Genomic DNA, 57,671 nt, shown 5'->3' with positions numbered 1-57,671 from the left:
CCGCGGCGAGATATTGCTGCGTCATCTCGGTGAGCCGCGTCAGGTCCGTCGTCCGTGCGTCGGCGAGGATATTCACGACGAACACACCGTGGGCGAGCGTGCTGCCCAGCGTGGGAACCGTGGGACGCCAATGCGCGAACGCATCGGCGTATTTCGGCAATTTCACCGGTGTGTTCTGCGGGTTCAGCGCCATGTCGACGGCGTCCGTCTGCTGGGCGGCGGAACGGGCCGACGCGGCGTCGGGAAAGCGAAGTACCGTCACCCGGATGCCCTCATGATCATGGGTTCCGTAGACGGCTTTGGTCAGCGGTGTCACCGAATCCGCCGCACCGGTCGAGAATCCCACGACGAATCCGTTGTCGTACAGCACTTTCACCACGGGATCGGCGAGATATTGGGTGACCGACTCCGGCGTGACCTGTGCACTGGCGGCAGCACCCCAGAAATATTTCGGCTCCACCTCGTAGGGACTCAGCACGGCATCGGCCAGCCTGGCGGCCTCCAACTGCGCATAACCGCGAATACCCAGGTAGCTCGGCAGAGTGGGAGGTCTCGTCGAGGAGTCCGCATCGATGTCGAGGGTGCGCACATCCACTTCTCCCGCAACCGCATTCGGATGGAGCACCGAGGAACACCCGGCCACGAGTGTCACCATGGCGAACGCACCCAGTGCTCGAACCAGCCGACCCACGTACGAACTCATCGCATCACCGCCGGAAGGTCGTCGAGAATATGGTTCAGGGTCGTCTGCGCGGTCAGACATTTGCCCGCCTGTGCCGTGCCGATACCGGCCGTCGGGGTCGTGACCTGGACGGTCACCGCTTCGACGTCGTCGTCGGCGACCGTCCGATAGACGCCACGCCGGACGCAGACAGTGCTGTTCAATTCGGCGCCGTCGGCATCGACCACGTTGCCACCGCCGAAATCGATGTGGATCGGATGGGCGGGCGAAGCGAAAGGCTTCGTATGTTCGAAGGCCACGGTCAGGGTGTTCGTGCCGACCCAGTCACAGGAATGCAGCAGATTCGGGGTGCCGCGGACCTTGTCTCCGATCGACAATTTGGTCTCGTCCGGATCGACGAGCGCACAGGGGTCGTGATGTGCCAGCGAGTTCCGGACATCCGCGAGCCGCGGCCCGTGCTCCACATCGGTGACCAAGCGGCCCAGGGCCTCATCGGCTACCACGCACCGCTGATCCGCCGACTTACCGCTCTTCACGGTGAGCGTGATCCCGAACTGCGGATCGATCGTGGCCGGGGTCAGCGCCCGGCCGCACCCTCCGTCCACGGGTCCGGTGGGCTCGAGAACCGGCACGCCGTTCACCGTACGACCGCTGTTTCGATAGGCGGCGGTGCGTTGGACGTCCAGATCGAACTCGTATCCCCCGGCCTGTCCGCTACATCTGCCCCACTGCTGCGAGGCCGGCGATGTGGTCCACTGTCCCAACGAGGGCACCAGCGGATCCTTCATGACCGCGCACATATCCAGCGAGCGCAGCGCGGTGAGGTTGAGCCCGGCGAGCGGGTTGGGTCCGGCGGATGCGGAACCATCGCTGCCGCCGAACGCGTATACGCCGCCGATCACCGCGCCCACCAGGATGACGACGACCGCCAACGCCCCCGCGAGCAAACGCCGGCGACGCTGCGTCTCGGCCGCCTGGGATGCCACGAGAAACTGCCCCACGCGCCGGTCGAAGTCGGCTCCCGGCGGTTCGGGGACCCTCGACTGGTCGGTGCCGGGAATCTGCGTCGCCTCCGGGTCGGAGACCAGCGCCGAGAGTTCCCGGGACTGCTCGTAGATCGCCCGATGCACGGCCAGCGGCCACGGTTGCTGTTGCGGCGGAAGCGATCCCAGGAAATCGAGGATCTGCGCGGGAGTGGGCCGCGCGGCGGGATCCCGGTTCAGGCAGGGGACGACCAGTTCGCGGATTTCCGGCGGCAGCGCGGACAGGTCCGGGTCCGTGTTGACGATCTTGTACAGCACGTGCGGCATCGAGTTACCCGCGAACGGGCTCGCCCCGGCGGACGCCATCACCAGGACCGAACCCAGCGAGAACACATCGCCGGCCGGTGTGAGCGGTTCGGACTGCGCCTGTTCGGGGGACATGAACGCCGGTGAGCCGATGATGGATCCGGTGTGGGTCAGATCGGAGCGCTCGTCGACGAGGCGGGCGATGCCGAAGTCGATCACCCGGGGACCGTCCTCGGCGAGAATGACGTTACCCGGCTTGAGATCTCGATGAATGAGCCCGGCGCCGTGAATGGACTGCAGGGCCGAGGCCAGACCGACCGCGAGCGTGCGGATCTGTTCCGACCCGAGCGGGCCATACTGCTCGACCGCTCGGTCCAATGGCACGCCTGGGACGAAAACCGAAGCCAGCCAAGGAGATTCGGAGTCGACATCGAAATCGACGACCGCCGCGGTATAGGCGCCGGACACCCGCGCCGAGGTCTGGACCTCGCGCCGGAATCGCGGCAGGAAATCCCGCTCGGTCACCAGGTGCGCATGGACCTGTTTGATGGCGACCAGACGTCCGTCGGGACCGACGCCGAGCAGTACGCGCCCCATCCCCCCGGCACCGAGCTGCCCCAGCAGCCGGTATCGCCCGATCCGTGCCGGATCACCGGCCTCCAATCGTGTGACCATCAGGTGTAACCCAATCGCTCGAGCACCGAACCGATCACCGATTCGGTTGCGCCACAGGCTTTTCCGGAAGATGCCGACGTGGCGGGATGGGCGATCGCCGCGATCGTCTCCCCGCGACCGCCGGTGGTCGGCTGGACCATGAGGTAGGTCGAACAGGTGCCGTCGGCGTCGACCAGACGTGCGGCCTGATGCGGTGCGAGCTGAATCTCGCCACCGATGTTGACCTGCTGATATTTCGGATCGTTGTCCAGGCGCGCGGTCTCGGTGGTCTGCAATTTCACGCCCAGGGCCGCCCCCTGCCACTGGCAGGTGTGCACGTCGATCTTCGCTGCGGGAACGCCCGAGCCCACGGCCGCGCCGATCACCGAGGAATCCACCGCGGTGCACGGATCCACCCGCACAACGGACTGCCTCGACAGCGATGCGGTGGGCGAATTCGTCACCAGACGAGTGAGTGTCGCCTTCAACCCGGACATCGCGGCCGTGCACGCAGCACCGTCGACATCGGAGACCGTGAACTCCACCGCCACCTTCGACTGTGTCCCCGCCGGGACTGCCCGGCCACAGGATCGGGTGCCCGCGGTGGTGTCGAGAACAGGTTGGCCCGCGAGCGAATCCGCGGTCCGCTCGGCAGCGGGTGCGGCAACCCCCACGCCGACCGTCATCGTCGATTGCCGACCGTCGGACATCGTCACCTTCGCCGCGCACACGGACGAATTCGTCGGCACCGGCTGTGCGGGCTGCCCCAGCGAGCCGATGACGTCCGCGTCCAGCAATCGGCAGGTGTCGACCAGGCGCAGCTGATCATCGGATAACGCCAGGGTCCGGTGCGCCAGTGGATCCGGCACGGCGGACCTACCGTGTGTCAGCGCGAGAACTCCCGCGCCACCGGCCACGACGACGGCCACGACAGCCGCCGCGATCGCCCAGCGCCGACGTCCCCGGCCCGCGGGTTCGGGCGACTGCCCGTCCAGTTCGTCCCACCGTCGGGCCTCGGCCACGTCCCGGGCGATGGCCCGCTGCACCTCGGACGGCCATGCGGCCCGCGCCGACACCGACTCCACCGCACCCAGCAGTTGTTCCGCTGTCGGCCGGTGCGCCGGATTCTTCGCCAGGCACGCGTCCACGACCGGGCGCAGGACCGCGGGCACCGCGCTGGTATCCGCACGACCGTGCACGACGTTGTACAGCGTCTGCGGTGTGGACGCACCGCTGAACGGATTCTGTCCCGAGGCCGCCAGCACCAGCATCCCGCCGACCGAGAACACGTCGCTGGCCGTGGTCAGTTCGTATCCTTCGGCCTGTTCGGGCGACATGAAGGCGGGTGAGCCGATCAGGGATCCGGTGGAGGTCAGCTGGGTCTGGGTCTCGAGGGCTCGGGCGATGCCGAAATCGATGACGCGGGGGCCTTCCGCGCCGAGCAGGACGTTGGCGGGCTTGAGATCCCGGTGAATCATCCCTGCCCGATGGATCTCCAGCAGGGCCGCGGCCAGACCCGCGGTGAGCAGCCGCAGGCCGCCCAGCGGCAGTGGCCCGAACTGCTCGACGGCCTGCTGCAGCGATGCTCCGGGGACGTACATCGAGGCGAGCCAGGGCTCGGGAGCCTCGGGATCGGCATCCATCACCGCGGCGGTGTATGCGCCGGTAACCCGTTGCGACGCTTGCACTTCCATCCGGAAACGTTCCCGGAACTCCGGGCTCCGCGCGAGATGACGGTGCACCATCTTGACCGCGACCAGCCGCCCGTCCGGCGCCCGCCCCAGCAGCACCCGCCCCATCGCCCCCTGCCCGATCACCGCGAGCAGCCGATGTCGCCCGGCGCTGCGCGGATCATTCGGCCCCAACGGCTCCATCGCGGTCGCTCCCCTCCCCGTACCTCTCGGCATCGTACCGAGCCGACCGCCGCACCGCCCATCCCCGAGCTCGCTATTCCCCGGCAAAACGGGCAGACGCTACGCACTGGTACGACCATCTCCGCGTAACGACGCACCGCCCGCACCGTAAAGTCATTCACAAGAAGCACCGCACGAGAACGCGGCACACCGTGCAGCGCGAGGAGCACCAGTGTCACTCGATCAGCCACTCGCCCCGCTTCCCCGGGAGGGCATCGGCTTCACCACGTCGTGGCCTGTCCGCACCGGCGATGTGGATCCGTACAACCGCGTGCGCCTGGATACCGTTGCCCGTTATCTGCAGGATGTCGCCTGGGAGGAATTGGAGAGCGGCTTCTTCCATCGCACCGATCCGGTGTGGATCGTGCGCCGCACCGTCATCGACGTGGTGCGGCCGATCCTGTGGCCGGACCGGGTGGAACTGCGACGGTGGTGTTCGGCGATGTCGACCCGCTGGGCGAATATGCGGGTCCGGATCACCAGCGACAACGGCGGGCTGATCGAGACCGAGGGCTTCTGGATCAATCTCAACGAGTCGACCAATATGCCGACCCGGATCAGCGATCAGGGCCTGGCCCACCTGGCCCGCACCACCACCGAGACCCGGCTGCGCTGGCGGCCGTGGCTGACCGATCTACCTCCCGCGGAATCGGATACCGATCTGCCGTTCCCGTTGCGCGCCACCGATATCGACCTCTACAACCACATCAGCACCAGCGTGTACTGGCAGGCCGTCGAGCACTATCTGATCGACATCCCCAAACTCGTCGCGGGCCCGCATCGGGCGGTCATCGAATACATCGAGCCGGTGCTCGCGCGGCAGCACGTCAGCGTGCGCAGCCGGATCGAAGCCGGCGATCACACCGGGGACGCCGCCCTGCGGCTGTGGTTCGTGGTCGGCGGCACGACCACCACGACCGTGCGGATCGGGCCACTGCCGGAGTGAGACACCACGAAATACGCCGGAGGACTCCGCATGAGTCCTCCGGCGTATTCGATTCGGTTGTCCCCGAAGGGCTTCTACCCCCGGGCGGCCTTGAGCAGGTCCTCGCGAGTGGTGAGTTTGACGCGGGGGCGGCCGCCGGACTTGCCCGCGGTGCGTTCGGCGGTGTCGATCGCCTTCCAGCCCTCGCGGTCCACCAGATCCGGCTGACGCTGCGCCAGCAGGGTCTTCAGTGCGGCCCGATCAGCTTGCGGCGCAGGGAGTTTGCCCGAGGTGAAGTCGGCGAGCAACTGCTCGACGGTCTCGGTGGCATCGACCCGGTTGGATCCGATGATCCCGCGCGGGCCGCGCTTGATCCAGCCCGAGACGTAGATGCCCGGCAGATGCGAACCATCGGCGACGACGCGGCCGTGCTCGTTCGGGATGGTGCCGGTGCGCTCGTCGAAGGGCAGCTCACCCACCGGCTGGCCGCGGTAGCCGATCGACCGCAATACCAGTGCGGCGGACAGCGTCTCGGTGCGATCCGACGCCCGCGCCACCACGCGGCCGTCCTCGACGACCAGCTCGTTGTGCACGATCTCGACCGCCTCGGCGCGGTCGTCGCCGGTAACCGCGGTGGGCGAGGTCAGGTAGCGGAAGACGATGCGCTTGTTGGCCGGATCCGGCGTCTCGGCCGCATACTCCTGTGCCAGTTCGTATTTCAGCCGCAGTGAGGGCTCGATGTCCGGATCGTCCAGCAGCGCCTGGCTTTCCGGATCCAGCTCCAGCTCGGCCGGATCGATGATGACGTCGATGCCCTTCAGATGGCCCAGGGCCATGAATTCCGAAGAGGTGTAAGCGGCCTGCAGCGGGCCGCGCCGGCCCAGCACCACGACCTCGCGGATGTTGCTCTGCCGCAGGGCGTCCAGGGCGTGATCGGCGATATCGGTCTTGGCCAGCTCGTCGGGGTCCAGGGTCAGCACGCGCGCCACGTCCAGCGCGACGTTGCCGTTGCCGACGATGACCGCGCGCTCGCCCGACAGATCGAAGGTGCGCTCGGCGTAGTCGGGGTGGCCGTTGTACCAGGCGACGAACTCGGTCGCGGAGTGGCTGCCGGGCAGATCCTCGCCGGGCACGTCCAGGCGGCGGTCGGTGGAGGCGCCGACCGCGTAGATCACCGCGTGGTGATGGTTCACCAGCTCCTCGTGCGATATGTGTTTACCCACCTCGACATTCAGGTGGTACTGCAGGGTGTCGCGGCGGAAGGCGCTCTCGAACATGGTCGACACACCCTTGGTGCCCGGGTGGTCGGGGGCGACTCCGGCGCGCACCAGCCCCCACGGGGTGGGCAGGCGGTCGAACATCTCCACCTCGACGTCCGCGCGGCGCAGCAACTCCTCGGCGGCGTAGCAGGCCGCGGGCCCGGCCCCGACGATCGCGACCCGCAGCGTACCCAGATCCTTCGGCGGACGCGCCGGAGTCACCAGCGGGTCGAAATTCGATTCCAGCGGATGACGCTGGAAGTACGCGGCATTGATGTCGGCGAATCGCGCCAGGGACGCGCTCAGATCGTCCTCGGAGAAGATGGCCTCCACCGGGCAGGCATCAACACAGGCACCGCAGTCGATACAGGTGTCGGGGTCGATGTACAGCTGCTCGGTCGTCGCGAACTCGGGTTGCTCCGGAGTCGGACGAATGCAATCGACCGGGCACTCGGGTACGCAGCTGGCATCGTCGCAACAGCGCTGCGTGATCACATAGGCCATATCTCGCAGATCCTCGAAACAATCATGGGGCCGTACCCGCGCCGGGGCTCGGAGCGGGACGGGCATCACATCCGATGCCCGTGGGCAATGGATGTGACGCCACCTTCAGTGTGCCTCGAGAGTGAGACGTCTCTCTCATCAGGATGCGTCGGTACGGGGTTTCGGTAACCCGAATACCGCCTCACACGGCATGCCCGAGCATCGGTTCGGCCCGGTCCGCCTACGGTATCGGCTATGGTGCGGACCCTGATTCTGATGCGACACGGCAAATCCGATTACCCCGAACGTGTCGTCGATCACGATCGGCCGCTCGCGGCACGCGGACGCCGCGAGGCGGCGCTCGCCGGTGACTGGCTGCGCGAGACGCAGCCTCGGATCGACGCGGTGTGCTGTTCCACCGCGGTGCGCACCCGCGAGACGCTCACCGCGACGGCCGTGACCGCCCCGGTGCAGTTCGACTCCTCGATCTACGAGGCCTCGCCGCGCACGCTGATCGAGCTGATCCAGCTCACCGAGCCGGATGTGCAGACCCTGCTGGTGGTCGGGCACGCACCCGGAATGCCTTGGACAGCTTGGGAACTGGCCGCCAACCGCAATTCCGAACCGGCCGCGGAACTCAGCCGCAAATTCCCCACCTCGGCGTTGGCGGTCTTGGAATTCGACCGCACCTGGGCCGAATTGGACACCGGCACGGGTGATCTGGTGCGCTTCCACGTCCCGCGGTAGCACCCGCGGGGCCGCGGCTAGCTGATGATCCGCCCGCGAACCACGACGACCACACCGAACACGATCAGCAGCACCAGGGCCACGAACCAGTTGGTCAGCCACCACACGACGCCCAGGACCACGAGCACCGGCAACAGTGCGATCGCGGCGATGAGCGGACTTTCTCTGATCGTCTCGAGCGCCGATCGCGCCCGGATCCGATCGATCTCTTTGGCCATGAATTCAGCGTAGGCCGACTCGTCCCGATCGTCCGGTCCTTTTCACGCGGCCCTGGTGGAAGGGGTGCGGAATCGTACCCCCGCGCGGGGAGCGAAACTTGTCGGTGCCCGGTGCCATCCTGTGCGCATGGACTGGAAAATCGAGCTCGTCGCCATCCCCGTGACCGACGTCGATCGCGCCAAGAAGTTCTACACCGGTATCGGCTTCAACGCCGACTACGACGAGAGTCCCACCGAGGACATCCGCTTCGTTCAGCTCACCCCGCCCGGGTCGGGATGTTCGATCGCCGTCGGCAAGGGCATCACCGATGCCGCACCCGGCAGCGTGGTCGGCATGCAGATCGTCGTCGCCAGCGCCGAACAGGCGTATCAGGAACTGACCGCCGCGGGTGTGGCGGCCACGCCCGTCAAGGACGAGGGCTGGGGGCTGTTCACCTATTTCGCCGACCCCGACGGGAACAAGTGGGCGGTACAGGAGATCCCGAAGCGCTCCTGACCTGCGCCCCGGCCACCGGCGGTGAATTCGGGCAGAATCGATCTCGAGTTCGGGGCCGCGGACGGCTACGAGAACCGTCCGGGAGCGCCGGTGGACGACACCCCCGTACACCTGGTTCCAACACCCTGAACAACGCCAACCGCGAACAGCCGAAGCGAAGCGGAGGCATCAAATACAGCGAACACGCCGGAGCGAAGCGGAGGCAGAAGATTATGGGTACGGCGGCATGGGATCGGATCACCGACAGGAACGATCCCGAGTACGAGCGCGCGCGTTATTCGATCGGCGAGGTCTCCGAGCTGTCCGGCCTGACCCGGGACACCCTGCGCTGGTACGAGCGGATCGGGCTGCTGGATTCGGTGGGCCGCGATCACGCCGGTAAACGTCGGTTCAGCGATCGGGACATGGACTGGCTGGCACTGATCGGCAAGTTGCGGCGCACCGGAATGTCCGTGGCGGACATGATCCGATACGCCGAACTCGTACGCGCCGGGGAGTCGACCTATCCGGAGCGCCTGGCGATGTTCCAGCGCACCCGGGCCGACGTGCTGGCCCAGATCGAGGAACTGCGGCAGACCGTCGAGGTGCTGGACTGCAAGATCTCGCTGTACGAGGGCAATTCGGCCGCCGCCGATTGGCGCACCGTGGGCGTCTGCCCGCGCCCGAGCCAGGACGAGGCGGTCGATCACGAGCGGATCGATCAGGGCGCACCGGTCTGATCGCCGAGCGTTCACCTGGCTCGGCACTCCGGGAGTCGCGACTGCTCATATGCTCGACGATGCGCACGGTGCCCGGCCGCGCGGATCCCGGTCCGGAGATGGGTGAGTTCGGGTGCGCGGGACGCGAACCTGCCTGATCTCCCGCCTTGAAGGAGCTGCCCGATGACCTCCCCCGCCGATATCGAAAGCGCGGTGCGCGCCGGTCTGGCCGCCGTCGCGGCGATGCCCGCAGTGGACGAGCACTGGCTGGAGGTCTACCGGCACCTGCACGCGAATCCCGAACTGTCCGGAGCAGAGGTGGCCACGGCCCGTCTGGTCGCGGACGAATTGCGGGCGATACCCGGCTGGGAGGTCACCGAGGGAATCGGCGGCACGGGCGTGGTCGGCGTGTTGAACGGTGGTCCGGGCCCGGTGATCTGGTTGCGCGCGGATATGGACGCGCTGCCGGTGCAGGAGGAGACCGGACTGGACTACGCCTCGCGGATTCCGGGCGTGATGCACGCGTGCGGGCACGATGTACATGTCACGGCCCTGCTCGGGGCCTGTGCGCGCCTGGCCGCGCGAGCCGATCTGCCGGGCACGATCGTGGCGATCTTCCAGCCCGCCGAGGAGACCGGTTTCGGTGCGCGCGGCATGCTCGACGACGGTCTGCTGGACCGCTTTCCACATCCGCGCATCGTGCTGGGCCAGCACGTCGGCCCGGTTCCGGCCGGACTGATCCTCAGCCGCGGCGGGGTGCTGATGGCCGCGTCGGATTCGATCCGGATCGAGCTGACCGGTTCGGGCGGACACGCGTCCATGCCGCATGCCGCGGTGAATCCGCTGACCATGGCCGCGTCCCTGGTGCAACGGCTGCAGGGCCTGGCCGCCCAGCATGCCGCGCTGCCGTCGGCACCGGTGCTCACCCCCGCCGCACTGCACGTCGGCGACCGGCCGAACGTGATCGCCGAGCATGCCGAAATGCTGCTGAGTCTGCGGACATTCACCGCCGGCTCGCGCGAGACGATCCTGGCGGGCGTGCGCCGGATGGCCGCAGCCGAGGCCGAATCGGCTGGGGTACACAAGGATCCGGCGATCGAAATATTCGACAGCTTCCCGGTCACGGTGAACTCCGCCGCCGATACCGACCGCCTGCTGACGACGTTCGCCGCCAACGGATTCCCGGCCTTCCCACTGCCCGGACCGATCACCGGCAGTGAGGATTTCGGCGCCTTCGCCACTGCCGCGAACTGCGCATCGGTGTTCTGGTACGTCGGCGGATTCTCCGCGGATCGGTACACCGCCGAGGATTGGATCGGATTGCATCAGGAGATGGCGCTGCCCGCCGGGACGGCCTCGAACCACTCCCCCCGCTTCGCGCCGGACCCGGAACAGACCCTGCCACCGGCGATCAACGCGATGGTCGTGGCGGCGAGCAGCGAACTCGCCCGGAGCTGATCGCCCGCTCATCAGAATCGGCGGGCGCCGGTGACCGGCATCTGCCCGATCGGGGATTCGATCACCCCGGTGCGGTCGGTCGAGGCGTGGATGACGCGCCCGCCGCCCTCGTAGATGGCCGAGTGACCGCCACCGTAGAAGGACACCACATCGCCGGGCTGCAACTGGTTCAGCGGAACAGGGGTTCCGGAGTCGAGTTGGCCGTAGCTGGTGCGCGGCACGCTGACCCCGGCTTGCCGATAGGACCACTGCACGAGGCCGGAGCAGTCGAATGCGTCAGGGCCCGCCGAACCATATCGATAGGCGTGTCCGAGCTTGGAGCGAGCGGCATCGAGAGCGCGTTCGCCGGTTGTCTCACGCTGCGTGGGCGCAGCCTGCGGCGTGGACTGCGCCTGCGGCAAGGGCAGGTTCAGGCCGGGCAGCGTCAGCCCACGGAACTGGGGCGAAGACAGGAATTGCCGGACCTGCGGAATATCGAGCACCGGCGGCAGGCCGGGCAGGTCGGATTGCGCGGCCCCGGCTTCAGGTACAGGTGCAGGCGCCGGTGCGAATGTGAACGCTCGTGCGACTACCGGCGACTGATCGGATGTCGTCGCGACTGCGGAGTGCGTGACGCCGGGTGCAGGTGCGACGGCAGGGCGCACAATTCCCGGGATAGGTACGAACACGACAGCGGAAGGCATCGCCGCGGGTATAGCTGTCGCGACAGCAGGTTGCCCGATTCCGAGGGCCGGTACGAACCCGACCGCAGTGCGCACGACATCGGGAACGGGCGGCGCAGCGGGGGGCGCGATGCCAAGACCAGGTGCGAACTCGGCCGCGCCGGGAACAGGCGTCGCAGCCAGGTGTGCGATTGCAGGCGTAGGTGCGAGCCCGACGGCGGGCCGCACAATTGCGGGAGCGGACGGCGCGCTGATCGCGATGCGCGGCACGACGCTCGAATTCTGCTGCGGCCCAGCCGGAGCCAGATGTAGTCCCTGTTCGATGCCCCGGGAGATTCCGACTTGGTCCGGCACATCGATCACACCGACGGCCGGGACGTTCACGGGCTGGGCCGCTGCCTGGCCGGTGGCGAGCACCGTCGCCCAGACCATTCCGAGGGTGGCCGCGGCGACCCCGAATGCGAACCAGAGCACCCGCCGCAGCAGGCGGGTATATCGGACCTCGTCGTTTCCTGCGCTCATGATGTACTCCTTACGATCCTGTCATCGAGGGTCGATCGGGGCCTTGCGAAGCCACGTCCCGTTGACGCGGCCGACTCCGTCGAGCTCCTCGAAATAGATTCGAAAAACATCACGGTGTTGCGTCCAGTCGAGCGGATCCGAGGCGCAATCATTCGCCGGAAAATGTTGAATCGCAAATACAACCGCACCGAAATACGATAACGAGACGATAAAGTATCGAAAAACAACTGATATCACGACAATGCCCCGCAATGCATTTTTCTGCACTGCGGGGCATTGCCGGAATATCTCAGGCGCTGATCTGCTGCTCGATCTGCTCGGCCAGGCCGCGCAACTTCGCGGCGAATTCACGGGCCGCGGCCGGGTCACCACCGGATCCCTTGACGATCCGGCGCGTCAGCGCGGCCAGCCTGGTCTCGGCCGAACTGAACAGATCCACGGGGCGTTCGTGTGGATCCTCGACGACCTCACCGCGCAGCCACGCTTGCAGATGCTGCACCACTCGATCGCGATCGAATTCACCGGGCAGCACCGCCACCGCTTCGCGCAGTTTGCCCGCGGTGATCTTCACATCGCCCGCCACGAGCGTGGCATAGACGGTGACCGCGGCGTCCTCGCCGTACTCGGCGGCCACCGGCAGCAATTCCCGTATCTGCCCCTCGTTGATCCCCGGGGCCAGCGGATGGAGTTTGGCGGCCAGCGGCCAAGCGCGAATCAGCTTGTGCGCGTACGAGCGCTGCATATCCCAGCGCTGTTCCACATAGTCGTCGAAACTTGGGTAGGCATTGCGATACAGCCGCCCGTCACGCACGATCTGCAACGCCCGCCCGGCCGCCCAGAAGGCCATGCGCAGAGTGCTGATCGAGGATTCGCAGGCCGACAACTGGTTCTGCTCACCATCGCTGAGCGGGCCCGCGCCCGCATCGGGCAGCGGGACGGTGAGCACGTTCACCGACTGCGGTTCACCGGATCGCGCAACGACCGCCAGAGCCCGCCCGGAATGCTCCGGGCGATTCCACTCCGCGTCGCGCAGTGGCGAGACCGCGGGCGTGTGCTCGGCCGAATCGTCCAGCGGATTGGCCGCCTGCGCGTGCGCACCACCGATCATCGATTTCCTGCGTTGCGGAGGCATCAGGCAGGCACCCCCAATGCGGCGCGGTAGGGCGCGACGAGTTCATCGCCCACCTGCCGATATTCGCCGAGATCCTGGAGTGGATTTTCCGCGCCTTCGCCGACTTCCCCATCGGCGGCTTCGCGGTACCATTTCCAGGCGCTGACACTGGATTCGAATACGTCGTAATCGGCGTTCTCCAGACAAGCCCGCTGAGAGCGGTATTCGGTGGATATGTTGACGCCGTTCTTCATGGTGACCGGAACCTTGGTCATGAGGACTCGGACCCGAATTTCCCGGTCCGCGCCGGCAGCCGCCTCTTCGGCGGCCCGATAGGTGCTGGGCACTCGTTTCACCTCCGAGGGACTCACGCTCGTCAGCAGGACGAGCTCATCGGTCGCGGGAATGGCAGCCTTGAAGATATCCGCTGACTCACCTCCGGCGTCCACGATCACGACGTCGTAGTCGGCGGCATTGTCGGCAATGCAATCGCCGACGTGTCTCGATGGAAATGCGATCAGGGTGAACGGGATGTCCACCTCTGCCCGGACCAGCCTGCGATGCCAGGAATATCCGGTCTGACTGAGCGGGTCGGCATCGATCACGAGTACGCGCAACTCGTGCACCCGGGCGAAATAGGCGGCGAGAAAGAAGGCGGAGGTGGTCTTCCCGACACCACCCTTCAGATTCCCCAATGTGATTACCAGGGGACGGGGCAGATCCAGTGATGCAACAGAATTCGTCATGGACGGTCCTCCCATAGTGAGGAGTAAAACTGTGCGGTGGCCAGTGTTGCACGGATATAACTCCGAAACCGTTCGACGAGCACGGCGTGTCCAATTGGACACAGCCGATCTGCACACCCACTCCGCATGCCGGGCACGCGCCGATACCGGGTAGCATGTCCGCCATGCACCGAATCTTCACCGTCACTCCGCCCCCCGCCTCCTGAGCGAGGTGGTTTCACGGGCCGGGTGGCGTCAGCTGCTCGGTTGAGTTCGGGTACCCGTCTCCCGATGCGAACATCATCGGCAACCGCCTCGCGTCGTCGTCCCCTTCTTCTTCGACGCAGGAGTACCAACACCCATGTCCGTCGACGTCGTCGCGCCCGCGCGCGACCGATCCGCACTGACTCTCATCACGGCCGGAATCCTCTGGGGCACAGGAGGTTTGTCCGGTTCCATCCTCGCCCGCGAGGCGCATCTGGCGCCGCTGTCGGTCGCGGCCTACCGGCTGCTCATCGGCGGTGGTCTCGCGATCGCCCTACTGGCCGTATCCGGCGGGTTGCGCGGTCTGCCGCGCACCCGGGCCGCGCTCGGCCGAGCGCTGCTCACCGGCGGCCTGCTGGGATTCTTCCAGGGTAGCTATTTCCTTGCGGTGCAATACATTTCGGTGAGTATCGCGACGATGGCCACGATCGGGATGCTGCCCGTCTTCGTCGCCCTCGGCACCGTACTGCGCACCCGGCGCAGACCCGATACCGCGACGCTCACCGCGATCGCCGGAGCGGTCACCGGACTGGTCCTGCTCACCTGGTCGCCGGACGGTGTGAGGACCGGATGGCGACTGGCCGCGGGGGTCGGCTTCGCGCTGCTGGCCGCCGCCGGGTTCGCGACCCTCACCCTGCTCACCACCCGCACGGTCGAGGGTCTGGATCCGCTGCGCACCACCGCATTCGGCATGCTCACCGGCGGACTGCTGCTCACGCCCATCGCCCTGACCAGCGGCATGTCCCTGCCCCTGCGCCCGGCGACCCTGGCCACGGCCGCCTATCTGGGCAGCGTGCCCACCGCCGTCGCCTACACCGCCTATTTCCGCGGGCTACGCACTGCCGCACCGATTTTCGCCGCCATCGCCGCACTGCTGGAGCCGCTCACCGCGGCCCTGCTGTCGGTAGTCGTTCTCGGTGAACGGCTTTCGGTGGCCGGATGGTGTGGCGCCGCGCTGCTGATCGTCGCACTGGGGGTGAGTAACCGCAGTTAACCGACGACGGCGCGGCCCGCTCGACGGTGGCCGCCAGGACCACCCGGCTCGGCCGCAGTCCCCTCATGACTGCGGCCGAGCAGCTGTGCACTCACGCCGCGTCCGGCACCGCGGTGGGGACCGGTGCGGCAACCGGACGCGGGAAGGCGAGTCTGCGTGAGAGATACGCGAAGACCGGACCGAGGGCGTTCATCGCGACCACCGACACCCAGACGGCGAGCAGATTGCCCGGATGGAAGCCGAACCCGCCGAAGTAGGTGGCGAAATACGAGGCGAAGCCGAAGAACATGCCGGGAATCAGCGAGAAGTAGCCGATCCGGCCGGTGTACATCAGGGCGGTGTTGACCACCAGGATGATCAGGGCCAGTACGGCGTCCTGCGCCAGGCGGGATTGTCCGAAGGCGGTGCCGATGTGCTGGTCGATCAGCACGATCACCATCGCGAAGGTCGAGCCGGCGGGCATCGCGGCCCAGAGCTTGCGTGCGACCGCCATCGAGGGACCACCGGCCAGGAACGTCCCGGCCCAGCCGATGAAGATCGCCCAGGGCGGCAGATTCAACGCGGTGCCGCCGATGAAGGCGGTGAGCGCGGCGAGGATGGAGGCGACTATTTCGTGGGGTACGAGCTCACGCATGGGACAGGACTCCGATGTCGGCGGGAGAATGGGAGGTGCTGGGGTGCAACAGTTCTCGATGGCGGGTGGTGCGGGCCACCACCCGGCCGCGCTTGAGGACGTAGCAGCGATCCGGCCGATCCAGCAGCACGTCGGCGACCCTGCGGGTGGACAGCACCACCAGATCGGCGGCGGCGCCCGGACGCAGCCCGTAACGGTCGGCGATCCCGACGATCCGCGCCGGAGCCTCGGTGAGCATGGTCAGCACCCGCGCGAGGTCCCGTTCACCCGAGAGGTGGCCGGTCTGCGCGAGGAACAGGCCGATATCGAGCAGATCGGCATTTCCGAAGGGGGTGAACGCATTTCGCACGTTGTTGGAGGACACCGCGGCCTGCACCCCGGCCTCCCACAACTCACGGACCGGCGCGACGCCGCGACGCACGGCCACCGAATCGGCCCGGCCGCCCAGGTGCATATCCGTCGCGGGCAACGGTACGACGGCCACGCCCGCAGCGGCGAGCCGTCGCATCGTGGCCCGGCGTTCGGCGACGGGCCGTCCCGCCAGGGAGGTCACATGCCCGAGCGTGACCCGCCCGCCCATCCCGGTTCGGGCGGTGACCTCGGCGATCCGGTCGGCCAGGGCGAATCGCGGATCGGCCGCGTCGTCGGCGAAATCGGCGTGGATGTCCACCGGGACGCCGAATTCGTCCGCCAGATCGAAGACCGCATCGATGTGCCGGTGGCAATCGGCCAGATCGGCCTCGTTGTAGGAGCAGCCGCCGATGACGTCCGCGCCCAGGCGCAGGGCCTCACGCAACAGTTCCAGGGTGCCCGGCGCCTTCAGGATGCCCTCCTGCGGGAAGGCGACGATCTGCAGATCGATCCGATCGCGGTATTCCTCGCGCAGTTCGAGCAGAACCCGCACGCCGAGCAGTCCGACGATCGGATCCACATCTGGATGCGCCCGAATCATGGTGGTGCCGTTGAGGATTGCCATCTCCAGCACCTGCCGCGCGCGGGTCCGGACCGATTCGGCGGTGAAACCGCGCTTGAGCTCGCCGGTGACCGCGATTGCGCCGGCCAGGGTTCCGTCCGGATCGGTGCGTTCGCGGTCGAGCATCGCCTTGTCCACGTGCACATGCGCCTCGACGAGTCCCGGGATGACCACGCGGCCATCGCAGTCGATCGCTTCGATGCCGGAAATCGACTGTGCCGCAACAATTTCCGTGATGCATCCGGCCGTGACGGCGATGTCGACGAGACCGGAGTCGTCCGAGATGCGGGCGTTGCGGAGAACCAGATCCGCCATGAGTACCTCCAGGAGGAGCAGGGGCACAATCTGTATAGAAATGCCGTGTTGCGCCTGCCCTCGGGAAATTTTTCCGGCGTGTTACCGAATCCTCGCAGGACAGGCTGATCATTTGCCCAGATCCAATCTGAGGGGTTCCTACCTGGTCAGATGCCATGTCACCGCCACATTTCCGCCTCACGGCAATCCGTCAGCTAACGTCTAATTTCCGCTATTCCAGGCTCGCGTGGCATTTCCCACAGGTTCGCCCTACACCCTGGCGGCACGCCTCGCGCGGTGGTTGTATACGGAACCACTCTCCGGTCGCACTCGAAGGATGGTCGATGACTCTGCTGCAGCCCCACTCCGGCCCGCTCTCGGGCGAGGTATACCTCCCGGCGGATCCGGCCGGGATCTCCTGGGGCCTGCTGCCCAATGCGGTGAGCGAGCCGGTGCTGACCGTCGGCTCGGGCGCCACCGTCTGCCTCGACACGATCAGTCACGAGGGCATCCTCGAGGATCAGGGCCGCGATCCGGCGGCGTTCTTCGCTCCGGCCGGAATCAGCGGAATCCTCTCCGACACAGCACTTGTCGCGGATTCGGGTAGTCATGATCCGAGCACTCAGGGGCCACATGTGCTCACCGGGCCGATCGCGGTCACCGGCGCGTTGCCCGGTGACGTCCTCGAGGTCGAGGTGCTCGAACTGCGTCGCCGCACCGACTACGGCGTGATCAGCAATCGACACGGCCGGGGTGCGCTGCCGGGCGAATATCCGGCCCCGCCGCCAGGCCACCCAGCGGATGAACCGGTGCCGCCGGTCTGCACGATCGCCACCGTCGATGAGGCCGAACGCGGCGTCATCGCGGTCGGCGACGGGCGCTCGCTACGCTTCCCGCTCAACCCGTTCCTGGGCATCATGGGCGTTGCCGCCGCCACCGAGGACCCGGTGCATTCGGTGCCGCCGGGCCCGCACGGCGGGAATCTCGACATCCGCATGCTCGGGGTCGGCGCGCGACTGTATCTGCCGGTTCAGGTCCCCGGCGCGCTGTTCTACGCCGGTGATCCGCATTTCGCCATGGGCGACGGCGAGGTGGCACTGACCGCGTTCGAGGCTCCGCTGCGGGCCACGCTGCGGCTGCGCCTGCACACCGATCCGCAGATGCGCAACCTCGCCGAGGTGCTCGCGACGCCGTTCGCCGAGACCCCGCAGGATCATCTGCTGATCGGCCTGGACCGCGACCTGGACGCCGCGGTCGCGCAGGCCACCCGCAATGCGATCGCGTATCTCGGTGCGCGACACCGTATTCCGGCTCCGATCGCACTGGCCTATCTGTCGGCGACCGCGGACTTCCGCATCTCCCAGGTCGTCGACATCGTCAAGGGTGTGCACTGCTGCATCCGCAAGAGCGATCTGGAGGGGCTGTGAACGGCTTCGTATCCTGGCTGCCCGTCCTGGACGCACCCGCGGGCCTGCGACTGGCCGTGAAGGACGTCATCGATGTCGCGGGTATGCCGACCGGCGCGGGAAATCCGCGCTGGCTGGCCACGCATTCGATTCCACAGCACGACGCGGCGGTCGTTCGCGCGCTGCGGGCCGAGTTCACCGTTGTCGGCAAGACCCATACCGACGAGCTGGCCTACAGCCTGACCGGCACCAACGCCCACTACGGCACGCCGGTGAATCCCGTCGCGCCGGAACGCATGCCGGGCGGATCGTCGAGCGGGACCGCCGCGGTGATCGCCGCCGGACTGGCCGATCTCGGACTGGGCACCGATACCGCCGGATCGATTCGCGTCCCGGCGTCCTACACCGGCATCTTCGGGTTGCGCCCCACGCATTCTCGCGCGCCGCACGACGGAATCGTACCGCTGGCACCGTCTTTCGATGTCCCGGCGCTGCTGGCCCGAGATCTGGCGACCCTGCGTGCCGGGGCGCGGCTGATGCTCGACGGCGTCGGCACCGATGCGCGCCCGCGCACGATCTGGTGGCCCGCCGACATCCCGGTCGCCGAACCGGTGCGACAGGTCCTGCGCAGCACGCTGACCCGCCTGGTCGGCGCGGGTTTCGAACTCACCACCGCACCGCTGTTCGAGGCCGGGGGCTGGGACCGGGTGCGTGCGGCGTTCAGCACCGCCCAGGCCGCGCAGGTCTGGGAGCAGCACGGGGAATGGGTGCGCCGGGAACGGCCGATCTTCGGCCGCAACGTCTCCGCGCGTCTGGAACTGGCGGCCGAGGTCACCCCGCGCATGGCCGCCGAGGCGCGGTCGGTGCTGCGTACGGCATCGGATCGCATCCTGCGCGCATTCGCGGACGACCGGGTACTCGCCCTGCCCGCCACCCCGTATCCCGCACCACTACTGGAGGATTCGGGTGCCGGGCGCGCCGCGGTGGTCCGGCTCACCTGTCTCGCGCCGATACTGGGCGCACCCGCACTGAGCCTGCCGGTCGCCCGTATCGACGGTCTGCCACTGGGACTTTCACTCATCGCCGCACCCGGATGTGACGAATCCCTGCTGGCCACAGCGGAACTGCTGCGCTGAACGAGCGGCCCATCGGACGAAGGGAATTCGCCGATGGGCCGCTCGCGGAATCAGGCGTTCGCGGCCTCGCTCGCATCCGGACGCGCCCCGGTCGCCAGGACCGAATGCCTTCGGCTGTAACCGAAGTAGATGACCATGCCGATCACGAACCAGATCGCGAACCGCAACCAGGTGATCGGCTGCAGGAAGGTGATCAACCAGATCGAGAAACCGATGCCGACCAGCGGCACCACCGGCATCAGCGGCGTCCGGAACGAACGCGGTAACTCCGGTGAGCGGTAACGCAACACGATCACCGCGGCACACACCACCACGAAGGCCAGCAGAATGCCGATATTGGTCAGCTCGGCCGCCGACCCGATCGGCATGAATCCGGCGATCGCTGCGGACACCGCGCCCGCGATCCAGGTGATCCGGGTCGGCACGTGCCGGGTCGGATGGGTCTTGGCGAACCACTTGGGCAACAACCCGTCCCGGCTCATCGAGAACCAGATCCGGGTGACGCCCAGCATGAAGGTGAACAGCACCGTCGTGATGCCGATGATCGCGCCCGCCGCGATCAGACTGCCCAGCCCCGGCAGCCCCACGGACTTGAAGGCCGTGGACAACCCGCTCTTGGGATTGATCTCGGAGTAGTGCTGCATACCGGTCAGCACCAGACAGACCAGCACGTACAGCACCATCGCGATGGCCAGCGAATACAGGATCGCCTTGGGCAGATGACGTTTGGCGTCGACGGACTCCTCGGCGGCGGTGGACATCGCGTCGTAGCCGAACACCGCGAAGAACACCGTCGAGGCGCCGGTCACCGCACCGCCGAATCCGAACGGGAAGTACGGGTGATAGTTGCCGGACTTGATGTAGAAGAAGCCGACCACGATCACGATCAGCACGACCACGATCTTGATGGCGACCACGGCCGTCTCGAATCGGGCCGCCGCCTTCATCCCCAGATTCAGCAGCAGTGCGATGAGTAGGCACAGCACCGCGGCGAACAGATCCACCTTGTGTCCCGCACCGGTTCCGGGCGCGCCGAGCATCCACACCGGCAGATGCAGATTCAGCTGCTCGAGCAGATATTCGATATAGCCGGAGATGCCGATGGCGACCACCGCGACGATCGCGGTGTACTCCAGCAGCAGATCCCAGCCGATGAACCAGCCGACCGGCTCGCCCAGTACCGCGTACCCGTAGGTGTACGCCGAACCCGCCTTCGGGATCAGCCCCGCGAATTCGGCATAGGACAGGGCCGCGGCCGCACTCGCGACACCGGCGATGAGGAAGGAGACCAGCACCGCCGGTCCGGCATTCTTGTTCGCGACCTCACCCGCGAGACTGAAGATCCCCGCGCCGATGATGCCGCCGATGCCGATCGTGGTCAGCTGCCACAGGCCCAATACCCGTTTCAGGCCGCCGGATTCGTGCTCCTCGATCTGGTCGATGGGTTTGCGCCGGAAGAATTCACGCAAGACTGGACTAGCTGGCATGTGCTGCTCCTTGTACTACCTGATCGGGGCAGTGTAAATGTGAGCGGTAACACCCAGATTGTCCGCTTTCATGAATGAATTCGGGCGATTTCGTCGGATCGGACAAGCAGATCGTCGACCGGATCTGCATCCCGCCGACCGTGCGGGCAGCGGTTCAGACCGGTTCGAGGGTGACGGTGATGGTGGTCCATCCCCCGACGTGGATCCGATCACCACTGTGCAGCGGAACCGGCGTACCCGGCGGGATCAGGTCGTCGACGCCGTTGATGCTCGTCCCGTTGGTGGAGCCCAGATCGGTGACGGTGAGAACGTCCCGGTCGACGTGGATACGCGCGTGCGACCGGGATACACCGATGTCCACCGGAGCGATGCCGAGATCGATGTCGGGCAGCACACCCTGCGACACACTGCGTTTGCCGACCAGGAAATCATTGCCCCGCAAGGGAATCCGCCGCTCCGGATAGAAGCCCGGAAATTCCACCCGCTCGGCGTCCGGCCCCTTGCGAGCCAGCATCCGTTGGTAGAGATCGTGATCCGCGGCGACGGTCGCCACCCACACCGACTCTCCCGCAGCACTGTTCTGCTCCGACTTGCCGAATTCCACTGTAGGAGCCACAGATTCCGGCAGCACAGCCGTGAGATCGGCCCGTCCCGCGACCGGCTCGGCCGCGCGACCGGGCGCGGGCAGCGCCGAATCATGGCCGCACACCTCACAGAACCGCGCCGAGATCGGCGCACCGCACGCCGGACACGGCAACGGGGCCGCCGCGGGCGGAACGGGAGCAGCACCGCTGCTCAACGCCGCGCCGCAGACGTCGCAGTAATCGGTGGCGGCGGACAGGTGACCGTCGGGGCAGGTGAGCACTAGGACTCCTTCCGCACCCGGGCGGTCTTGGTCGAACGCGCGTCCAGGGCCATCTCGTCGAAGGTGTCGACATCGTTCCGCAGCCGGACCGTACCGGTGTGGTCGTCGACCTCCACGACACCGCGCAGCAGCTTCGCGGTGCCCTCGTTCCCGGACTCGGCGGCCAGTTCCACCGCCCGCTGCAGTTTGGCCGTCGCGGTGTGCACATCGCCCTCTTTACGAGCGGACAAGCCCTCCTGCACCGCCTCGGCGAGTTCGGCCTGACCGGTGTAGTGCGCGACGCGGCGGCCGATCCGGGCCGACAATTCGTTGTCGGTGGTCCACACCGCCTTCACCAACCCCTGGCCCACCACCTCGTCCCCGGCCACCACACTGATCCGGGCGGCCAGTTTCTCCCGGCCGGGCGCGGCCGGATCGAGGCGGACCTGCACGTGATAGTCGCGTTCCTCCGCACCCCAGGAACCCAGCGGGTATTCCCCCACCTGCGCGGCGGTCTCGTGACGTCGATCGGACAGATCCTCGATGGTCGGCGCGACCTGCTTGACGAAGCGCACCGCGGCGCCCGCGGGCGTCCAGACCCGCAGCGTCAGTTCGGGAATCGTGCGGCCCATCGACGCCTGCGTCAGCGCCTGGAAGTCGGCGGTCAGCTCCGACCCCTGTTTGACCACATCGACCGAGCCGAGCAGACCGGAGGCGACGGTACGCAGTTCTGCCACCACGTAATTGGTGCCCACGCCGCGGCAGTCGCAGGTGAACAGGCCCGCGGACTGTCGGATCTCGTCGAGCAGGTGCGCGGGTTCCTCGTGCTCGTTCTTACCGTCGGTGAGCAGAATGGCGTGCGCCATCGCCCCCGGATACTGCCCGGCGATCTGCCGCGCCACACCCAGCCACATCCCCATCGCGGTACCGCCGTAGGGGCGCAATTTGTCCAGGGCATGCCTTGCGGCGGTGCGCGATTCGCGATCGGCGCGTTGCAGCGGCCCGCGCGCGGGGAAGACCACCTCACCGACGTGGGTACCCTTCACGATCGCGAACAGAGTGCCGTCGGGCATTTCGTCCAGTGCGGCGAGAGTGGCCGTGCGGGCCCCGGCGAACCGGTCACCCGCCGCCATCGACCCCGAACAGTCGATGATGATGATCTCCACGCGCTCGCGCGCCGGCGCGGCCACCGCGAACTGCGCACCGCTCTCCACCGTGACGACCGCATCCACGGTGTCCGCGCCCTCGGCCAGATACTGATTCTGGTCGACGACGACCGAAATCCCCTCCACTGCCGGTGAACTCATGCCTCGCCTCCTCGTCCCCAGGGCATGCCCACGGGCGCCAGCGCGACGGTGATGTTGTCGCCGCCACCGGCCGCCAGGGCGTATTCGACCAGTTCGCGGGCGGCCTGGGTCGCCTGGGTCGCCGTCGCGGTGGCGACCGATGCGATGGCCACCGGATCGGGCAGATAGTTCCAGAGCCCGTCGCTGCACAGCAGCAGCACACCGGGGCCGCGCACCCGGAACGACCGCACCCGGGTATCGGCGGCCTTGTGCTCGGAATCCGCGCCCAGCCAGCGCACCAGCGCATGCGCGCGCGGATCCTGCATGGCCGCCTCCTCGTTCATCACCCCCGCGTCGACCAGCGCCTGCGCCCAGGAATCGTCGATGGTCAGGCGCTGCGATGGCGGTGTCCCGTGCGCCTCGTCCGGGGACAGCCAATACGCCCGGCTGTCACCGACATTCGCGACCGTGATCTCGAATTCACCGTCCTCGCAGGCACGCAGGACCGCGGCCACATAGGTGCAGGACGGCGAGTGCCCCACCCCGGTGGACACATCCCGCACCGCCTGGAACGCGGCCTCCAGACCGGCCTTGACCGCGTCGATGGTGGTGCGATCGGCAGCCAGTGCGGACAGGCAGGCGTCCACCCCGCCGCGCGCCCCGGCCCGCGCCGCCAGTTGCGGATCCTCCGAGGTGGACACGCCGTCGCAGACGGCGATCACGATCGCCGGGCCGGAGGTGTCGTCCAGCAGCGCCGCGGCGACCGCGTCCTCGTTGCGGGCGTGCACCAGGCCGCGATCGGTGATCAGTTGCACCGCACCGAGATCGGCCTCGCTGCGGTCGGGCGGGCGGCGCAGTCCGCCGCAGGCCACGCAGTAGCCGTCGACGTCGAAATCCGCCGCGCCGCAGTCGTCGCACACCGCCGCCGGATCGATCGTGACGTCCGGCAGCACCGCGCGGGTGAAGGCCAGCTCACGCCCGCACTGCTCACAGAAGCGGTCGGCGACGCCGATGTCGGCCTGGCATCCCGGGCAGTGTCGACCCGCGACGCCGCTCACAGGACCGTCCTCGGACGGATCCGGTTGGCGTGATCGACCAATTCGATCCTCCCCCAGAGATCTCCGGCGTCCCGGGCGAGGTCGCGGAAGCAGTTCTCCAGCCCCGAGCGCACACCGGCCGGATCCAGATCACGCCCCAGGAGCGGATCGGCCGCGGTGGCGGCGTGACCGGCGGACAGCCAGGCCAGGGCGGCGTCCAGCACGACCGTGCGGACCTGTGCGGCACGATATTTCGATTCGATGACGAGCCTTTCGATCCGGCTGCCGCCCTCGCGCAACAGCTCCTCGGTGATTTCGGTCGTACTCCGACCCGCCAACAGGACCTCCACCGCGGTGATCGCGGCTTCGGTGTGCCGCGCCGAGGCCGGATCGACTTGATCCAGGACCGCGACCGCACCCACGTGCTCTCCGGCAGCACGACGCAGCCTGGCCAGACCGAAAGCAGCACTCACGAAACTCCGGTCGGTTTGCCACACCATGCTGTAATACCTTGCAGCCCTGTGTAATTCGATTTTCGGATCGACGCCGGGCAGGCCGGTCGACAGCTCCGCGGCCACCGCGAGCGCCAGCTGCGGAGCGGCCTCGCCGGGCAGCGTCGCGTACACCATCTCGAATTCCACCGCGGCCGAGTCGAATTCACCGACCAGTAATCGGGCCAGGCCGCGATACCAGCTCAGTCGCCAATCCTCGCCCAGTTCGGCAGCCACCTCGTCGATGCGGCGCTGAGCATCGGCGGCGTCACCCGTCTCCAGAGCCGCGCGGATCAGCCGCAACGGGATCTCCACCGATCGGGCCGCACCGGTGACCACCGCGCGCAGCCCCGCCGCGAACGCCGGTTCGAGTTCGGCCGGACTCGTGCCGCTGGTCGTGGCCAGCAGCGCCGCGCCGGTATCGGCGGGATCGACCAGCGGCACCGGCAATGCGGCGACGACGTCACGCGGGTCGAGCCGGAACGAACCGTTCGCCGGTAGCGTCACCGGATTCCCCTGCGCGCCCGCGCCGAACACCCCGCGCGGCGGACCGAAATTCACCGACAGCCCCGGATGCGGCACGTCGTCCTGGGTGGACAGCACCGTGCGCAGCACACCGGTCAGCTGATCGGCCGTCTCCTCCATCGAGGCGAAGCGCGCGTCCGGATCGGCGTCGGTGGCGCGCACCAGGAATCGGTACAGCGAATCATGCTGTGCCAGAAGTGGTTCGGTCGCCTGGTCGGGAAGTTCGGCGAAATGCCCGTCGCGCTCGGGCAAGGGCATCATCAGCACGGCCAGCGTGCGGCCCACGGTGTACACCTCGGTCGCCACGGTGGGGCCGGTGTCGGCGATCTCGGGGGCCTGATATCCGGCCGTACCGTAGATGGGGCTGTCCAGATCGTCCATCGCGATGACCGCGCCGAGATCGATGAGTTCGAGTTGCTCGTCGGATTGCATCACGTTGTCCGGCTTGAAATCACAGTAGGCCAGACCCAGCGAATGCAGATATCCCAGCGCGGGCAGCATCTCCAGGACGTAGGCGATGGCCTGTGCGGGCGGCAGATGCGCGCCGGCGCTGTCGCGATGACGGCGCAGCACCTGTTTGAGCGAGGTTCCGCCGACGTACTCCATCACGATGTAGCCGACCGGAATACCGTCCGCCCCGGCATGTTCGACGAAGTTGAAGATCTTGACGATATTGGGGTGTTCGACCTGGGCCAGGAACCGGCGCTCGGCCACCGCCGCGGCCATCGCATCCGGATCCGCGGTGTTCAGCAGACCCTTGAGCACCACCCAGCGATCGTTGACGTTGCGGTCCACGGCCAGATACAGCCAGCCCAGCCCGCCGTGCGCGATCGGCCCGACCACCTCGTACTGCCCGCCGACCAGCTCACCGCGCACCAGCTTGGGCGTGAAGGAGAACCGGCTGCCGCAGTGCGGACAGAACCCTTCGGGGCGCCCCGCGGTGTTGTCGCGCGAACGCCCGACCGGCCGTTCGCAATTGGCGCAGAACCGCTTGCTTTCCGGAACGCTCGGATCGGTCAGCACCGCGCTGGCCGGATCCACCCGCGCTACCCGGGGCACCTCGACCATTCCCGCCCCGAGACTGCCGCGGCGGGCCCGGGAAGAGGTGGATCGCGTACGCACCGAACGAGATCCGGTGCGAGCCGTCCCTACCGTCGCGACCGGCTGTGTCCCCGGGAGTGCACTCCCTCCCGCCGCGGTGCCGGACCCGCTCGGCTGTACCGGCGCGGGCGCGGTCCCGCACGTATCGCAGTAGCCACCGGAAATCGTTCCGGTGCAACCAGTCTCACCGCACGGTGCACCGTCCGCCGACGCACCCACAACGCTCGCGACCGCATTCGGAGCCGTCCCGCAGGTATCGCAAAACTCGCCGGAAATCGTTCCACTGCAACCAGATTCACCACACGACCCGGCGGCCTCTGCCGATGACGCGGCACCGGACGGCGCGGTCACCTGTGGCGCCGTGCCACAGGTATCGCAATAGCCCTCGACGATCGTCCCGGTGCATCCGGTCTCGGCACACTGCCCACCCGGTCCCGCCGTACCATTCATCCCCGCCTCCCCGACACTTCCGCGACGACCTGCTGATAGTCGGTGATCGCCCGGGTGACCGCCGCCAGATCGCACGGCACGCGGCCGAGCAGGCCCGTGGCGATCCGGTTGGCGGACAACACATCCTGGTCCTCGCTCACACCGAGACGAGCCGCCTTGGCCTGGTATGCCGCCAATCGGCCGCGCAGTTCCGCACGACGGTCCAGCAGACCCTGGGCCAGTTCGAGCGCCTGTTCGGCACGGGTGTGCGCCGCGGCGATCCGGCGGCGCAACTCCCGCAGGGCGAATGCGGCGCGGGTGTCCGGGGGACCGTCGGCGAGGGCGTCGAGTTCGCGGCGCAGCGGCCCGGTCTCGTCCCGATGGGCGGGCAGGGGGGCGGTGTGGATCTTCTCCTGCACCTGCTCCCGCGCGAGTGCGGCCCGATCGACGACCTTCCCGATCGCCGCGAGCCGGTCGCGGGTCTGCTCGATCGCCGTCGGCCACTGCTCACTCAGCACCCGCAGTTCGGCCAGATCGTGCGATTCGCGTTCGATCCTGCGAACCAATTCCGCGGCGCGAGAGTCGATCTCGGATGCGTTCCGGGACAACGGATCGGTCGCCGAGCGGCTCAGCATATCGGTGGCCGCGTCCGCGATCGCTCGCAGTTCCGGGGTGATGCCGCCGAGCCGGGTCAATTCGGCCTGCACCGGTTTCAGCGCCTCGAGCACCCGGGTATTCGCCGCGTCGACGGCGTCGAGAAACCTCGCGATCTGCGGGAACGCGGTGCGCATCCGTTCCAGGGTATCCGCGATACCCACGAACAGCACCTGCTCACCCGGCCCGGTCAGCGAACGCTGAGCCATCGGGATCGCGGTCCGCGCGGCCTCGTGCGGACGATCGCGCAGCAGTCTGGTGAGTTCGGCGCGATCGGCATCGGTGAGTTTGGCGCGCTGCGCCCGCACGACCCGCGCCTGATCCAGAATCGCCTGGATCCGGCCGAAGTCCTCCCACATCAGATCCAGCAACTGCTCGATCGGACGCCACTGCTGCGCGGTGCCGCCCGTCGGCGGGAATCCGCGCAGCAATACCAGCCCGGGATGGCGATCCAGCTCCAGCAGCGTCGCGGTGACCGCGTCGATCTCCCGGCCGCGCGCGGCCAGTTCGCTGTCGATCTCGAGGGCGGTGAGCGCATGCATCTGCGACCTCATCCGCTGTAGTGCGCGGCCGGTGGTCCGGTCGAGGGACCGAGCGAACCCAGGCTGGCGTTGTAGAGCCGCTGCCAGGTGCCGTCGGCGCGGATGCGGTCGAGTACGCCGTTGACGAAGCGGACCATATCGTCCTGGCCGTGCGGCAATCCGACCGCGTAGTACTCGTATCCCAGCGGACCGCCCACCACCTGGAGATTGGCGTCCTGCGCGGCCAGACCGGCCAGAATCGGCTCATCGGTGCTGACCGCGTCCACCTGTCCCTGTTGCAGCGCCACCAGGCAGTCGGTCCAGTTCGTCACGCCCAGGACAGTCGGTGGATGCGCCAGATTCAGGGCGAACAGCCGGTCGGCCGAATCCGCGCCGACCGTGACGCACACCCGCTTGCCGTCCAGATCGGCCGCGGACCGGATACCGGACGTCTTGGCAGCCAGAATACGTTGCGCCGCAGTGAAATACGCACTGGAGAACGCGATGTCACGACGACGCTCACAGGTCACCGAGAAGGTGCGCACCACCATGTCCACCCGGTTGTCGGTCAACACGGGCACCCGCTCGGCGGTGGAGACCGAGCGCAGTTCGATCCGGTTCGGGTCGCCGAACAGGTCGCGGGCGATCTCGCGCGCCAGATCGATGTCGAAGCCCTCCAGCTGCCCCGTGGACGGATCACGGAAGCCGAACAGATAGGTGTTCTGATCGACGCCGACCGTCAGGCGGCCCTTGGCCTTGATCCGCGCCATCGTCGAATCCGGCGCGAACGCACCAGAACTCGGCGTCAGGCTGGTGGTCAGATCGCCGCACTGGGCGGCGGGCGTCGCGCTGGGCTTTATCGTCTGCGAATCGGGCGGAAGTGGCCGGACCGGCGCGACCGGCGCGGACCGCGGCACGGCCGCATCGGCGCCGCAGCCCGCCAGAAGTGCGGTCGTCGCCAGGACGACCAGCGATCGCAACAACCGGGTGCGCCTCACTGGAACTCCTTCAGCCGCGGCCAGAGTCCGATGACCGCTGCGCCGGCCGCGAACACCAGCAGAACCAGTGTGCCCGCGGCGCCGCCGATCCAGCTGTCACCGGCCGAGGCGATCTGCTCGCGCACCTGAACTCGGGTCCGCGTGAGATCCGCGCGCACCGAATCGTCCAGGGCGGTGAAGATTCCGGACGAGTCGGTGGGTGCCGTGCCGATAGCCTGTTCCACCGCCGCGGGATAATTCGCGGCGTCGTAGTAGCCGACCTGTTTGCGATGTCCCGCCAGCCACTGCGAGAACTGCAGCAGTACAGGCGAATCCGCCGGCGCCACCCCGGACAGCCGGTTGTGCAGCTGACCGGTCTTGGCCGAGAAATCGGCCTCGGTACCGGTGGTGTCGCCGCGGGTGATCAATTCGAGCATCTCGTCGGTGCGCGCCTGCTGCCCGAGAATCCGCGCTTGGGCGAGATTCTCCGAACGCGTGGTCGGACCGCCCGCGCCGGTATCGATCGCACCGGCCGAGGTGATCGCCGAGACCACGACCCACAGCAGCGCCACCAGCGCCGCGCCCGCGGCGGCGACGATGCCGAGATTGAACAGCCGGTTGGTGCGCCGCAGCAGAATTCGCGATGCCGCGCCCGCACCCGCCAACACCAGCAACAACAGCACGATCGCCAGCCACGGCGGGCCGGTGATCGCGCGCTGATCCGCGCGCAGGGCAGCGGCGCGTTCGGTGGCGAGCTGAGCGGCGCTGGGCAGCAACGACTTCTGCATCAGACCCGAGGCTTCGCGCAGATAGGCCGAGCCGACCGGGAAGCCCTGCCGGTTGTTTGCCCGCGCCGACTCGACGAGTCCGGTGTAGGCGGGCAGATCCGCGGAGATGTTCGCGACGATCCGGCGGCTCTGCGGGTCGTTCGCCCCGGCTGTCGCGGTGGCCAGTGCGCCGGCCGCGTCGGCGAGCGCCTGCTGATACTGCGATCTGATCTGCGGCGATTCGACGCCGCCGGACAGGAATGCGGTGGCCGCACTCGCATCGGCCTGGGACAGCGCGACGTACAGGCTCTGCGCCGCGTTGTTCAGCGGCTCCGAGCGGGTCAGCGCGTTGTCACGGCGAGTGGTCTTGTCGCTCAACTCGTTCGCGCAGACCAGACCCGATATCAGGCACAGCACCACGGCTGCGACGGCGATCGCGGCGATCGCGCCGGGCGTGGTGGCGGCCAGACGCCGCAACCAGTCCGCGCCCTGACGGACGGTCGCCGGTAGACGAAGTCTCAACTCCTCCCCCTCCTGCGTGCCGTTCGGGACTCCGGCACGCCGGGGTCTCGAACGCGATCGTACGGGAGCGGTTCTGGGTTCGCCGAACGATTAGATTTCCGGCCACCGCAGGCCGGACGCACCGCGAACTGGCCACATCACCTCTAGACATAAATTGCCATCTGCCTTACCGTTGAGACATGAGCGATACTTTGTCTCGCGAGGCTCGGTTCGAACTGCGATCCGGGGACAGCTGGCGCGATCCGTGGGGGATGTACGCCGCGCTGCGGGAGCACGATCCGGTGCACCACGTCGTCCCCGAGGGGCGTGAAGACCAGGACTATTACGTGCTGTCCCGGTATCGCGACGTCTACGAGGCCGTGCGCGATCCCGAAACCTTCTCCTCCGCACAGGGTTTGACGGTCGACTACACCGATCTGAGCGCGATCGGCCTGGGCGAGAACCGGCCGTTCGTCTTCACCGATCCGCCGGATCACACGATCTTCCGGCGTCGGGTGGCCAAGGGGTTCACCCCGCGACAGGTACAGGAAATCAGCCCCGCGGTAAGGGAATTCGTCGTCGAACGGATCGAGCGGCTACGCGCGGCGGGCGGCGGCGACATCACCGTGGAGCTGTTCAAACCGCTGCCGACCATGGTCGTCGCGCACTATCTCGGTGTGCCCGAAGAGGATCGGGCCGCGTTCGACGGCTGGAGCGAGGCGATCGTCGCGGCCTCGGCCACCGGCGCCGGCGGGGTCATGCAGGCGCAGACCGCGGTGACCGAACTGATGCAGTACTTCACCGGACTGATCGAGAAGCGCCGGGCCGCACCGGGTGAGGACACCATCTCCCATCTGGTGGCCTCCGGGTTGGGCGCGGACGGTGACGTCGGGGAGATTCTGCAGATCCTCGGTTTCGCCTTCACCATGATCACCGGCGGCAACGACACCACGACCGGAAACCTCGGCGGCGCGGTGCAATTGCTGGCCCAGAACCCGCAGCAGCGCCGACGGCTGCTCGAGGATCCGGATCTGATTCCCGGCTCGGTGGACGAATTCCTGCGGCTCACCTCGCCCGTACAAGGTCTGGCGCGCACCGCCACTCGCGACGTCGAACTCGACGGGGGCGTCATCCCCGAAGGCCGTCGCGTACTGCTGCTGTACGGCTCGGCCAATCGCGACGAACGCGAATTCGGGCCGGACGCAGCAGAACTCGACGTTACCCGGAGCCCGCGGAACATCATGACCTTCGGCAACGGCAATCACCACTGCCTCGGTGCGGCCGCGGCGCGGATGCAGGCGACCATCGCCCTGAAGGAGTTGCTGGCCCGCTGTCCGGAGTTCACCGTCGACATGGATAACGTGCGGTACACCGACGGCAGTTATGTGCGCTGGCCGGTCAGCGTGCCGTTCGGTGTCCGGGGCCCGGCGGCGTGAGCGAGCTCGGGCCCGGCGCCGAGGCGAATGCCGGAGACGAGCGGCGACGGGAGAGTTGTGGGTGATTGGCTGGGTGAGGCGCGCTCGTTGAGCGCCGCCGAACGGATCCTGGACGCCGCGGCGCGGTTGTTCGCCGAACGCGGGGTGGCCGCCACGCAGATGGGCGATATCGCCAAGGCCGCGGGCTGTTCGCGGGCCACGCTGTACCGCTATTTCGAGAGTCGCCAAGCGGTGCAGCTGGCCTTCGTCCACCGCGAGGCCCGGCGCATCGGGGCGCACGTCACCGCCGAGATCGCCGGAATCGACGATCCGGGTGAGCGCGCGGTCGCCGGTGTGCTGGCCAGTCTGCGGGCGGTGCGCGCCGATCCACTGCTGATCGCCTGGTTCCGTCCGGGGGATGCGGGGCTGGCCATCGAGATCGCCCAGACTTCGCAGGTCATCGAGGCCATTGCCGGATCGGTGACCGGTGCCGCGCCGGACGGGGACGCGACGCTGCTGGCCCGCTGGCTGACTCGCGCGATCGTCTCGCTGCTGACCGTCCCGGGTCGCGACGAGGACGAGGAGTCGCAGATGCTGCACCGCTTCATCGCGCCGCTGTTCGCCTCCGCCCGCCGCTGATTCGAGTTTTCGAGCGCACCCCGAGCTCGGATCCGCACCCTCAGCGGGCCCTGCACGGGGTGCGTATTCATGCACCGGGTGCGTCTACCCGGAATGGGTTGCGCGCGGGCTCGCGGATCGCAAGGGTGGAGTCCATGAATTCGCTCATCATGTCTGCGCGGGACCTCGAGTTCCTGCTGTACGAGTGGCTGGACACCGCGCGGCTGACCGAGCGCGAGTACTACCGCGAACACTCCCGGGAGACCTTCGATCAGGTCCTGGAACTGGCACAGGATCTGGCGACCGAATACTTCGCCCCGCACAACCGGGCCAACGATCTACACGAGCCGACCTTCGACGGGGAGAAGGTACACGTTCTGCCGGAGGTCGAGCGGGCGCTGAAGGCATTCGCCGAGGCCGGGCTGATCGGCGCGGCCATGAGTGAGCGGGTCGGCGGTATGCAGTTGCCGCACACCGTGTTCACCGCGTGTATGGCGTGGTTCTACGCCGCCAACGTCGCGACCACCAGCTATCCCATGCTCACCATGGGCAATGCGAATCTGCTCGCCGCGCACGCCTCACCGGAGCAGATCGAGCAGTTCGTCACGCCGATGATCGAGGGCCGCTATTTCGGCACGATGGCGCTGTCCGAACCGCAGGCGGGGTCCAATCTGGCCGATATCACCACCCGCGCCGAACCGCAGGAGGACGGCACATACCGGCTGTTCGGCCGCAAGATGTGGATCTCCGGCGGTGATCACGAGTTGTCCGAGAACATCATCCACCTGGTGCTGGCCAAGATTCCGGGCGGACCGTCGGGCACTCGCGGCATCTCACTGTTCATCGTGCCCAAATTCCTCCCGGCGCAAGAGGGTTCGGGCACCCAACGCAACGATGTGGTGCTGGCCGGAATCAATCACAAGATGGGCTGGCGCGGCACGGTCAACACCGCGCCGATCTTCGGCGACGGCGCGTTCACCCCGGGCGGGCGGCCCGGGGCGGTGGGTTATCTGGTCGGCGAACCGCATCGCGGGCTGGCCTACATGTTCCACATGATGAACGAGGCCCGGCTCGGCATCGGGCTCGCGGCGACCGCCCTCGGTTACACCGGCTATCTCAAGGCACTGGACTACGCCCGCAGTCGTCCGCAGGGCCGCCCGACCGGCGCCAAAGATGGTCCGCAGGTGCCGATCGTGGACCATCCCGATGTGCGCCGCATGCTGCTGGCCCAGAAGTCCTATGCCGAGGGCGCTCTGGCGCTGCAACTGTTCTGCGCCACCCTGATCGACGATCTGCGCAGCGCCACAACCGATTCCGTGCGCACCCGCGCGGAGACACTGCTGCGCGTACTCACCCCGATCGCCAAGAGCTGGCCCAGCCAATGGTGTCTGGCCGCCAACGATCTGGCGATCCAGGTGCACGGCGGCGCCGGCTACACCCGCGACTACGACGTCGAACAGCACTACCGGGACAACCGGCTCAATCCGATTCACGAAGGCACGCACGGCATTCAGAGCCTGGACCTGCTGGGTCGCGCGGTCACCGCCGACAACGGGGCCGCGCTGTCGCTGCTGCTGGACACCATCGGCGAAACCGTCGCCGCCGCCGGAGCCACCGGCGATGCCGAACTCGGTCATTTCGGCGACGATCTGGCGCTGGCCACCCAACGCATCGCCACCAGCACCGCACTGCTGTGGAAGTCCGGGGATCCGCAGATCGCGCTGGCGAATTCGGCGGCCTACCTCGAGGCGTTCGGACATGTGGTGGTGGCGTGGATCTGGCTCGAACAAGCCATAGCCGCGCACGGACACGCCAGTGCGTTCCACGACGGCAAACGGGCCGCGGCACGCTATTTCTATCGGTGGGAACTACCGCGCACCACACCGCTGTTCGATCTGCTCGACTCGCTCGATCGCACCACCCTGGACCTGGACCCGGCGTCGCTGTAATCGCGCCGAGAGCTGCACCCGGATCAGGTCGCATTCGTCCGGACGGGGGGCAACGACGCCGCACCGTACACGCAAGGGCTACACCCACCCGGTATAGGCGGATTCGATGGAACTCCTCAACCCGATCGACGCTCTCTTCCTCACGGCCGAATCGCGGGAACATCCCATGCACGTGGGGAGCCTGCAGATCTTCGAGCGGCCCGCCGAACAGGGCACCGATTTCGTGCGCTCGCTGTACGCGGAGCTGATGTCGGCCACGCCCGTTCGGCCGCGCTTCCGCCGACGGCAACGACGCATCCTGGGCAATTTCTCCAGCGCGGTCTGGGCGCACGGCGAGATCGATCTGGAATACCACCTGCGTCGGTGCGCACTGCCCCAGCCCGGCGGCACGGCCGAACTGCTCGACCTGATCGAGCACCTGCACGGCGCCCTGCTGGACCGGCACCGCCCGCTGTGGGAGGGCCGGATCATCGAGGGAATGGCGCGGGGTCGGCTCGCCCTCTACGTCAAGATGCATCACGCCCTCATCGACGGCGTCTCCGCACAGTGGCTGCTACAGCGCAGCCTGACCGACGATCCGTTCAGCACCCGGATCAGCGCACCGTGGACGGTGAGTCGCACCGAACCCGAACCCGACGCCCCCGAGAGCCTGTGGCAGCAGGTGCGGCATGCGTTGCCGCGCTTGGCCACCGAGGTCGGCGGTGTACGCAGTGCGGTGCGCGCGCTGACCGAGGGCAAGCTCGCATTGCCGTTGTCCGCACCCCCGACGATGTTCAACGTCCCGATCGGCGGTGCGCGCAGTATCGCGGTCGGCTCCTGGCCGATGGAACGCATCCACGCCGTGCGCCGGGCCACCGGAACCACCGTCAACGACGTGGTCCTGGCGCTGTCCGCCGCCGCCCTGCGGGAGTACCTGCTGAAACGAAATGCCTTGCCGGACAAGCCACTCATCGCCATGGTCCCGGTGAACCTGCGCCGCACCTGCGATACCGAATCCGAGGGCAACCTGGTCGCCGCCCTGCTGTGTGATCTCGGCACCGATATCGAGGATCCGGCGCAGCGGCTGGCCGCGATCAGCACCTCGATGCGCGAATCCAAGCGCGTGTTCACCGAACTGCCGCGGCTGCAGGCGCTGGCGCTGTCCGCACTGCTGATGTCCCCGCTCGGGCTGACCTTCCTACCCGGCTTCCAAGCACTGCCCCGAGTCCCGTTCAACCTCGTCATCTCCAATGTGCCCGGCCCGCGCAAACCCGTCTATCTGCAGGGCGCCCGGCTCGAGCACAACTACCCGCTGTCCATCCCGTTCGACGGCCAGGCCATGAATATCACCGTCACCAGCACCGCCGACAGTTTCGACGTCGGCATAGTCGGCTGCCGCCGCGCGGTCCCCCAACTACCCACCCTCATCGACCACCTCGACACGGCCCTCACCGAACTCGAACACGCGACGTCCTGAGGGCAGCCCGGGGCCGCACATCCGCGCCGACGCGCCGGACGCCACTATTACAGGTATGCACTGGCCGGAACTACGCGCACAATGCCGCCTCGAGGAGGATGCGGCGATCCTGGCACTGAACAAACCCGCCGGAATCTCCGTGACCGGGGAGCGGCACGATACCGATATCGTGCAGCTCGCCGAACAGGACGGGGAAACCCTGTATCCGGTGCATCGGATCGACAAGGTGACCTCAGGGCTGGTGCTGCTGGCCAAGGATCTCGCCGCGCACGGCCAGCTGACCAGGCAGTTCAACAAACGGACCGCCGAGAAGTGCTATCTCGCCGTCACCGCGTCCACCGGGCTGCCCGATCACGGCGTCATCGATCTGCCGCTGAGTGTGGGCCGCAAGAATCGGGTGCGGATCGCCGCCCCGCGCGAGAGCATCGCGCGCACCGACAACGGTCCGGCCGGTGCCACCTGGTCGGTCGCGCAGCGAGATGTGCTGGCGGGCAAGAACTATCCGTCCCGCACCGAATTCACCACGGTGCTGCGCGGCGAGGCACACACGGTGCTCGCGGTCCGCCCGATCACCGGACGCCGCCACCAGATCCGGGTGCACCTGGCCTGGATCGGACATCCGATCGCCGGCGATCCGCTGTTCGACCGATCCGGCGCCTACCCGCGCACCCACCTGCATTCGTGGCGGTTGCGCCTGGACGCCCCGTGGCGCGACCCCGCCGAACTGGCACTCACGGCCGCGCCGGGCCCGGACTTCTGGACCGCGGGCACGACCCGGCTCACCGAGGATCCGGAGGCACTGCTCGCACTGGCCGCGGACGCATGACCCGCCCGCCGACAGCGACCGAAGAGTCATGCATCTCCGCTATATTCGGTGGCGCGTCTCATGAAGACGCGACCCCGACCGGACATCTAGCCTGATGGAGTGCCGTCCAGGCACGCTCGGGCGCAACGGCGCGATCTCACGAGAAGGCACCCGCCGATGATTTTGCTGGCTCAGCTCAGCGACACACATTTCGACCTGAAAACCCGAAACGCCGAACGAGTCGAACGGGTGCTGGCCTATCTGGCCGCGCTACCGCGGCAACCCGATGCGATCCTGCTCACCGGTGACATCACCGATGCGGGCCGGCCCGAGGAGTACGAACAGGCGCTGGCCACCCTGCGGTCCGCCACGACCCCGCTGTGGGTGCTGCCCGGTAATCACGACGACCGCGCCGCACTGCGCCGGGTGCTCCTGGGCGAGGCGGCCTCGGCCGAACCGCTCGATCGGGCGATGCGCCTGGACGGGTTGACGGTGGCCCTGCTCGACTCGACCGTGCCCGGCACCGGCGGCGGTGAACTCGGCGACGACACCTTCGCCTGGCTCACCGATCTGCTGCGCGCGACCCCGCCCGACGACGCGGTGCTGATCGCGCTGCATCATCCGACGATGCCGATGTACAGCACGGTCGTGGACCCGATCCGTCTGGCCAATCCACAGTGGCTCGAGCAGATCGTCGCCGCCGACCACCGCATCCTCGGCGTCCTCACCGGCCACATGCACACCATGGGCACCACCCTGTTCGGCGGCAAACCCCTGGTCGTCGCGCCCAGCGTCGCCTCCACCATCGGCGGCGCCTGGGAGGTCACCGCCCCCGGCGAGGTCCCCATCGACTACGCGCCCGACCCCGCGCTCCTGCTGCACGTCATCGACGAGGGCCGCCTGACCACCCTGCTGCGCCCGGTCCCGATGGGCGGCCGCATCGCCGCGGTGTAGTTCGGCACCTACTTGCGCACCCGCTCGCGGCGGTAGGAGGCGGGGGTGGTTCCGGTCCACCGTTTGAAGGCGTAGATGAAGGTGGAGGCTTCGGCGTAGCCGAGCCGAATGGCGACGTCGCTGACCGACAGCGGTGTGGCGGTGAGCATTTCCTCGGCCAGGGTGCGGCGGACCTCGTCCAGCAGAGCCCGGTAACTGGTGCCGACCGCGTCGAGGTGACGACGCAGGGTGCGGGTGCTCATATTCAGGTCGCGGGCGACCGCGTCGATGCCCAGGGGTGCGGCGTAGCCGTCGACGCCGCCGCGCGGCACCAGACGTTCGCGCACCTCGGCGGCGATGCCGGTGCGGGCGCGACGGCGGTGCACCAGGTCCCGGCACTGGGCCAGACACATCGCCCAGGTGTACTCGTTGGCCTGCGGCAGCGGTTGTTCCAGCACGGCGGGATCGAGTGCGAACAGATTCTGCGGCTGCCCGAAACGCGGCCGCACACCGATGATCTCGGCGAGGCGGTCGGCGTATTCCGGCTCCGGATAATCGAATTCGGCGCGCAGCAGCGTCAGCGAGCGGCCCAGCAGATCGCTCATCACCTGATGCATGGCCAGCACATCGCGTTCCACCAGGAAGCGCCGCACGTCCGGGGGGACCAGTTCGTCGTGGATATCGGCGACGAACTGTTCCGGCTCCCAACGGGTTACCGGAAGACAGAAGGTGAAACTCAACTCCAGGTAGCGCAGCGCGAACGCGATCGTCTCCCCCAGGGTCGGACTGCTGACGCACGCGAAACCGAAGATGCCGAAGGTGGTGATGTGATAGCGCCGCCCCACTTCCACGCCCAGCGCCGGACGTTCCGTGCCGAGCGCGCGCACCAGATTGCGGATCACCGCCAATTCGGTCCGCGCATCGATCTGCGCGTCCGGATCGGCGAGGGTGCGCTCGGTCAGGGCAGTTCCGCGCAGCATGACCTCGGCAGGTACCCCGTATTCGCGGGCGTAGCCGACCATGAGGGCCACACTCGCCATCCCTCGCGGGAAATCCCAATTGCGAATCGCGGGATGCTGCTCCGTTGCCATACTCCGATTATGGCCGAATATCTCGATCACCAGCGCTCCCGCTCTTTAAAGTGGAGGCTACACCCGCAGATGTGAGGAGCGCCACAATGTCAACGACGGCACCGTCGATCATCATCATCGGCGCAGGATTCAGTGGCCTCGGCATGGCGATGGAACTGCGTCGCAACGGTTTCGACGACTTCACCATCCTGGAGCGAGCCGCCGAGCCGGGCGGGGTCTGGCGGGAGAACACCTATCCGGGCGCGGCCTGCGACGTGCCCTCACCGCTGTACTCGTACTCCTACGCACCCAAGCCGGACTGGCCGCACCGCTACTCGGGCGCGGCCGACATCCTGAACTACCTGGAGAGCCTCGCGGCCGAGAACGGCTTGCTCGAGCGAATCCGATTCGGCGCGGACGTCACCGAGGCCGCCTACGACGAATCCACCGGAACCTGGACCGTGCGCATCGCCGATGGCACGCACTACACCGCCGACGTGCTGATCTCCGCGGTCGGCCAGCTCTCTCGGCCGCAACTGCCCACCATCCCCGGCCGCGAGCGCTTCGAGGGCCCGTCCTTCCATTCCGCGCAGTGGGATCACACGGTCGACCTGTCCGGTAAGCGCGTCGCCGTGATCGGCACGGGCGCGAGCGCGATCCAGTTCGTCCCGGCGATCCAGCCGCGGGTCGCCCGGCTGACGGTCTTCCAACGCACCGCGGCGTGGGTGGTCAGCCGCACCGACCGGGAATATCGCCCGCTCCACCACGCACTGTTCCGACACGTACCGGGATTGCGTCTGGCACAACGTCTCTGGGTGTGGTGCTTCCTGGAATTCTTCGCCCTGGGATTGGCCGATCTGCCGTTCCTGCGACGTCTGGTGGCATCGCTGTGCCGCGCCAGCCTGCACCGCGAAGTCCGCGATCCGGCCCTGCGCGCCGCGCTCACCCCGGACTATCCGGTGCTGTGCAAACGGGTGCTGTTCTCCAACGACTACTACCCCGCCCTCGTCCAGCCCAACGTCGACGTGGTCACCACCGCGATCGCCGAAATCGTCCCCGAAGGGGTGCGCACGACCGACGGCGTTGTGCACCCCGCCGACGTGATCGTCTACGGCACCGGTTTCAAGGGCAGCGAATTCCTCTGGCCCATGCGGATTCTCGGCCGCGACGGTGTGGATCTGGCCGACGCCTGGACCGACGGCGCCCGCGCCTACCTGGGCATGACGGTGCCGCACTTCCCGAATATGTTCCTGCTGTACGGCCCCAACACCAATCTGGGCATCGGCTCGATCGTGTACATGATCGAATGCCAGTCCCGCTACATCCGCCAGGCGCTGAGCCACCTGACCACCCACCCCGGCCACACGCTCGAGGTCACCGAGCAGGCCGCCCGCGACTTCGACACCCACACCCAGCGCCGACTCCGCCGCACCCCCTGGTCCAGCTGTTCGAGCTGGTACCGCGACGCGACCGGCCGCATCACCAACAACTGGCCCGGCACGGTCACCGCCTACCGCCTGCGCACCCGAACCCTCCACCCCACCGACTACACCCTCACTCCCACCCCCGACCGCTCTCGCGCCTGAGCCTGCCCGCACAGCCGCCGCACGGGTTTCGCACCGCGCACACCCAGACGGCGCTCAGACCGGCCTGGCAGACTTGATATCGTGACCGCTCTTTCCACAGGCAGCGAACGGCCCCGGCTGGGGCAGGGGCCGTTGCGCCCGATCGAATTGGCCACCGGGGCGGTCCTGGCCGGTGTCACGGTGGGGTTGGTGACGGTCGGCACGGTCCTGCCGATCGCCACCGCGCTGATGCTGATCGCGGCGGTGCCGATGGGTCTGCTCGCGCATCGGCACCGGTTGCGCGCGGTGTTCACCGCGGGGGCGGCGGCCACCCTGGTGACCTTCGTGGTGGCGGGCATGTTCTCCGCGTTCACCACGGTGGCGATGGCGATCATCGGCGGAATCGTCGGCATCGTCAAACGTCGCGGCGGCGGCCTGCCCGCGGTGATCGGACTCTCGCTCCTGGCCGGTCTGGCTTCCTCGCTGTTCTCGGTCGGCATGCTGGTGGTGTTCACCGCCACGCGACAGCTGTTGTTCGAGACCATCCGCAATCTTTCCAAGGGCGTGCAGCGGCTCGCCGAACAGCAACCCCAGCTCGCACCGCTGGGCCGGGCGCTGGGCTCGCTCACCGACGAGGTATTGCACTGGTGGTGGGCCTATGTCGGCGGCGGCATCCTCATCGGTCTGGTCACCACCGCGGTGTTCTCCTGGTTCGCCCTGGGTTCGGTCCTGGACCGGCTGACCTGGCTGCCCGGTCGCGACCTGCTGGACGCCCCACCCGACGACCGTCCCATCGCGCCGCTGCCGGTCACCCTGCACGAGGCGTCGTTCCGCTATCCGGGCGCGCGCGCCGACGCGCTCACCGCGGTCTCGCTCACCGTGGACGTCGGGGAGTTCGTGGCCGTCGTCGGGCACAACGGTTCGGGTAAATCGACACTGACCAGGCTGCTGGCCGGACGGCCACCCAGCGCGGGCGCGGTCGAACGTCCCGGCTCGGCCGGACTGGGCCGACTCGGCGGGACCGCGCTGGTCCTGCAGCGTCCGGAGAGCCAGACCCTGGGTGTGCAGGTCGCCGACGACGTGGTGTGGGGTCTGTCCCCGGAACTGGCCGAGCAGGTGGAGGTGGAATCGCTGCTGGCCGAGGTCGGACTCGGCGGGATGGGCAAGTCGGAGACCGCGACGTTGTCCGGCGGTCAGCAGCAGCGGCTGGCCGTGGCCGCGGCACTGGCCCGCAGACCGGCACTGTTGATCGCCGACGAGGCCACCTCGATGATCGATCCCGACGGCCGCCGCGATCTGGTCGCCCTGCTGGCCGAACTGCCCCGGCGGCATCCGATGGCGGTCGTCCTGGTCACCCATCACGAGGCCGATGCCGCGGCCGCGGACCGCGTGGTGCATCTGTCCGGCGGACGGCAGGTGGATCGGCTGCCCGCGTGGCCGCGCCCCGCCCGCGACGTACGACGCCGTCCGATGGGCGATCCGATCCTGGAGTTGCGCGGCGTCCGTCACACCTACAACCGCGGAACCCCGTGGGCCGCAACGGCTCTACACGGCGTCGATCTCACCGTGCGGCGCGGCGAGGCGCTGCTGATCGTGGGCGGGAACGGATCGGGCAAATCCACCCTGGCCTGGATCATGGCCGGACTGGTCGAACCGAGTCACGGCAGTTGCGAACTGCACGAGGGCACGGGCACCCACCGGGTCTCGACCCGAATCGGCACGGTGGCGTTGGCCTTTCAGCACTCCCGGCTGCAACTGCAGCGGCAGACGGTGGCCGCCGAGATCGAGGACTGGGGCGGTAGCGGCACCGGCTCGGCCGCGGTCGGCCGGGCGCTGGACGCGGTCGGCCTGGATCGCGCGCTGGCCTCGCATTCGATCGAGGAACTCTCCGGCGGTCAGGCCAAACGCGTGGTGCTCGCGGCGATCGTGGCCAGCCATCCGCAGGTGGTGGTGCTCGACGAGCCGCTGGCCGGACTCGATCCGCAGGGCCGCGCCGAGGTGGTGGAACTCCTTGCCCGCCTGCGAGATTCGGGCCTGACCCTGATCGTCATCTCACACGACGTGGACGATATGACGGGCGTCTGTGACCGGACCGTGCACCTGCGGCACGGCCTGATCCCGGAGACCGCGGTGCAGCCGACGACCGAACCCGCCCACACTCCCGGACTCGCGGCGCGAAGCCTGACCCGGCTCAGCCCGAAGCGACCCGGCGCGACCGGAGGCAACCGATGAGACCGACTTGCGCACAACGCATTCCGTCCGGCAGTGCGGGAGACCCGCGATGACCATGGTGCTGCTCCGCGAGGTTCCGGTACAGAGCCCGGTGCACCGGCTGTGGGCCGGGACGAAGATGATCGCGGTCTTCCTGCTCAGCATGATCGTGCTGTTCGAGCCCTCCTGGCCGGTGCTGGGCCTGGTGGTGGTCTTCCTGATCGCGGTCGGCGCGGTGGCGCATCTGCCGCCGGGCACCCTGCCGCGACTGCCGTGGCCGTTCTGGGCGCTGCTGAGCGTCGGCGCCTTCACCTCCCTCCCGGCCGGCTGGGCGGCGGTGCTGCACTACGCGCAGACCATGACGTTCGCGCTGCTGCTGGTCATCTCCTCCTTCCTGATCGCGTGGACCACCCCGATGGGCGAGATCGCGCCCGCCCTCGCGAAACTCGGTGCGCCGCTGCGTCTGCTGCGGGTGCCGGTGGACGAATGGGCCGTGGTGGTCGCGCTGACGTTGCGCGGCCTTCCGCTCCTGCTGGACGAGATGCGCATCCTGCGCGCCGCACGCAAACTGCGCCCGAACGGCGGTCTGCTGCAACGCGCCACCGACAACGCACTCATGGACATCCTGACCGCGGCGATGGCGGTGTCCACGCGCCGCGCGGGCGAACTCGGTGAAGCGATCACCGCGCGCGGCGGCACCGGACAACTCACCGCGTATCCGAGCGCCCCGGGACGTCGCGATGTGGTCGCACTGTTCGTCGTGATCGCGATAGGCGTTGCGGCAGTGGCGATCAACCTCGCGCTCTAGACCGCCCGGTAGGAATCCTCCGATTCGCACGAATAGTCCCGGAAATCAACCGACCGGGGGTCTTTTTCGCACCCCGGAATCATCCAATCACGGCCGAAACTCGAGGGATCACCCAAGATTCAGGGATGGCAATCCCCGAAATCTCTAGGATTGCGCGAACGTGCAGCAGTTACCATCTCGCTACACGAACCCGCGCGCACCCGGTCGAGTAGCGGGAGTCTGTGCCTGCGCGCGCCCATGTTCTCCGACGAACCTGATCAAGATTGGAACAGGCGAATGCTCCTGCGCAAGTTCATCGCTACCGTCGTACCGGTGGCGATCGCCCTCGGCCTCGGCGCCGGTACCGTGCACGCCGATCCCGCCATGCCGGTGGTGCACTATGCCACGAAGTTGGTGGGCAACACCGTGCAGACCACACTCACCGGCGGATCGTTCCGAGCGGCAGCCGATCAGCGCACCGTCGACATCCGCGACACCGACGGCAACACCGTCGTCACACTGCCGCTGTCGATCCGGCAGAACGGCACGGAATACCCACTGCCGCACCGGATCAGCGCCGATTCGCGCGAACTGGACCTGACCGCGGTGAAGGATGTGGCCGCGGCCCGGCCGGCGCGGGCGCTTCCGGTGGCCTCGGTGACCGAGAATCAACGTGCGCTGGAAGCTTTCTCGACCCAGTTCGGCATCGCCACCGCGGTCGGCGGATTCATCGGCACGGCTCTGGGCGCGCTGATCGGGCTCACCGGCATCGTCAGCGGCCCCGGCGTGGTGGCGAGCGTCCTGGCGGGAGCCACGCTCGGCGGCATCATCGGCACGCTCGCCGTCGGCGGTCCGGCGCTGGTCATCGCGGGTCTCGACCTGGTCAACACCCTCGGCGCCGCACCCGGCACCACCAAGTGGAATCAGTGATCACGGCATTCATCGAATGGTGCAGCCCGGTGTGACGGGCCGCCCGGCGAAGCGGTCGGCGAGGAAGTTCATCCCCCCCAGAGCCTCCCCGGCCGCCGCACCGTTGTGTGTGGGAAACGGTGAATGGATCGCGGTGAGAGTCGCGCCCGACGCGCAGTACCGGTCGACCAGGGCACTGAATCCCGCCACCGGAATCACGTCGTCGGAGTTGCTGTGATACATGTACAGCGGCACGTCGGGCGCGTTCACGCCCAGTTCATTGGCCGCGGCCACATTGCGAAAGACTTTGCTGTCCAACAGATTCGGTTCATTCGTGTAGTCGTCGACATGTGCGTTGACGTTTTGCGGCACCAGATCGGATCCACAGGCGGTGGCATTCGCGGCCAGGAACGCCCGCCCGCGATCGTTGAGCATGCCGGACAGTCCCGACTCGGGGTGATTGCGGGTCAGCGCCATCACGATCAGCAGGGCCAGCCCGGCCTGGACCCCGCCGTCCACGCGCCGCGCGATCGCGGGGAGGTCGGCCGGAACGCCGCCGGTGCTGATCCCCGCGAACCGCACCTGCGGCGCGTAGGTCGCGCGCATCTGCGCCGCCCACAGCGTGGCGAACGCACCACCCGAATATCCCCACGCCCCAACGGGACTCGTCGCCTGCACGCCACCGTGCGCGAAGGACAGCGCCGCCCGCACGCCGTCCAGCACCGACCGGCCCGCACCCGGACCGTCCAGGAAACGCGAGTACGGGCCCTCGTAATCGCTGACCACCAGCCCCCAGCCACGCAACAGCGCGGCGGTCATGAACGGCACGTCCAGCAGTGTGTTCACCACGCCGGGATCACGCCCGCCGGAAAAAGCGAAGGACGGCGAGCATCGGGTGCCGAGGCTGTCCTCGGGCACCTGATAGCTCAGCAGCGGTCGCGGCCCCTTGTCCCACGAGGTGGTCGGCACCAGCACCGTGGCCACACCCACAATCGGTCGATCCACCGAATCCGTAGTGCGATAACGCAATTGCCACGCCGAGATCGGCAGCGGCAGACCGAAGACATCGATCGAGCGGGTACCGAGCACCGCACCATCCGGTTGGGCGGCCAGATCCGCTGGTGCGGCGTAGAACGGGTCGTCGTCGGGAGTGCGCACATCGGCGCGCGTCGGCTGCGCCGACAGCAGGCCCAGCACCATGGCGATCGCGACCGACAGGACCACGCCCGTCCGCCGACGCGAGGCGTGTGCACCCGCGAGCCACCTGAATCCCATCCGTTACCTCCCACGTCGCCGCACGAGGTACCGCGAGCACCGATCACCCCGACCGCACCTCACCACCGAGACAGCACGCTATCGGTCCCGAATACCCAGGTCAACGATGTCCGCGGCCGGTCGGGGAACGTTTCCGCGACACGCCGACGCCCGGTACTGTGGGTCGAAACCGCATGCGACAGAAGGAGAGTTCGGTGCGACAGGGCAATGGGCTCGACATTCCGGACGGACTCGCCGACGTCTGTGACCCGCACCGGATGGCGGTGATCGTCTACGACATGCAGGTGGGCGTGCTGTCCCAGCTCGAGCACGCCGACGCGATCGTCGCACAGGTGGTGCGCGTGGTGCAGGCGGCGCGCCGCGGCGGATATCCGGTCGTCTTCCTGCGGCACATGTTCCTTCCTCCCCGCCTCAGCGGCGTATTCGCCCTGCGTATGGCGATGAACTGGCAGGGCGTCGATGCGGTCGAGGACCTGCAGCCGATCCTGCTGCGCGACACGCCGGGCTTCGAACTGGTGCCGGAACTGCGCCCGGGGCCGGACGAGATCGTCTTCGACAAGACGACCATGTCCGCATTCGAGGGCACCCCGCTCGCCGCGACACTGGGTGACCTGGGCATCGTCTCCTACGCCATCACGGGCGTGGCATTGGAGATCGGTATCGCCCCGACCGTCACGCACTCCACCGACCTGGGCTTCATCCCGGTCGTGATCGGTGACGCCTGCGGCGGCCGGGACGAAGCGGCGATGGGCCGGGCGCTGGACGATTTCGCCTTCCAGGGCAACGCGATCGTCACCGATGTGTCCACGATCGTCCCGCTGCTGACCGGAAACGCCTGATCAAGTACTGGATCCGAGCCAACCCGGATGCCAGAGGCGGCCGGATTCGGTCCAGTTCATATAGCGCACGGTGCCGGTGAGCTTCGGCGTCACCCAGACCGCGTCCTCGCGTTCGGCGGGAGTCAGATCGCTGTCGAACGGGCTGGTCTTGCGTTCCAGGCGACGCATGCGGGCGGCCAGATCCGCCATCTCCCGCTCGTCGAATCCGGTGCCGACCCGCCCGGCGTAGATCAGCTCACCCTCGTGCCGCACCCCGACCAGCAAAGAGGCGAACGGCCGCGCGGTGCTGCGTCGCCAACCGCCGACGACCACCTGCTGGGTGCGCCAGTTGCGGGTCTTGATCCAGGACTGTCCACGTCGTCCGGGCAGGTAGACCGAGTCCAGTCGTTTGGCGACCACACCCTCCATCCCGTGTTCGCGGCTGTAGTCCAATGCCTGCGCACCGGAACCGTCCAGCCGAGGCGGCACCAGGAGCGCGGGCGCGCGGGCGGCCAACGCCTCGAGCACCCGACGTCGATCCGAATAGCGTTTGCGGACAAGGGATGTGCCGTCCAGATACAGCACATCGAAGGCCACGAATTCGGCTCTGACCGAATCCGCCTGTAGCAGAGCGAGATTCGCAATTCCGTCGGCGTCGAAGACGACCGCCTCGCCATCGAGCACCACACGATGCTCGTCGAGCTCCTCGCCGAGTGCGACCAGGCGCGGATACCGTTCGGTCACGGTATTTCCGGCCCGGCTGCGTGCGGTGACCACGCCGTCGGCGATCTCGACGATCAACCGGAAGCCGTCCCATTTCGTCTCGAAAGCCCAGTCCGCCGCGTCCAGGGTCGCCACGTCACCGGCGGTGGCCAGCATCGGGCTCAGATCGCGCGGCAGCTCGACCGGACGCCGCTGAGCGTTCGATACCGATTGCGCTGCACCATATTCCGACTTCATCAGATGCATGAGCCATTGATCGCCCCGGGTTCGGATCAGCGCGTACCGGCCGTCCAGACGAGTGCCCCGAAACCGTACGATCACCTCGTCCTCGCGCCACTTCTCGGTCTCGTAGGTGCCCGAATCCCAGATCGTCATCGCACCCGCGCCGTACTCTCCCCGAGGGATCGAACCGTGGAAGTCGAGGTATTCCAACGGATGATCCTCGGTCCGCACGGCGAGCCGATTCTCCGTCGAGGATGTCGGCGGGCCCTTCGGCACCGCCCAGGACGCCAGCACCCCTTCGCGCTCGAGCCGCACGTCCCAGTGCAGACGCCGGGCGTGATGTTCCTGCACGACGAACCGATTGCCCGCGCCGGGCGTAGGGGGTTGCGACGGAACAGGTTCCGGAGTCCGCTCGGGATCACGCATCGAGCGATAGGTGGCCAGCGGATCCGGCGCACCGGCCCGATGCGATGCATCCAGTCCGGCCAGCAGGTCGCCATGCTTCCGCCAGCGCGCCAGCACCTCTTCGAAGGTCAAGTGCCGCAGGCTTTCCCGGTCCTCGATCTCGCCCCAGGCGCGCGGCGCGGCAACCATCGGCGAGGTGCGCCCGCGCAGCGAGTACGGGGCGATCGTGGTCTTGGACGGATTGTTCTGACTCCAGTCCAGGAAGACCTTGCCGGGCCGGGCCGCCTTCGCCATGGTCGCGGTCACCAGATCCGGATATACCTTCTCCAGGCCCACCGCGACCTGCTTGGCGACCGTGGAGGCCCCGGACGGATCGAGCACGCGCACCAACGGCACGTAGACGTGAATCCCCTTGCTACCGCTGGTCACCGGATAGGCATCCAGTCCCACATCGCGCACGGTATCGCGGATCCGCATCGCGACCAGCGCGCATTCGGCCAGACCCACCCCCGGACCCGGATCCAGATCGAAGACCAGCCGGGTGATCGGCCCACGCTGGTCGTGGTCGAAAATCCATTGCGGCACATGGATTTCCAGTGCGGCCTGCTGCCCGAGCCAGGCCATGCCCGCGACCGAATCGATCAGCGGGTACACCACGCGCCGATTCGAATGCTGCTGCACCCTCCGGTCCAGCCACGTCGGCGCGTGCGCGGCCAGATTCTTCTCGAAGAAGGAGGATTCGGTGACCCCGTTGGGCCACCGCTTACGGGTCACCGCCCGACCGGCGATATGCGGCAGCAGCGCGGGCGCGATCGCGGTGAAATAGTCGATGACCTGGCCTTTGGTGGTCCCGGTCGCCGGGTACAGCACCTTGTCGAGGTTGCTCAGCTCAACCTCGATACCCCCGAAATCCCGGCGGGTGGCCATGGTCGAAGTTTACGGGCCGATAACTGCGTACCGGCCACACACGCGGGTCCGCAGGCGGACGGGCGGCCGAACATGCCCTACAGCACAGCCCGTCCGACAACAGATTGCCGAAAATCAGCCCTGGCCGGACTCGGGCTCGGCGTCGCTCTCCGACGCGGTCTCGGGCGTCGGCTCGGCGTCCACGACCGCCTCCGGCTCGGCCTCCGCAGCGGGGTCGGCCTTCGCCTCAGGCGCGGACGGCGCCTCGGGAGCGGCAGGCGCGGCAGGCGTTTCGGGAGCCGACGGCGCTTCGGGCGCGGACGGCGCCTCCGCGGCGGCCTCGGATTCGGCTCCGGGCTGCTCCGGGATCACGTTCTTCAACGCCGCGGCGCCCTTGCCGATCTGATCGGAGTACTTGCCGCCGGTCTTCTCATCGATGAACTCGCCGGCCTTGTCCACGGCACCGTGAATCTTGTCGGCGTTCTCGGCAGCAACCTCCCTCCCCTTGCCGACCAAGCCCTTGAGGGTATCCATCAGACTCATCCGTCCCGCTCCTTCACCCATCGAATTTATCGCTGGTCAGCCCATATCTTCCCACCAGTGAACCTGCGGTGATAGCGCATTGGCATCGATACGTTGACCCGGCAACGGAACCGATACCGGAGTTCCGGCCGCGCGGGCCGAGGCGACCAGTCGCCGCACCGGCTCCGACCAGCCGTGGAATGCCAAATTGAAGGTCGCCCAGTGGATCGGGACGATCAGGCCGTGTCCGGAATTCCCGCGGCACACATCGGCGTGTGCGCGCACCGCCTCCTCCGGATTCATGTGCACATCGGGCCAGTGCACGTCGTACGCGCCGATCGGCAACAGCGTCAGATCGAACGGGCCCAGGCTCTCGCCGATCTCCGCGAATGCCTTGGTGTAACCGGTATCTCCGCCGAAGTAGACGCGCCGGGTGGGTCCGGCGATCGCCCACGAGGCCCACAGCGTCGTATTGCGCACCAGCCCGCGACCGGAGAAGTGCCGCGCTTCGGTGCACGTCACGACCAGCTCGCCCGGCTGCCCGCCGCCGACCGGTTCGGACAGGGAAAACGAAGCGCCCCAATCCAATTCGATGATGCGCTCCTCGGGAACATCCCACATGCGCAGATGTGCGCCGATGCCGATCGGCACCAGGAACGGCGCCTGATGACTCGTGACCAGCGCGGTGACGGTATCGCGGTCCAGATGGTCGTAGTGATCGTGCGAGATGACGATCGCATCCACCGGCGGCAGCTCCGACAGCGGCGCCGGCACCGGATGCATCCGGGTCGGCCCGACGATCGCGGACGGCGAAACCCGTTCGCTCCACACCGGATCGGTGAGAATGCGATACCCGTCGACCTCGAGCAGCGTCGAGGCGTGCCCGTACCAGGTGACCGCCAGGGCGCCGGCCTGTTCGGGCACATCCGGTGTGGCCAGCGGGATCCGGCCGGTCGGACGGCCGACGCCGCGCCGGGTCAGCGCCGAGAACATCAGCGACACACCGGATCCCGGAACCAGCTGGGAACTGGGTTCGGTGTTGTAGAACTGCCGGTTGCGATAGCGCGCGGACCGCGCGGCCACCGGTGCGATGGCCGAGACCGAGGCGCCCATCGCCGCGGGCATCTCCCAGACCGCCCGCGCGACCCAGCTCAGTCCGACCGCACCGGCCACGCCCAGAGCGGCGCGACGCACGATCGTGGTGAAGGTACTCATCAACGCCCCTCGAATTTCGCCGGACGCTTCTCCTGCCGTGCCATGCGCGCCTCCTGTGCATCGGCGCTGCTCCACGCGGCCTCGAGCGCCTCACGCTGCGCCGATGACTGCGGATCGCGCGTGCCGTCGTCGTTGAGCACCAGTTTGAGATGACGCAGTGACAGCGGGGCCAGCTCGGCGATCGACTTGGCCCAGCCCTGCGCGTCGTCCAACGTTCCGATCCGGTTCGCGAAGCCGAAAGTGTATGCGTCGGAAGCGGATATGGTGTCCAGGCCCAGCAGGATGCTGCGCGCGGGGCCGCCGCCGATGATCGAGGCCAACCGGCGCACGGTCCAACGGTCCACGGAGACACCGATTTTCGCGGCCGGGATACCGATGTAGGCGTCCGGGGCCATCACCCGCAGATCCGCGGCCAGCGACAGCTGCACGCCGCCGCCCAGCGCCGGACCGTTGAGTGCGGCGATGACCGGCACCGGCACCGACTCGATCGCGGACAACATGCCCATCAGGGCGTCCAGGAAGGTCTCCGAGTACACCCCGTTCAGATCGGCGCCCGCGCTGAAGACGGTGCCCTGACCGGTCAGCACGATCACCCGGGCATCCGCCGCCGCGGTGACCACGGCCTCGCGCAGCCTCCCCACCAATTCCTCGTTGAGCGCGTTGCGGCGCTCCGGACGCTGTAATTCGATGGTGACCACGTCACCATCGCGGCTCACTGCGAGCAAGGGGCCTCCCCGGTTCGTACGGTAGTGGGCTCGGACACATCGTCTCGCCTCGGACAACCTTCACTGTATGCGGCGCGTGGTTGCCCGGCCGCACCCGACGCACTTCGCGGTACTGTGGCGGCCGTGACCGCACCCGATGCCGACATCCTGGTGATCGGCGCCGGACAGGCCGGACTGTCCGCCGGATACCACCTCCGACGCCTCGGGCTGCGCCCCGAACAGGACTTTCTCATCATCGATCACGCACCGGGCCCCGGCGGGGCCTGGCAGTTCCGCTGGCCCTCGCTCACCCTCACCACCGTGAACGGCGTACACGACCTCCCAGGAATGGCATTCGCCGAGGTGCTGCGACCCGGCTCCGAACACGCCCAGGCCGCCACCGCCATCCCGGAGTACTACGCCCGCTACGAGCAGCGCTACGACCTGCGCGTCCACCGGCCCACCACGGTCCGCGTGGTCTGCGACCGCGCCACCCCCAGCACCTGCCCCACCGAATCCGTCGACGGACTACTGCACGCCGAGACCGCCCCGGGCGCTACGACACCGCCCTCCGGCGAGCCGGCCGACCCGACACCTCACACATCGGCCGAGACGACCGGACCGGCGAGTGAATACGGCAGTGCAACACGATATTCCGACGCGGATGCCGACGGGGCGTATCGAACGGCCGCAGCGCGGATGAACGGACATCCGGATCCGAACAGCGAATCCGCCGATGCGGCAAAGGTTTCCGACGCGGTAGAGGCGACGCTGCGGGTGCGGGGGCTGATCAATGCGACGGGAACGTGGGAGAAGCCCTTCATCCCCTACTATCCGGGCGCCGAGACGTTCGGGGGGCGGCAACTGCATGCCCACGACTATCGGACCGCCGAAGAGTTCGCCGGGCGGCACGTGGTGGTCGTGGGCGCCGGAATTTCGGCGGTCCAGTTGCTCGACGAGATATCGCAGGTGACCACGACGACCTGGACGTCGCGGACCGAACCGCGCTGGCGCACCGAAGAATTCACCCGCGAGGCCGGGCGGCGCGCGGTGGCGATGGTCGAGGATCGGGTGCGGCGTGGACTGCCGCCCCGCTCGGTGGTGTCGGTGACCGGACTACCGGTCGACGACCGGATTCGTGCCGCACGCGCGCGCGGCGTACTGGACTGGCATCCGATGTTCACCCGGATCGAACCGGACGGCGTGCGCTGGGCGGACGGCTCCTTCCAGCCCGCCGAGGTGATCCTGTGGGCCACCGGATTCCGCAGTGCGCTCGATCATCTCGCGCCGCTGCGGCTGCGCGGACCGGGCGGCGGCATCACCATGACCGGCCGGCTCGCGACGCAGGTCGCCGCCGATCCGCGCATCCATCTGCTCGGCTACGGCCCGTCGGCCAGCACCATCGGCGCGAACCGCGCGGGCCGGGCCGCCGCGGTGGAACTCACCGAGCACCTCGGCCTGCGCCGCGTGTGATCAGTCCTCCAGGCCGACGCGGAAAGTCGCCGGATCCGGGCCGAGCCGACTGCCGGTGTCCAGCGCGGAGATGAGTTGCATCTGCTCGAAGCTCAGCTCGAAGGAGAACACGTCGAAGTTCTCCTCGATCCGGGACGGCGTCACCGACTTGGGAATCACCACATTGCCCAGCTGCAGATGCCAGCGGATGATCACCTGGGCGGGACTGCGGCCGACCTCCGCGGCGATCGAGCCGATCGTCGGATCCTTCAGCTCCGAGCCCTGCCCGAGCGGGGCCCACGCCTCGGTCGCGATGCCGTGCTCGGCATGGAAGGCGCGCAGTTCCGGCTGCGCCAGGCTGGGGTGCAACTCGACCTGGTTCAACACCGGAGTCTCCCCGGTCTCGCCGATCAGCCGCTCCAGATGTTCGCGAGTGAAATTCGACACACCGATCGATCCGACCCGCCCCTGCGACTTGATCTCCTGCATCGCGCGGAACGTGTCCACGCACCGATCGGCGGCGGGCACCGGCCAATGGATCAGGTACAGATCCAGATAATCCATGTCCAGCTCGGCCATGGTGGCATCGAAGGCGCGCAGCGTGGAGTCGTAGCCCTGCTCGGAATTCCACAGCTTGCTGGTGAGGTAGACCTCGTCACGGTCCAGGCCGGATTTGCGCACCGCATCACCCACTCCGGCCTCGTTGGCGTAGACGGCCGCAGTGTCGATACTGCGGTATCCGACCTCCAACGCCGACGTGACCGCCGCTGCCGCATCCCCCGGGGGAACCTGGAAGACACCGAAGCCGAGCCTCGGAATCACGGACCCGTCGTTCAGGACGATCGAGGGGACGGCGCTGGTCTCGCTGCGATAGGTCACAATTCGACGGTAGAAGCGGTTCGTCCAACCGTCAACGAACGCCCCGGAGCGTGTTGGCGCGCGGGTCCGCGCTCATCACAGACCGAGGCGGCGGTACCGCTGCTGCCGAACGAGCACGAGTTCGTCCGCCGATCGGCCGTCCAACCGGGTCAGTTCGGCGGCGATCGTGCTCACCATGCGACGGGCGAAGTCGACCGATTCGTCCGCGGCGTCCGGATATTCGGGCACGATGCGATCCACCACACCGTCGGCCAGCAGATCGGCCGCGCAGATACGTTGCGCGTCGGCCAGCGCGGGTGCGTGCTCCGTATCACGGAAGACGATGGCGCTGGCGCCCTCCGGCGGCAGCGGCGCGAGCCAGGCGTGCGTCGCGGCGAGCACCCGGTCGGCCGGAAGCAGAGCCAGTGCGCCACCGCCACTGCCCTGTCCCAGCAGCACCGAGACGGTCGGCGTCTCGAGCGTGATGAGATCGGCCAGACAGCGCGCGATTTCGGGGGCCAGGCCGCGTTCCTCGGCCTCGCGCGAGAGTGCCGCACCGGCGGTATCGATCACCAGCACCAGCGGCAGGTGCAGTTCCGCGGCCAATTGCATACTGCGCCGCGCCTCCCGTAATGCGGCCGGGCCCATGGTGTTCTCGCCGGTCTGCCCCGCGCGATCGTGTCCGAACACGACACACGGGCGGCCACGCAAGCGGGCCAGCGCCAATACGACGGTCCGATCCGATTCGCCTTGACCGGTGCCGCTCAACGGAACTCGGTCCGTCACATGGCGCAACAGTTCGCGTATGCCGGGGCGGTCCGGGCGGCGGGAGATCAGCACCGAATCCCAGGCGGATCGATCTGCGCTCGAACCCGTTTGCTCCACAGGGTATTTCGCATCATCCGATCCGGTGCTCTCGACGGCCGTCCTCGATCCAGACCGGTCGGAATCCGAAATCCCCTGCCCCTGAACATTATTCACAACATTCAACACCCGATGCACGATCCGCCGGAACACCCGAACCGGCACCACGCCGTCGACGACCCCGTTGCGGTACAGATTCTCGGCGGTCTGCACACCTTCGGGAAACGGCCGTCCGTACAGCGCCCGATACACCCTGGGCCCGAGAAAGCCGATCAACGCGCCCGGCTCGGCGAATGTCATGTGCCCCAACGAACCCCAGGACGCGAACACCCCGCCCATCGTCGGATCGCGCAGATACACCAGATACGGATACCCGGCCGCCTTGTGTATCGTCACGGCCCCGGCGATCTTCACCATCTGCACGAAAGCGACTGTGCCCTCCTGCATCCGGGTGCCGCCCGAGGTCGGCGAGGCCACCAGGGGCAACCCGAGTTCGGTTGCCCGCTCTACCGCCAGCACGATCCGCTCCGCCGCGGCCACCCCGATCGATCCCGCGAGAAACCCGAACTCACAAGCGATCACGGCGATCCGCCGCCCCCGCAACCGGCCCTCACCGGTCACCACCGACTCGTCCACCCCCGAACGATCCGCAGCCGCCCGCAAGTCCTCGCGATACTCGGCCCCCGCCGCAACCTCCACCGGCGACCGATCCCAGCTCACGAAAGAACCGGCATCGAGCAACTCCGCCAACAACTCTCGCGCAGACTGAATTTTTGGCCTCCGCTTCGCTCCGGCAGATCGAGTTAAGGATATGTTCGCGGCGGCGTGGGTGATCCGCTACACGGCGTTCGTGACAGCGAGAGCTAATGGACCACAGCCCTCATCGAGTCACGGACAGTCGCACCCTTGCCCGGGATACGCGACGCGTCCGACCCACTCGGATCGGACGTGCGCATCCCCGGCGGGGGTGCGACTGGTGTGATCACCCCGTGGCGCCGGAACACGCCGCGGAGCACAGGGCAGCCCTGCTCCGGCAGGCAGGGCTCGCGACCCTGTCTCGCCGGGCTCAGTAGCCCTGTACGACCTTGCGCAGCGCGTACTCGGTAACCGAGACCAGCGCCTGCTTGACCGGCTCCCGCCGACGCGCGTCGATCGACATGATCGGCACGTCCGCCGGGACGGCCAGCGCCTGCCGGATGTCCTCGGTCGGATACCTGGGCGCATCATCGAATTCGTTGATGGCGACCAGGAACGGCAGGCTGCGCGCCTCGAAATAATCGACGGCGGCGAAGCTGTCCTCCAGCCGGCGGGTGTCGACCAACACCACGGCGCCGATGGCGCCGCGGATCAGGTCGTCCCACATGAACCAGAAGCGGTACTGCCCCGGTGTACCGAACAGATAGAGCACGAGGTCATCGGCGAGGCTGATCCTGCCGAAGTCCATCGCCACCGTTGTGGTGTTCTTCGTCGGCACGGCGGCCAGGCTGTCGACCCCGACACTGGCATTGGTCACCAATGCCTCGGTGCGCAGCGGAACGATCTCCGAGACCGCACCGACCAGGGTCGTTTTGCCCACACCGAAACCGCCCGCGACCACGATCTTCGCCGAGGTAGGTTTACTGGTGCGGGTATCGACCTGGGCCGTCGAATCAAATACGCCGGAGTCCACTAAGAACCCTTTCGATCAGCTCGCGACGTTCATCGTCGCTCGAGTCGTCCTTCAATGTCGCCGAGACTCGTACATGTCCGGCCTCGATGAGATCGGCAACGAGAACACGTGCCACCCCGATCGGGATACCCAGCCGGGCAGCCAGTTCGGCAACCGATGGCGACTCCCTGCACAACTCCACGATTGACGTCTCGATATTGGTGAGTTCGAACTGCCGCTCGAAGGCGACCGCTTGCGCTGCGACGAGGGCCTCCAACGCCAACTCGACCGTCGGCCGCGTGCGGCCGGCGGTCAGTGAGTACGGGCGTACGAGGCTCGGCTCGGCGCTCCCCACGCGCTGGTTGTCTATGTCCATCCCACCATCAGGAACCCATCGTGACGCGAGGCGTCGCCTGAACCGTCTGGCCCACCCGCTCAACCAACAACGCCATCTCGTAGCCGACCTGGCCGATGTCGCACGACGTGTTGGTCAGCACGGCCAGATAGGAACCGTCACCGACGGCCATCAGCAATAGGTAGCCGTGTTCCATCTCGACCACCGACTGCAGAACTGTGCCGCCCTCGAACAGGTTCGACACACCCACCGAGAGGCTGGCCAGCCCGGCGGTCACTGCGGATAGCTGCTCGGCACGGTCCACGGGCAACTGGGCGCTCGCGGCCATCAACAGACCGTCCGCCGAAACCAGCACGGCATGAGCGACGCCAGGAACCTCGTTGGCGAAGTTCGAAACCAGCCAGTCCAGCTGACGGTTCGTACCACCTAGATCGGGGTTCATCGGTCTCCTTTATCTCCGGTAAGGTTCATTGCCTTCATTGCGCGGCCATCCCGGACGCCCTGCTGGTGACGACTCAGACTTGACCTGATGGAATCGGGGTCGCGGTTGCTCGGTACCCGATCGACCTTGCCACCGACACCACCGGGCACGAGCCGGTTACCCGGATCACGTTGTGGCAGTCCGGATGCGGTGCGCTTGTCCGAGGGCGCCTCGACCGCCCGGCGGGCGGCCTCCCAACCCTCGTCGCCCGGCGACTCGAAGGCGGCAGCCACCTCGGACCGATCCGAGTTCGGATCCGCCAGCCAGGCCGACATCATCTCCGCGAAGATCGGGCTGTCGGCCATCGACGACTGGGTGTCCTCGGTGGGCTGCAACCGCGTCTGGAAGAACGCGGCCGTCTTCTGCGGGTTGGACTTGAAGCTGTGGCGACCGCGTTCGCGGCCCTCGCCCAGGTCCTCCCCCTTGTCTGTGTTCTCGGCCGATCGATCCGCAGGCGGCAGGCTCAGGCCGGGCGTCGGCAGCGGACGCGGCGGCAGTCCGGCACCGGGCTTGCGTTGCGGCAGACCGGTTATACCCGAATCCCGCTGCGGCGGCTCGGTTTCCGCCGAATTCCGCTGCGGCAATCCGGGCGGAGTGGCGCTGCGACGCGGCAGGCCGGTTCCGGCGGAGTCACGCTGCGGCAGGCCGTTACCACTCGAATCACGTTGCGGAAGATCACCTGTCAGCGGATCACGCTCGGGCAGATCTCCGGTGAGCGGATCGCGCTTGGGCAGATCTCCGGTGAGCGGATCGCGCTTGGGCAGGTCACCGGTGAGCGGATCGCGCTTGGGCAGGCCGTTGTCGGTGCTCTCCCGCTTCGGCAGGCCGGGGCTCTCCCGCTTGGGCAGACCGTTGCCGTCACGCTGCGGCAGACCGTTACCCGTGTTCTCGCGCTGGGGCAGGCCGTTACCCGCGGCATCGCGCTGGGGCAGACCACCCGGACCACGCTGGGGCAGACCGTTCGCGCCCGGCTGACCACCCTCGCGCGACGGGAGACCACCGGCGGACGGATCCCGCGGCGGCAGCGCATTGCTCGCGGCATCGCGCTGCGGGAGATCCCCGCTCAGCGGATCCCGCTTCGGCAGACCGGTGCCCGGTGTATCACGCTGCGGCGCAGCCGAATCACGCTGCGGCAAACCGTTGCCCGCCGTATCGCGCTGGGACGGACCGTCACTCGCGGCATCGCGCTGCGGCAGACCACCCGGACCACGCTGCGGCAGACCGTTACCCGCGGCATCGCGCTGCGGCAGACCACCCGGACCACGCTGCGGCAGACCGTTGGGTCCGCGCTTGGGCAGGCCGTTGGCGCCGGGCTCACGCTGCGGCAGGCCACTCGGACCCG

Annotated in this window: 49 protein-coding genes and 1 pseudogene (1 of these 50 running past the window's edge); 20 read left to right on the top strand and 30 right to left on the bottom strand. The window is 67.9% G+C overall.

Annotation, left to right across the window (positions count from 1 at the left end; translation table 11 throughout):
• The 3 genes in view from ON40_RS04890 to ON40_RS04880 are tightly spaced (each overlapping or abutting the next) and all read right to left on the bottom strand, a layout consistent with a single transcriptional unit that may run on beyond the window.
• Window positions 1–703, bottom strand: the 5' portion of a protein-coding gene (locus tag ON40_RS04890) for a DUF7373 family lipoprotein (protein ID WP_040818924.1). The gene continues 527 nt to the left of window position 1, outside the view; 703 of the gene's 1,230 nt are visible here — the first part of the coding sequence; its start codon is at window positions 701–703; its stop codon lies beyond the left edge, outside the window.
• Entirely contained in the window at window positions 700–2,646 is a 1,947-nt protein-coding gene (locus ON40_RS04885) for a serine/threonine-protein kinase (protein ID WP_051192695.1), read from the bottom strand. Before ON40_RS04885 ends, ON40_RS04890 begins: the two co-directional genes overlap by 4 nt.
• Window positions 2,646–4,499, bottom strand: coding sequence for a serine/threonine-protein kinase (locus ON40_RS04880; protein ID WP_051192694.1), 1,854 nt, complete (start codon window positions 4,497–4,499; stop codon window positions 2,646–2,648). The genes ON40_RS04885 and ON40_RS04880 overlap by 1 nt, the downstream gene beginning before the upstream one ends.
• Before the next feature lie 211 nt (window positions 4,500–4,710).
• On the opposite strand from ON40_RS04880, the gene ON40_RS04875 reads away from it, so the two are divergent.
• On the top strand, window positions 4,711–5,484 hold the full coding sequence (locus ON40_RS04875) for an acyl-[acyl-carrier-protein] thioesterase (protein ID WP_040818923.1): 774 nt from the start codon (window positions 4,711–4,713) through the stop codon (window positions 5,482–5,484).
• 74 nt (window positions 5,485–5,558) lie between these two features.
• Here the strand turns inward: ON40_RS04875 and ON40_RS04870 are convergent, their stop codons facing one another.
• Window positions 5,559–7,226 carry an FAD-dependent oxidoreductase gene (locus ON40_RS04870; protein WP_040818921.1) on the bottom strand — a complete coding sequence of 556 codons (1,668 nt, stop codon included), beginning with the start codon at window positions 7,224–7,226 and terminating at the stop codon, window positions 5,559–5,561.
• 234 nt (window positions 7,227–7,460) lie between these two features.
• Between ON40_RS04870 and ON40_RS04865 the strand changes: the two genes are divergently transcribed.
• Window positions 7,461–7,952, top strand: coding sequence for a SixA phosphatase family protein (locus ON40_RS04865; RefSeq protein ID WP_040818920.1), 492 nt, complete (start codon window positions 7,461–7,463; stop codon window positions 7,950–7,952).
• A 17-nt stretch (window positions 7,953–7,969) separates the two neighbouring features.
• Here the strand turns inward: ON40_RS04865 and ON40_RS04860 are convergent, their stop codons facing one another.
• Window positions 7,970–8,170 carry a hypothetical protein gene (locus ON40_RS04860; RefSeq protein ID WP_040818918.1) on the bottom strand — a complete coding sequence of 67 codons (201 nt, stop codon included), beginning with the start codon at window positions 8,168–8,170 and terminating at the stop codon, window positions 7,970–7,972.
• A 127-nt stretch (window positions 8,171–8,297) separates the two neighbouring features.
• On the opposite strand from ON40_RS04860, the gene ON40_RS04855 reads away from it, so the two are divergent.
• From ON40_RS04855 to ON40_RS04845, 3 genes are all read left to right on the top strand, one after another.
• On the top strand, window positions 8,298–8,666 hold the full coding sequence (locus ON40_RS04855) for a VOC family protein (RefSeq protein WP_040818916.1): 369 nt from the start codon (window positions 8,298–8,300) through the stop codon (window positions 8,664–8,666).
• A gap of 212 nt (window positions 8,667–8,878) precedes the next feature.
• Entirely contained in the window at window positions 8,879–9,385 is a 507-nt protein-coding gene (locus ON40_RS04850) for a MerR family transcriptional regulator (protein WP_083895414.1), read from the top strand.
• Window positions 9,386–9,547: 162 nt separating this feature from the next.
• Complete coding sequence (locus ON40_RS04845; protein WP_083895413.1) at window positions 9,548–10,822, top strand: amidohydrolase; 1,275 nt, start codon at window positions 9,548–9,550, stop codon at window positions 10,820–10,822.
• 11 nt (window positions 10,823–10,833) lie between these two features.
• On the opposite strand, the gene ON40_RS55945 is transcribed toward ON40_RS04845, so the two are convergent.
• The 3 genes from ON40_RS55945 to ON40_RS04830 all read right to left on the bottom strand — a co-directional run bounded on the left by ON40_RS55945 (window position 10,834) and on the right by ON40_RS04830 (window position 13,863).
• Complete coding sequence (locus ON40_RS55945) at window positions 10,834–12,006, bottom strand: NlpC/P60 family protein (protein WP_051192693.1); 1,173 nt, start codon at window positions 12,004–12,006, stop codon at window positions 10,834–10,836.
• 289 nt (window positions 12,007–12,295) lie between these two features.
• A complete protein-coding gene (locus ON40_RS47895; RefSeq protein ID WP_051192692.1) occupies window positions 12,296–13,114 on the bottom strand; it encodes a hypothetical protein in 819 nt (272 codons plus the stop codon).
• Window positions 13,115–13,137: 23 nt separating this feature from the next.
• Window positions 13,138–13,863: a ParA family protein gene (locus ON40_RS04830; protein WP_040818914.1), complete on the bottom strand. Its 726-nt coding sequence runs from the start codon at window positions 13,861–13,863 to the stop codon at window positions 13,138–13,140.
• Window positions 13,864–14,203: 340 nt separating this feature from the next.
• Here ON40_RS04830 and ON40_RS04825 point away from each other — a divergent pair, with 340 nt between their 5' ends.
• On the top strand, window positions 14,204–15,100 hold the full coding sequence (locus ON40_RS04825; protein ID WP_040818913.1) for a DMT family transporter: 897 nt from the start codon (window positions 14,204–14,206) through the stop codon (window positions 15,098–15,100).
• A gap of 91 nt (window positions 15,101–15,191) precedes the next feature.
• Here ON40_RS04825 and ON40_RS04820 read toward each other — a convergent pair whose 3' ends face one another.
• Both ON40_RS04820 and ON40_RS04815 read right to left on the bottom strand, forming a co-directional pair.
• The gene (locus ON40_RS04820) at window positions 15,192–15,734 is read right to left on the bottom strand and encodes a DUF1097 domain-containing protein (protein WP_040818911.1); all 543 of its coding nucleotides are present in this window, start codon (window positions 15,732–15,734) and stop codon (window positions 15,192–15,194) included.
• The gene (locus tag ON40_RS04815) at window positions 15,727–17,049 is read right to left on the bottom strand and encodes an amidohydrolase family protein (RefSeq protein WP_245567671.1); all 1,323 of its coding nucleotides are present in this window, start codon (window positions 17,047–17,049) and stop codon (window positions 15,727–15,729) included. Before ON40_RS04815 ends, ON40_RS04820 begins: the two co-directional genes overlap by 8 nt.
• A 296-nt stretch (window positions 17,050–17,345) precedes the next feature.
• On the opposite strand from ON40_RS04815, the gene ON40_RS04810 reads away from it, so the two are divergent.
• Entirely contained in the window at window positions 17,346–18,428 is a 1,083-nt protein-coding gene (locus tag ON40_RS04810) for an acetamidase/formamidase family protein (protein ID WP_040818908.1), read from the top strand.
• Window positions 18,425–19,543: an amidase family protein gene (locus ON40_RS04805; RefSeq protein ID WP_040818906.1), complete on the top strand. Its 1,119-nt coding sequence runs from the start codon at window positions 18,425–18,427 to the stop codon at window positions 19,541–19,543. The genes ON40_RS04810 and ON40_RS04805 overlap by 4 nt, the downstream gene beginning before the upstream one ends.
• A gap of 50 nt (window positions 19,544–19,593) precedes the next feature.
• On the opposite strand, the gene ON40_RS04800 is transcribed toward ON40_RS04805, so the two are convergent.
• The 8 genes from ON40_RS04800 to ON40_RS04765 form a co-directional block, all read right to left on the bottom strand.
• A complete protein-coding gene (locus tag ON40_RS04800; RefSeq protein WP_040818903.1) occupies window positions 19,594–21,030 on the bottom strand; it encodes an amino acid permease in 1,437 nt (478 codons plus the stop codon).
• Window positions 21,031–21,184: 154 nt separating this feature from the next.
• Window positions 21,185–21,895, bottom strand: coding sequence for an FHA domain-containing protein (locus tag ON40_RS04795; RefSeq protein ID WP_040818901.1), 711 nt, complete (start codon window positions 21,893–21,895; stop codon window positions 21,185–21,187).
• On the bottom strand, window positions 21,895–23,181 hold the full coding sequence (locus ON40_RS04790; RefSeq protein ID WP_040818898.1) for a vWA domain-containing protein: 1,287 nt from the start codon (window positions 23,179–23,181) through the stop codon (window positions 21,895–21,897). The genes ON40_RS04795 and ON40_RS04790 overlap by 1 nt, the downstream gene beginning before the upstream one ends.
• A complete protein-coding gene (locus tag ON40_RS04785; protein ID WP_040818895.1) occupies window positions 23,178–24,218 on the bottom strand; it encodes a protein phosphatase 2C domain-containing protein in 1,041 nt (346 codons plus the stop codon). Before ON40_RS04785 ends, ON40_RS04790 begins: the two co-directional genes overlap by 4 nt.
• On the bottom strand, window positions 24,215–26,335 hold the full coding sequence (locus ON40_RS04780; RefSeq protein ID WP_245567670.1) for a serine/threonine-protein kinase: 2,121 nt from the start codon (window positions 26,333–26,335) through the stop codon (window positions 24,215–24,217). Before ON40_RS04780 ends, ON40_RS04785 begins: the two co-directional genes overlap by 4 nt.
• A gap of 425 nt (window positions 26,336–26,760) precedes the next feature.
• On the bottom strand, window positions 26,761–27,939 hold the full coding sequence (locus tag ON40_RS04775; RefSeq protein WP_040819416.1) for a coiled-coil domain-containing protein: 1,179 nt from the start codon (window positions 27,937–27,939) through the stop codon (window positions 26,761–26,763).
• 8 nt (window positions 27,940–27,947) lie between these two features.
• A complete protein-coding gene (locus ON40_RS04770) occupies window positions 27,948–28,916 on the bottom strand; it encodes a glutamate ABC transporter substrate-binding protein (RefSeq protein WP_040818889.1) in 969 nt (322 codons plus the stop codon).
• The gene (locus ON40_RS04765) at window positions 28,913–30,184 is read right to left on the bottom strand and encodes a GlnX family signal transduction membrane protein (protein ID WP_245567669.1); all 1,272 of its coding nucleotides are present in this window, start codon (window positions 30,182–30,184) and stop codon (window positions 28,913–28,915) included. Before ON40_RS04765 ends, ON40_RS04770 begins: the two co-directional genes overlap by 4 nt.
• Window positions 30,185–30,363: 179 nt before the next feature.
• On the opposite strand from ON40_RS04765, the gene ON40_RS04760 reads away from it, so the two are divergent.
• The 6 genes from ON40_RS04760 to ON40_RS04735 all read left to right on the top strand — a co-directional run bounded on the left by ON40_RS04760 (window position 30,364) and on the right by ON40_RS04735 (window position 37,360).
• Window positions 30,364–31,599 (top strand): cytochrome P450, encoded by a 1,236-nt coding sequence (locus ON40_RS04760; RefSeq protein WP_040818886.1) that lies wholly within the window; start codon window positions 30,364–30,366, stop codon window positions 31,597–31,599.
• A gap of 27 nt (window positions 31,600–31,626) precedes the next feature.
• Complete coding sequence (locus ON40_RS04755; protein ID WP_051192690.1) at window positions 31,627–32,217, top strand: TetR/AcrR family transcriptional regulator; 591 nt, start codon at window positions 31,627–31,629, stop codon at window positions 32,215–32,217.
• Between the two features lie 134 nt (window positions 32,218–32,351).
• Window positions 32,352–34,145 (top strand): acyl-CoA dehydrogenase, encoded by a 1,794-nt coding sequence (locus ON40_RS04750; RefSeq protein WP_040818881.1) that lies wholly within the window; start codon window positions 32,352–32,354, stop codon window positions 34,143–34,145.
• Window positions 34,146–34,251: 106 nt separating this feature from the next.
• On the top strand, window positions 34,252–35,601 hold the full coding sequence (locus ON40_RS04745) for a WS/DGAT/MGAT family O-acyltransferase (RefSeq protein ID WP_040818880.1): 1,350 nt from the start codon (window positions 34,252–34,254) through the stop codon (window positions 35,599–35,601).
• Between the two features lie 55 nt (window positions 35,602–35,656).
• Window positions 35,657–36,427 carry an RluA family pseudouridine synthase gene (locus ON40_RS04740; protein WP_051192689.1) on the top strand — a complete coding sequence of 257 codons (771 nt, stop codon included), beginning with the start codon at window positions 35,657–35,659 and terminating at the stop codon, window positions 36,425–36,427.
• 156 nt (window positions 36,428–36,583) lie between these two features.
• Window positions 36,584–37,360, top strand: coding sequence for a metallophosphoesterase (locus ON40_RS04735; RefSeq protein ID WP_040818879.1), 777 nt, complete (start codon window positions 36,584–36,586; stop codon window positions 37,358–37,360).
• Between the two features lie 8 nt (window positions 37,361–37,368).
• Here the strand turns inward: ON40_RS04735 and ON40_RS04730 are convergent, their stop codons facing one another.
• A complete protein-coding gene (locus ON40_RS04730; RefSeq protein ID WP_040818876.1) occupies window positions 37,369–38,430 on the bottom strand; it encodes an AraC family transcriptional regulator in 1,062 nt (353 codons plus the stop codon).
• An 86-nt stretch (window positions 38,431–38,516) separates the two neighbouring features.
• Between ON40_RS04730 and ON40_RS04725 the strand changes: the two genes are divergently transcribed.
• The 4 genes from ON40_RS04725 to ON40_RS04710 all read left to right on the top strand — a co-directional run bounded on the left by ON40_RS04725 (window position 38,517) and on the right by ON40_RS04710 (window position 43,902).
• A complete protein-coding gene (locus tag ON40_RS04725) occupies window positions 38,517–39,995 on the top strand; it encodes a flavin-containing monooxygenase (RefSeq protein ID WP_040818874.1) in 1,479 nt (492 codons plus the stop codon).
• 81 nt (window positions 39,996–40,076) lie between these two features.
• Entirely contained in the window at window positions 40,077–42,206 is a 2,130-nt protein-coding gene (locus ON40_RS04720) for a DUF2232 domain-containing protein (RefSeq protein WP_083895409.1), read from the top strand.
• 49 nt (window positions 42,207–42,255) lie between these two features.
• Window positions 42,256–42,993 (top strand): energy-coupling factor transporter transmembrane component T family protein, encoded by a 738-nt coding sequence (locus ON40_RS04715; protein ID WP_040818872.1) that lies wholly within the window; start codon window positions 42,256–42,258, stop codon window positions 42,991–42,993.
• Between the two features lie 276 nt (window positions 42,994–43,269).
• Window positions 43,270–43,902: a DUF8020 domain-containing protein gene (locus ON40_RS04710; RefSeq protein WP_040818869.1), complete on the top strand. Its 633-nt coding sequence runs from the start codon at window positions 43,270–43,272 to the stop codon at window positions 43,900–43,902.
• Between the two features lie 9 nt (window positions 43,903–43,911).
• Here the strand turns inward: ON40_RS04710 and ON40_RS04705 are convergent, their stop codons facing one another.
• Complete coding sequence (locus tag ON40_RS04705) at window positions 43,912–45,156, bottom strand: lipase family protein (RefSeq protein ID WP_040818866.1); 1,245 nt, start codon at window positions 45,154–45,156, stop codon at window positions 43,912–43,914.
• Between the two features lie 194 nt (window positions 45,157–45,350).
• Here ON40_RS04705 and ON40_RS04700 point away from each other — a divergent pair, with 194 nt between their 5' ends.
• Window positions 45,351–45,995, top strand: coding sequence for a cysteine hydrolase family protein (locus ON40_RS04700; RefSeq protein WP_040819408.1), 645 nt, complete (start codon window positions 45,351–45,353; stop codon window positions 45,993–45,995).
• On the opposite strand, the gene ON40_RS04695 is transcribed toward ON40_RS04700, so the two are convergent.
• The 4 genes from ON40_RS04695 to ON40_RS04680 form a co-directional block, all read right to left on the bottom strand.
• Window positions 45,996–48,251, bottom strand: coding sequence for an ATP-dependent DNA ligase (locus ON40_RS04695; protein WP_040818864.1), 2,256 nt, complete (start codon window positions 48,249–48,251; stop codon window positions 45,996–45,998).
• Between the two features lie 114 nt (window positions 48,252–48,365).
• Window positions 48,366–48,773, bottom strand: coding sequence for an antitoxin (locus tag ON40_RS55940; protein WP_063712947.1), 408 nt, complete (start codon window positions 48,771–48,773; stop codon window positions 48,366–48,368).
• A gap of 36 nt (window positions 48,774–48,809) precedes the next feature.
• A complete protein-coding gene (locus tag ON40_RS04685) occupies window positions 48,810–49,967 on the bottom strand; it encodes an MBL fold metallo-hydrolase (RefSeq protein WP_051192687.1) in 1,158 nt (385 codons plus the stop codon).
• A complete protein-coding gene (locus ON40_RS04680) occupies window positions 49,967–50,692 on the bottom strand; it encodes an enoyl-CoA hydratase (RefSeq protein WP_040818863.1) in 726 nt (241 codons plus the stop codon). The genes ON40_RS04685 and ON40_RS04680 overlap by 1 nt, the downstream gene beginning before the upstream one ends.
• 123 nt (window positions 50,693–50,815) lie before the next feature.
• Here ON40_RS04680 and ON40_RS54350 point away from each other — a divergent pair, with 123 nt between their 5' ends.
• The gene (locus tag ON40_RS54350; RefSeq protein ID WP_245567668.1) at window positions 50,816–52,144 is read left to right on the top strand and encodes an NAD(P)-binding protein; all 1,329 of its coding nucleotides are present in this window, start codon (window positions 50,816–50,818) and stop codon (window positions 52,142–52,144) included.
• Here ON40_RS54350 and ON40_RS04670 read toward each other — a convergent pair whose 3' ends face one another.
• From ON40_RS04670 to ON40_RS04645, 6 genes and pseudogenes are all read right to left on the bottom strand, one after another.
• Window positions 52,145–53,002, bottom strand: a complete 858-nt coding sequence (locus ON40_RS04670) for an aldo/keto reductase (protein WP_040818861.1) — start codon at window positions 53,000–53,002, stop codon at window positions 52,145–52,147.
• Window positions 53,003–53,077: 75 nt separating this feature from the next.
• Window positions 53,078–54,565, bottom strand: coding sequence for a carboxyl transferase domain-containing protein (locus ON40_RS04665; protein WP_245567667.1), 1,488 nt, complete (start codon window positions 54,563–54,565; stop codon window positions 53,078–53,080).
• A gap of 346 nt (window positions 54,566–54,911) precedes the next feature.
• A complete protein-coding gene (locus ON40_RS04660) occupies window positions 54,912–55,514 on the bottom strand; it encodes a GTP-binding protein (RefSeq protein ID WP_174435003.1) in 603 nt (200 codons plus the stop codon).
• Window positions 55,495–55,869 (bottom strand): DUF742 domain-containing protein, encoded by a 375-nt coding sequence (locus ON40_RS04655; RefSeq protein ID WP_040818858.1) that lies wholly within the window; start codon window positions 55,867–55,869, stop codon window positions 55,495–55,497. The genes ON40_RS04660 and ON40_RS04655 overlap by 20 nt, the downstream gene beginning before the upstream one ends.
• 7 nt (window positions 55,870–55,876) lie before the next feature.
• Window positions 55,877–56,290 carry a roadblock/LC7 domain-containing protein gene (locus tag ON40_RS04650; RefSeq protein ID WP_011207200.1) on the bottom strand — a complete coding sequence of 138 codons (414 nt, stop codon included), beginning with the start codon at window positions 56,288–56,290 and terminating at the stop codon, window positions 55,877–55,879.
• Window positions 56,287–57,671, bottom strand: a pseudogene (locus tag ON40_RS04645) (sensor histidine kinase); the annotation flags it as partial. The gene ON40_RS04650 and the pseudogene ON40_RS04645, both read right to left, overlap by 4 nt.

Origin of the sequence: Nocardia jiangxiensis NBRC 101359 (assembly GCF_000308615.1) — a bacterium.
In the GTDB taxonomy this organism is placed as follows: domain Bacteria; phylum Actinomycetota; class Actinomycetes; order Mycobacteriales; family Mycobacteriaceae; genus Nocardia; species Nocardia jiangxiensis.
The sequence above is the reverse complement of the archived record's forward strand: the minus strand, read 5'-3'. Positions and strand labels throughout refer to the sequence as shown.

What these genes read in the sequence shown, in the direction of transcription:
- ON40_RS04705 (WP_040818866.1), bottom strand. Translation starts at nt 45,156, where the DNA reads ATGGGATTCAGGTGGCTCGCGGGTGCACACGCCTCGCGTCGGCGGACG.
- ON40_RS04825 (WP_040818913.1), top strand. Translation starts at nt 14,204, where the DNA reads ATGTCCGTCGACGTCGTCGCGCCCGCGCGCGACCGATCCGCACTGACT.
- ON40_RS04650 (WP_011207200.1), bottom strand. Translation starts at nt 56,290, where the DNA reads ATGAACCCCGATCTAGGTGGTACGAACCGTCAGCTGGACTGGCTGGTT.
- ON40_RS47895 (WP_051192692.1), bottom strand. Translation starts at nt 13,114, where the DNA reads ATGATCGGTGGTGCGCACGCGCAGGCGGCCAATCCGCTGGACGATTCG.
- ON40_RS04695 (WP_040818864.1), bottom strand. Translation starts at nt 48,251, where the DNA reads ATGGCCACCCGCCGGGATTTCGGGGGTATCGAGGTTGAGCTGAGCAAC.
- ON40_RS04740 (WP_051192689.1), top strand. Translation starts at nt 35,657, where the DNA reads ATGCACTGGCCGGAACTACGCGCACAATGCCGCCTCGAGGAGGATGCG.
- ON40_RS04865 (WP_040818920.1), top strand. Translation starts at nt 7,461, where the DNA reads ATGGTGCGGACCCTGATTCTGATGCGACACGGCAAATCCGATTACCCC.
- ON40_RS04885 (WP_051192695.1), bottom strand. Translation starts at nt 2,646, where the DNA reads ATGGTCACACGATTGGAGGCCGGTGATCCGGCACGGATCGGGCGATAC.
- ON40_RS04880 (WP_051192694.1), bottom strand. Translation starts at nt 4,499, where the DNA reads ATGGAGCCGTTGGGGCCGAATGATCCGCGCAGCGCCGGGCGACATCGG.
- ON40_RS55940 (WP_063712947.1), bottom strand. Translation starts at nt 48,773, where the DNA reads ATGAGTCTGATGGATACCCTCAAGGGCTTGGTCGGCAAGGGGAGGGAG.
- ON40_RS04810 (WP_040818908.1), top strand. Translation starts at nt 17,346, where the DNA reads ATGACTCTGCTGCAGCCCCACTCCGGCCCGCTCTCGGGCGAGGTATAC.
- ON40_RS04655 (WP_040818858.1), bottom strand. Translation starts at nt 55,869, where the DNA reads ATGGACATAGACAACCAGCGCGTGGGGAGCGCCGAGCCGAGCCTCGTA.
- ON40_RS04845 (WP_083895413.1), top strand. Translation starts at nt 9,548, where the DNA reads ATGACCTCCCCCGCCGATATCGAAAGCGCGGTGCGCGCCGGTCTGGCC.
- ON40_RS04790 (WP_040818898.1), bottom strand. Translation starts at nt 23,181, where the DNA reads ATGAGTTCACCGGCAGTGGAGGGGATTTCGGTCGTCGTCGACCAGAAT.
- ON40_RS04735 (WP_040818879.1), top strand. Translation starts at nt 36,584, where the DNA reads ATGATTTTGCTGGCTCAGCTCAGCGACACACATTTCGACCTGAAAACC.
- ON40_RS04710 (WP_040818869.1), top strand. Translation starts at nt 43,270, where the DNA reads ATGCTCCTGCGCAAGTTCATCGCTACCGTCGTACCGGTGGCGATCGCC.
- ON40_RS04800 (WP_040818903.1), bottom strand. Translation starts at nt 21,030, where the DNA reads ATGCCAGCTAGTCCAGTCTTGCGTGAATTCTTCCGGCGCAAACCCATC.
- ON40_RS04830 (WP_040818914.1), bottom strand. Translation starts at nt 13,863, where the DNA reads ATGACGAATTCTGTTGCATCACTGGATCTGCCCCGTCCCCTGGTAATC.
- ON40_RS04745 (WP_040818880.1), top strand. Translation starts at nt 34,252, where the DNA reads ATGGAACTCCTCAACCCGATCGACGCTCTCTTCCTCACGGCCGAATCG.
- ON40_RS04725 (WP_040818874.1), top strand. Translation starts at nt 38,517, where the DNA reads ATGTCAACGACGGCACCGTCGATCATCATCATCGGCGCAGGATTCAGT.
- ON40_RS04715 (WP_040818872.1), top strand. Translation starts at nt 42,256, where the DNA reads ATGACCATGGTGCTGCTCCGCGAGGTTCCGGTACAGAGCCCGGTGCAC.
- ON40_RS04750 (WP_040818881.1), top strand. Translation starts at nt 32,352, where the DNA reads ATGAATTCGCTCATCATGTCTGCGCGGGACCTCGAGTTCCTGCTGTAC.
- ON40_RS04820 (WP_040818911.1), bottom strand. Translation starts at nt 15,734, where the DNA reads ATGCGTGAGCTCGTACCCCACGAAATAGTCGCCTCCATCCTCGCCGCG.
- ON40_RS55945 (WP_051192693.1), bottom strand. Translation starts at nt 12,006, where the DNA reads ATGAGCGCAGGAAACGACGAGGTCCGATATACCCGCCTGCTGCGGCGG.
- ON40_RS04685 (WP_051192687.1), bottom strand. Translation starts at nt 49,967, where the DNA reads ATGAGTACCTTCACCACGATCGTGCGTCGCGCCGCTCTGGGCGTGGCC.
- ON40_RS04870 (WP_040818921.1), bottom strand. Translation starts at nt 7,226, where the DNA reads ATGGCCTATGTGATCACGCAGCGCTGTTGCGACGATGCCAGCTGCGTA.
- ON40_RS04775 (WP_040819416.1), bottom strand. Translation starts at nt 27,939, where the DNA reads ATGCATGCGCTCACCGCCCTCGAGATCGACAGCGAACTGGCCGCGCGC.
- ON40_RS04855 (WP_040818916.1), top strand. Translation starts at nt 8,298, where the DNA reads ATGGACTGGAAAATCGAGCTCGTCGCCATCCCCGTGACCGACGTCGAT.
- ON40_RS04755 (WP_051192690.1), top strand. Translation starts at nt 31,627, where the DNA reads ATGCCGGAGACGAGCGGCGACGGGAGAGTTGTGGGTGATTGGCTGGGT.
- ON40_RS04850 (WP_083895414.1), top strand. Translation starts at nt 8,879, where the DNA reads ATGGGTACGGCGGCATGGGATCGGATCACCGACAGGAACGATCCCGAG.
- ON40_RS04860 (WP_040818918.1), bottom strand. Translation starts at nt 8,170, where the DNA reads ATGGCCAAAGAGATCGATCGGATCCGGGCGCGATCGGCGCTCGAGACG.
- ON40_RS04760 (WP_040818886.1), top strand. Translation starts at nt 30,364, where the DNA reads ATGAGCGATACTTTGTCTCGCGAGGCTCGGTTCGAACTGCGATCCGGG.
- ON40_RS04730 (WP_040818876.1), bottom strand. Translation starts at nt 38,430, where the DNA reads ATGGCAACGGAGCAGCATCCCGCGATTCGCAATTGGGATTTCCCGCGA.